Source organism: Pseudomonas sp. GW822-FHT02E03, assembly GCF_058802325.1.
In genome coordinates this window covers 1-57,181 of the sequence record NZ_JBXAOA010000012.1, presented here as the reverse complement: position 1 = coordinate 57,181, position 57,181 = coordinate 1, and the positions used below count along the sequence as shown (strand labels likewise).

General features: G+C 59.0%; 54 protein-coding genes (1 of these 54 cut by a window edge). 24 read left to right on the top strand and 30 right to left on the bottom strand.

The annotated features are described in order from the left end of the window. The 14 genes from AC1RQB_RS11720 to rpmH form a co-directional block, all read right to left on the bottom strand. Positions 1–8: the beginning of a F0F1 ATP synthase subunit delta gene (locus AC1RQB_RS11720; protein WP_007903030.1), read on the bottom strand. It extends 529 nt beyond the left edge of the window; only the first 8 of its 537 coding nucleotides appear in the window; its start codon is at positions 6–8; its stop codon lies off the left edge, out of view. A gap of 12 nt (positions 9–20) precedes the next feature. Next, entirely contained in the window at positions 21–491 is a 471-nt protein-coding gene (locus AC1RQB_RS11715) for a F0F1 ATP synthase subunit B (RefSeq protein ID WP_063342029.1), read from the bottom strand. 57 nt (positions 492–548) lie between these two features. Next, complete coding sequence (gene atpE, locus AC1RQB_RS11710; RefSeq protein WP_002555987.1) at positions 549–806, bottom strand: F0F1 ATP synthase subunit C; 258 nt, start codon at positions 804–806, stop codon at positions 549–551. A gap of 133 nt (positions 807–939) precedes the next feature. Further along, positions 940–1,809 carry a F0F1 ATP synthase subunit A gene (gene atpB, locus AC1RQB_RS11705; RefSeq protein ID WP_008073640.1) on the bottom strand — a complete coding sequence of 290 codons (870 nt, stop codon included), beginning with the start codon at positions 1,807–1,809 and terminating at the stop codon, positions 940–942. Between the two features lie 16 nt (positions 1,810–1,825). Continuing rightward, on the bottom strand, positions 1,826–2,233 hold the full coding sequence (locus AC1RQB_RS11700; protein WP_007903021.1) for a F0F1 ATP synthase subunit I: 408 nt from the start codon (positions 2,231–2,233) through the stop codon (positions 1,826–1,828). 148 nt (positions 2,234–2,381) lie between these two features. Further along, positions 2,382–3,254 (bottom strand): ParB/RepB/Spo0J family partition protein, encoded by an 873-nt coding sequence (locus tag AC1RQB_RS11695; RefSeq protein WP_007903018.1) that lies wholly within the window; start codon positions 3,252–3,254, stop codon positions 2,382–2,384. 9 nt (positions 3,255–3,263) lie between these two features. After that, complete coding sequence (locus tag AC1RQB_RS11690; protein WP_008007890.1) at positions 3,264–4,061, bottom strand: ParA family protein; 798 nt, start codon at positions 4,059–4,061, stop codon at positions 3,264–3,266. Between the two features lie 18 nt (positions 4,062–4,079). Next, positions 4,080–4,724, bottom strand: coding sequence for a 16S rRNA (guanine(527)-N(7))-methyltransferase RsmG (rsmG, locus tag AC1RQB_RS11685; protein ID WP_007903014.1), 645 nt, complete (start codon positions 4,722–4,724; stop codon positions 4,080–4,082). After that, positions 4,721–6,619, bottom strand: a complete 1,899-nt coding sequence (gene mnmG, locus AC1RQB_RS11680; RefSeq protein ID WP_063342028.1) for a tRNA uridine-5-carboxymethylaminomethyl(34) synthesis enzyme MnmG — start codon at positions 6,617–6,619, stop codon at positions 4,721–4,723. Before mnmG ends, rsmG begins: the two co-directional genes overlap by 4 nt. Positions 6,620–7,171: 552 nt before the next feature. Beyond that, positions 7,172–8,542: a tRNA uridine-5-carboxymethylaminomethyl(34) synthesis GTPase MnmE gene (gene mnmE, locus AC1RQB_RS11675; protein WP_008073644.1), complete on the bottom strand. Its 1,371-nt coding sequence runs from the start codon at positions 8,540–8,542 to the stop codon at positions 7,172–7,174. Positions 8,543–8,621: 79 nt separating this feature from the next. Continuing rightward, positions 8,622–10,310 (bottom strand): membrane protein insertase YidC, encoded by a 1,689-nt coding sequence (gene yidC, locus AC1RQB_RS11670; RefSeq protein WP_063342027.1) that lies wholly within the window; start codon positions 10,308–10,310, stop codon positions 8,622–8,624. 2 nt (positions 10,311–10,312) lie between these two features. Continuing rightward, positions 10,313–10,558, bottom strand: a complete 246-nt coding sequence (gene yidD / locus AC1RQB_RS11665; protein WP_052966011.1) for a membrane protein insertion efficiency factor YidD — start codon at positions 10,556–10,558, stop codon at positions 10,313–10,315. Beyond that, the gene (gene rnpA, locus AC1RQB_RS11660; protein ID WP_032830545.1) at positions 10,551–10,952 is read right to left on the bottom strand and encodes a ribonuclease P protein component; all 402 of its coding nucleotides are present in this window, start codon (positions 10,950–10,952) and stop codon (positions 10,551–10,553) included. Before rnpA ends, yidD begins: the two co-directional genes overlap by 8 nt. A 16-nt stretch (positions 10,953–10,968) precedes the next feature. Beyond that, positions 10,969–11,103: a 50S ribosomal protein L34 gene (gene rpmH / locus AC1RQB_RS11655; RefSeq protein WP_003213577.1), complete on the bottom strand. Its 135-nt coding sequence runs from the start codon at positions 11,101–11,103 to the stop codon at positions 10,969–10,971. A 567-nt stretch (positions 11,104–11,670) separates the two neighbouring features. Here rpmH and dnaA point away from each other — a divergent pair. Genes dnaA through gyrB form a run of 4 tightly spaced genes read left to right on the top strand, consistent with a single transcriptional unit; the run spans position 11,671 to position 17,881 of the window. Next, on the top strand, positions 11,671–13,191 hold the full coding sequence (gene dnaA / locus AC1RQB_RS11650) for a chromosomal replication initiator protein DnaA (protein ID WP_008007897.1): 1,521 nt from the start codon (positions 11,671–11,673) through the stop codon (positions 13,189–13,191). 39 nt (positions 13,192–13,230) lie between these two features. Beyond that, positions 13,231–14,334 (top strand): DNA polymerase III subunit beta, encoded by a 1,104-nt coding sequence (dnaN, locus tag AC1RQB_RS11645; protein WP_007903001.1) that lies wholly within the window; start codon positions 13,231–13,233, stop codon positions 14,332–14,334. 20 nt (positions 14,335–14,354) lie between these two features. Next, positions 14,355–15,458: a DNA replication/repair protein RecF gene (gene recF / locus AC1RQB_RS11640; protein ID WP_008007898.1), complete on the top strand. Its 1,104-nt coding sequence runs from the start codon at positions 14,355–14,357 to the stop codon at positions 15,456–15,458. Between the two features lie 5 nt (positions 15,459–15,463). Further along, the gene (gene gyrB / locus AC1RQB_RS11635) at positions 15,464–17,881 is read left to right on the top strand and encodes a DNA topoisomerase (ATP-hydrolyzing) subunit B (protein WP_007902994.1); all 2,418 of its coding nucleotides are present in this window, start codon (positions 15,464–15,466) and stop codon (positions 17,879–17,881) included. Positions 17,882–17,953: 72 nt separating this feature from the next. Here gyrB and AC1RQB_RS11630 read toward each other — a convergent pair whose 3' ends face one another. Then, the gene (locus AC1RQB_RS11630; protein WP_063342026.1) at positions 17,954–18,673 is read right to left on the bottom strand and encodes a response regulator transcription factor; all 720 of its coding nucleotides are present in this window, start codon (positions 18,671–18,673) and stop codon (positions 17,954–17,956) included. A gap of 445 nt (positions 18,674–19,118) precedes the next feature. Here AC1RQB_RS11630 and AC1RQB_RS11625 point away from each other — a divergent pair, with 445 nt between their 5' ends. Both AC1RQB_RS11625 and AC1RQB_RS11620 read left to right on the top strand, forming a co-directional pair. Continuing rightward, complete coding sequence (locus tag AC1RQB_RS11625; RefSeq protein ID WP_241824502.1) at positions 19,119–20,057, top strand: FecR family protein; 939 nt, start codon at positions 19,119–19,121, stop codon at positions 20,055–20,057. A gap of 18 nt (positions 20,058–20,075) precedes the next feature. Next, positions 20,076–22,388, top strand: coding sequence for a CHASE2 domain-containing protein (locus AC1RQB_RS11620; RefSeq protein ID WP_063342024.1), 2,313 nt, complete (start codon positions 20,076–20,078; stop codon positions 22,386–22,388). A gap of 181 nt (positions 22,389–22,569) precedes the next feature. On the opposite strand, the gene AC1RQB_RS11615 is transcribed toward AC1RQB_RS11620, so the two are convergent. The 4 genes from AC1RQB_RS11615 to glyQ form a co-directional block, all read right to left on the bottom strand. Continuing rightward, complete coding sequence (locus AC1RQB_RS11615) at positions 22,570–23,349, bottom strand: lysophospholipid acyltransferase family protein (protein ID WP_063342023.1); 780 nt, start codon at positions 23,347–23,349, stop codon at positions 22,570–22,572. An 81-nt stretch (positions 23,350–23,430) separates the two neighbouring features. Beyond that, positions 23,431–23,970: a D-glycero-beta-D-manno-heptose 1,7-bisphosphate 7-phosphatase gene (gmhB, locus tag AC1RQB_RS11610; RefSeq protein ID WP_162830932.1), complete on the bottom strand. Its 540-nt coding sequence runs from the start codon at positions 23,968–23,970 to the stop codon at positions 23,431–23,433. A 4-nt stretch (positions 23,971–23,974) separates the two neighbouring features. After that, positions 23,975–26,029 carry a glycine--tRNA ligase subunit beta gene (gene glyS / locus AC1RQB_RS11605; protein ID WP_008076325.1) on the bottom strand — a complete coding sequence of 685 codons (2,055 nt, stop codon included), beginning with the start codon at positions 26,027–26,029 and terminating at the stop codon, positions 23,975–23,977. Next, positions 26,026–26,979, bottom strand: coding sequence for a glycine--tRNA ligase subunit alpha (gene glyQ, locus AC1RQB_RS11600; protein ID WP_003213601.1), 954 nt, complete (start codon positions 26,977–26,979; stop codon positions 26,026–26,028). The genes glyS and glyQ overlap by 4 nt, the downstream gene beginning before the upstream one ends. A gap of 81 nt (positions 26,980–27,060) precedes the next feature. Between glyQ and tag the strand changes: the two genes are divergently transcribed. Beyond that, positions 27,061–27,618, top strand: coding sequence for a DNA-3-methyladenine glycosylase I (tag, locus tag AC1RQB_RS11595; protein WP_063342022.1), 558 nt, complete (start codon positions 27,061–27,063; stop codon positions 27,616–27,618). Positions 27,619–27,658: 40 nt separating this feature from the next. Next, positions 27,659–28,546, top strand: coding sequence for a lysophospholipid acyltransferase (locus AC1RQB_RS11590; RefSeq protein WP_063342021.1), 888 nt, complete (start codon positions 27,659–27,661; stop codon positions 28,544–28,546). Positions 28,547–28,648: 102 nt separating this feature from the next. Here the strand turns inward: AC1RQB_RS11590 and AC1RQB_RS11585 are convergent, their stop codons facing one another. The 5 genes from AC1RQB_RS11585 to def all read right to left on the bottom strand — a co-directional run bounded on the left by AC1RQB_RS11585 (position 28,649) and on the right by def (position 33,336). After that, positions 28,649–28,963, bottom strand: coding sequence for a tetratricopeptide repeat protein (locus AC1RQB_RS11585; RefSeq protein WP_063342020.1), 315 nt, complete (start codon positions 28,961–28,963; stop codon positions 28,649–28,651). Positions 28,964–29,094: 131 nt separating this feature from the next. Further along, positions 29,095–30,468 (bottom strand): Trk system potassium transporter TrkA, encoded by a 1,374-nt coding sequence (trkA, locus tag AC1RQB_RS11580; protein WP_008076315.1) that lies wholly within the window; start codon positions 30,466–30,468, stop codon positions 29,095–29,097. Positions 30,469–30,490: 22 nt separating this feature from the next. After that, on the bottom strand, positions 30,491–31,801 hold the full coding sequence (gene rsmB / locus AC1RQB_RS11575; protein WP_063342019.1) for a 16S rRNA (cytosine(967)-C(5))-methyltransferase RsmB: 1,311 nt from the start codon (positions 31,799–31,801) through the stop codon (positions 30,491–30,493). Further along, positions 31,798–32,757 (bottom strand): methionyl-tRNA formyltransferase, encoded by a 960-nt coding sequence (gene fmt, locus AC1RQB_RS11570; protein WP_063342018.1) that lies wholly within the window; start codon positions 32,755–32,757, stop codon positions 31,798–31,800. Before fmt ends, rsmB begins: the two co-directional genes overlap by 4 nt. A gap of 72 nt (positions 32,758–32,829) precedes the next feature. Next, positions 32,830–33,336 (bottom strand): peptide deformylase, encoded by a 507-nt coding sequence (gene def / locus AC1RQB_RS11565; protein WP_007902944.1) that lies wholly within the window; start codon positions 33,334–33,336, stop codon positions 32,830–32,832. Between the two features lie 169 nt (positions 33,337–33,505). Between def and AC1RQB_RS11560 the strand changes: the two genes are divergently transcribed. The 3 genes from AC1RQB_RS11560 (at position 33,506) to tsaC (ending at position 36,324) form a co-directional block, all read left to right on the top strand. Next, positions 33,506–34,531, top strand: coding sequence for a LysM peptidoglycan-binding domain-containing protein (locus AC1RQB_RS11560; RefSeq protein WP_063342017.1), 1,026 nt, complete (start codon positions 33,506–33,508; stop codon positions 34,529–34,531). Positions 34,532–34,611: 80 nt separating this feature from the next. Continuing rightward, on the top strand, positions 34,612–35,712 hold the full coding sequence (dprA, locus tag AC1RQB_RS11555; protein WP_063342016.1) for a DNA-processing protein DprA: 1,101 nt from the start codon (positions 34,612–34,614) through the stop codon (positions 35,710–35,712). Positions 35,713–35,766: 54 nt separating this feature from the next. After that, a complete protein-coding gene (tsaC, locus tag AC1RQB_RS11550) occupies positions 35,767–36,324 on the top strand; it encodes an L-threonylcarbamoyladenylate synthase type 1 TsaC (protein ID WP_007902933.1) in 558 nt (185 codons plus the stop codon). A gap of 112 nt (positions 36,325–36,436) precedes the next feature. On the opposite strand, the gene AC1RQB_RS11545 is transcribed toward tsaC, so the two are convergent. Further along, positions 36,437–37,414, bottom strand: coding sequence for an NADPH:quinone reductase (locus AC1RQB_RS11545; RefSeq protein ID WP_207267422.1), 978 nt, complete (start codon positions 37,412–37,414; stop codon positions 36,437–36,439). 173 nt (positions 37,415–37,587) lie between these two features. Between AC1RQB_RS11545 and hemF the strand changes: the two genes are divergently transcribed. Beyond that, positions 37,588–38,502: an oxygen-dependent coproporphyrinogen oxidase gene (hemF, locus tag AC1RQB_RS11540; protein ID WP_007902928.1), complete on the top strand. Its 915-nt coding sequence runs from the start codon at positions 37,588–37,590 to the stop codon at positions 38,500–38,502. Between the two features lie 81 nt (positions 38,503–38,583). Beyond that, positions 38,584–39,405, top strand: a complete 822-nt coding sequence (gene aroE, locus AC1RQB_RS11535; protein ID WP_007902927.1) for a shikimate dehydrogenase — start codon at positions 38,584–38,586, stop codon at positions 39,403–39,405. Positions 39,406–39,511: 106 nt separating this feature from the next. On the opposite strand, the gene AC1RQB_RS11530 is transcribed toward aroE, so the two are convergent. From AC1RQB_RS11530 to betC, 3 genes are all read right to left on the bottom strand, one after another. Beyond that, complete coding sequence (locus AC1RQB_RS11530) at positions 39,512–41,080, bottom strand: SulP family inorganic anion transporter (protein ID WP_008076300.1); 1,569 nt, start codon at positions 41,078–41,080, stop codon at positions 39,512–39,514. 177 nt (positions 41,081–41,257) lie between these two features. After that, positions 41,258–42,190 (bottom strand): choline ABC transporter substrate-binding protein, encoded by a 933-nt coding sequence (gene choX / locus AC1RQB_RS11525; protein WP_063342014.1) that lies wholly within the window; start codon positions 42,188–42,190, stop codon positions 41,258–41,260. A 16-nt stretch (positions 42,191–42,206) separates the two neighbouring features. After that, positions 42,207–43,721 carry a choline-sulfatase gene (betC, locus tag AC1RQB_RS11520; protein ID WP_063342013.1) on the bottom strand — a complete coding sequence of 505 codons (1,515 nt, stop codon included), beginning with the start codon at positions 43,719–43,721 and terminating at the stop codon, positions 42,207–42,209. A 114-nt stretch (positions 43,722–43,835) separates the two neighbouring features. On the opposite strand from betC, the gene AC1RQB_RS11515 reads away from it, so the two are divergent. After that, the gene (locus AC1RQB_RS11515; protein ID WP_063342012.1) at positions 43,836–44,786 is read left to right on the top strand and encodes a choline sulfate utilization transcriptional regulator; all 951 of its coding nucleotides are present in this window, start codon (positions 43,836–43,838) and stop codon (positions 44,784–44,786) included. Between the two features lie 69 nt (positions 44,787–44,855). Here the strand turns inward: AC1RQB_RS11515 and AC1RQB_RS11510 are convergent, their stop codons facing one another. Beyond that, positions 44,856–45,518 (bottom strand): NAD(P)-dependent oxidoreductase, encoded by a 663-nt coding sequence (locus tag AC1RQB_RS11510; protein WP_008076292.1) that lies wholly within the window; start codon positions 45,516–45,518, stop codon positions 44,856–44,858. A gap of 84 nt (positions 45,519–45,602) precedes the next feature. On the opposite strand from AC1RQB_RS11510, the gene AC1RQB_RS11505 reads away from it, so the two are divergent. Continuing rightward, positions 45,603–45,929 carry a DOPA 4,5-dioxygenase family protein gene (locus AC1RQB_RS11505; protein WP_063342011.1) on the top strand — a complete coding sequence of 109 codons (327 nt, stop codon included), beginning with the start codon at positions 45,603–45,605 and terminating at the stop codon, positions 45,927–45,929. Here AC1RQB_RS11505 and AC1RQB_RS11500 read toward each other — a convergent pair whose 3' ends face one another. Further along, positions 45,930–46,331 carry a GFA family protein gene (locus AC1RQB_RS11500; RefSeq protein ID WP_063342010.1) on the bottom strand — a complete coding sequence of 134 codons (402 nt, stop codon included), beginning with the start codon at positions 46,329–46,331 and terminating at the stop codon, positions 45,930–45,932. Between the two features lie 321 nt (positions 46,332–46,652). Here AC1RQB_RS11500 and AC1RQB_RS11495 point away from each other — a divergent pair, with 321 nt between their 5' ends. The 9 genes from AC1RQB_RS11495 to AC1RQB_RS11455 all read left to right on the top strand — a co-directional run bounded on the left by AC1RQB_RS11495 (position 46,653) and on the right by AC1RQB_RS11455 (position 57,090). Continuing rightward, on the top strand, positions 46,653–47,960 hold the full coding sequence (locus tag AC1RQB_RS11495; RefSeq protein WP_008076284.1) for a CitMHS family transporter: 1,308 nt from the start codon (positions 46,653–46,655) through the stop codon (positions 47,958–47,960). A gap of 86 nt (positions 47,961–48,046) precedes the next feature. Next, on the top strand, positions 48,047–48,814 hold the full coding sequence (locus AC1RQB_RS11490; protein ID WP_008076283.1) for a TerC family protein: 768 nt from the start codon (positions 48,047–48,049) through the stop codon (positions 48,812–48,814). Positions 48,815–49,162: 348 nt separating this feature from the next. Next, a complete protein-coding gene (locus AC1RQB_RS11485) occupies positions 49,163–50,821 on the top strand; it encodes a Na/Pi cotransporter family protein (RefSeq protein ID WP_063342009.1) in 1,659 nt (552 codons plus the stop codon). Positions 50,822–50,877: 56 nt separating this feature from the next. Beyond that, on the top strand, positions 50,878–52,257 hold the full coding sequence (locus AC1RQB_RS11480) for a M16 family metallopeptidase (RefSeq protein WP_063342008.1): 1,380 nt from the start codon (positions 50,878–50,880) through the stop codon (positions 52,255–52,257). Between the two features lie 238 nt (positions 52,258–52,495). After that, positions 52,496–53,524, top strand: a complete 1,029-nt coding sequence (locus AC1RQB_RS11475; RefSeq protein ID WP_063342007.1) for a DUF5924 family protein — start codon at positions 52,496–52,498, stop codon at positions 53,522–53,524. A gap of 54 nt (positions 53,525–53,578) precedes the next feature. After that, entirely contained in the window at positions 53,579–54,727 is a 1,149-nt protein-coding gene (locus AC1RQB_RS11470) for an ABC transporter permease (protein ID WP_032830765.1), read from the top strand. Continuing rightward, positions 54,724–55,527 (top strand): ABC transporter ATP-binding protein, encoded by an 804-nt coding sequence (locus AC1RQB_RS11465; protein WP_063342006.1) that lies wholly within the window; start codon positions 54,724–54,726, stop codon positions 55,525–55,527. Before AC1RQB_RS11470 ends, AC1RQB_RS11465 begins: the two co-directional genes overlap by 4 nt. Before the next feature lies 1 nt (position 55,528). Then, a complete protein-coding gene (locus AC1RQB_RS11460; protein WP_063342005.1) occupies positions 55,529–56,467 on the top strand; it encodes an MlaD family protein in 939 nt (312 codons plus the stop codon). Further along, on the top strand, positions 56,464–57,090 hold the full coding sequence (locus AC1RQB_RS11455) for an ABC-type transport auxiliary lipoprotein family protein (protein WP_008076275.1): 627 nt from the start codon (positions 56,464–56,466) through the stop codon (positions 57,088–57,090). Before AC1RQB_RS11460 ends, AC1RQB_RS11455 begins: the two co-directional genes overlap by 4 nt. Positions 57,091–57,181 lie beyond the last annotated feature (91 nt).

Below are 57,181 nucleotides of genomic sequence, written 5' to 3'. Positions count from 1 at the left end.
TCTGCCATGATCGCCCTCGCTTAAATTTCAGCAGCCAGTTTGTTTACCAGCTCCGCGTGCGCGTTTTGATCGATTGTGGCACCCAGGATCTTCTCGGCGCCGCCGACAGCCAGTGCACCCAGTTGGGCACGCAGCGCGTCTTTGACACTGTTCAGTTCCTGCTCGATCTCGGCCTGAGCCTGAACCTTCACACGGTCAGCGTCGATACGGGCTTTTTCAACAGCCTCGTCAACGATCTGATTACCGCGTTTCTTGGCTTGCTCAATGATTTCAGCTGCCTGAGCTTTCGCTTCGCGCAGTTGCTGACCCACTTTCTCATGGGCCAACTCCAGGTCGCGAGCTGCTCGGCTGGCAGCGTCCAGTCCATCCGCGATCTTCTTCTGACGTTCGTGCAAAGCCGCGATGACCGGAGGCCACACGAACTTCATGCAAAACAGTACAAAAATGAAGAACGCAACGGATTGGCCAATCAGGGTTGCATTAATGTTCACGCCAACACCTCGCTCGTTCGTTGCACATCACACCAATCAACTCGAAGGTTCGAGTGATTAGCCAGCGAGTTGACCAACGAATGGGTTCGCGAAGGTGAAGAACAGAGCGATACCAACACCGATCATGGTTACGGCGTCGAGCAGACCGGCAACGATGAACATTTTAACTTGCAGCATTGGAACCATTTCTGGCTGACGCGCTGCGCCTTCCAGGAACTTGCCGCCCAACAGGCCGAAACCAATTGCGGTACCCAGTGCGCCCAGGCCGATCAACAGTGCAACAGCGATAGCGGTTAGACCAACTACAGTTTCCATCTTTCCTCCCGACTTTTACGTCGTATGGTTTAGGTTTTTTAGATTTTAAAGCGGTAAAACAAATCGTTTCATAGCCCTGTTCGGGCACCCACCCGTTTTACCGGGTGGGACATCAGACTAGTCGAGACTGGTCTTAATGGTTCTCTTCGTGCGCCATCGACAGGTAGACGATGGTCAGCATCATGAAGATAAACGCCTGCAGGGTGATGATCAGGATGTGGAACACAGCCCACGCCCACTGCAGAACTACGCCCAGGCCGCTAAGCCAGAGCAGACCGCTGCCGAACATCACAGCAATCAGAATGAAGACCAGCTCGCCGGCGTACATGTTGCCGAACAGACGCAGTGCCAGGGAAATTGGCTTGGCCACCAGCGTCACGAACTCCAGCAGGAAGTTCACCGGAATCAGCAGGGCTTGAACGAAGATGTTCTTGCTGCCGAACGGGTGCAGGGTCAGTTCGCCGATGAAGCCGCCGATGCCCTTGACCTTGATGCTGTAGAAAATGATCAACGCGAACACCGACAGGGACATACCCAGGGTCGCGTTCGGGTCAGTGGTCGGAACGGCACGGAAGACCAGGTGTGGGTCGCCGGTCATGATGGCAGCCAGCTTCGGAATCCAGTCGACCGGTACCAAATCGACGGCGTTCATCATGAACACCCAGACAAAAATCGTCAGCGCCAATGGTGCGATCAATGGATTACGGCCGTGAAAGGTATCTTTCACGCTGCCGTCAACGAACTCGATCAGAACCTCAACGAAGTTCTGCAGGCCGCCAGGCTGACCGGAAGTCGCCTTCTTTGCCGCCATGCGGAAAAGAAGAACGAAAATCAGACCCAACGCGACCGACCAGCCGAGAGTATCGACGTGGAAAGCCCAGAAGCCCATTTCTTTGGCTTCTGCTGCGGTATGGGCAAAACCCCACCCGCCAGTTGGGTGCTGACCGAAGGTCAGGTTCTGCAAGTGGTGCTGGATATAGCCCGAAGCGGTTGTCTCTGCCATGGTTGCCTCAAACGCCCTAAGGTCTCGAAAGTCTTGTTCTCATTAGCAGGGGAGCGAACCAGCTAACCAGTTGGGTCAGCACGAAGACGCCGAATACTGCTAACGGCGCCAGTGGCTTCACACCTGCAAACGTCAATGCAAACAGCACTGCCGTCAAAATCAGTTTGCCCGCCTCGCCGGCATAAAAAGACCGGACGATGGCTTGAGCTGCTCGGGCGCCGGAAAACCGAAATGCCCTGTGAGCAAAATAAATATTGGGAAGCAAGGCTATCAGGCCTCCGCAGAGTCCTGAGTACCCGGCAACGACTCCATGCCATTGCCAGAGCGCCAAAGCGGCAATCAGCAAAACGACAAATTGAGCCATTAACACCGGAAAAACTGCCAGGCGATGGAACGGCAAGCGGTCTGGCGTGCGGTTTTCCATCTCTTTTGCTCCCCAATGGCCGGCTGCCAGAATTCAATAACTTGGCATAATTTGTGCCGACAAAATGCGCGCAGAGTATAGGGGCGGTTCTGCCCCTATTCAACTGTCAGGTAGTGATTTCCGACTTCACGCTACATGAGGAATTGTTTCAGCGGATGTGTGCGAGCACACCTTGAAGCTCATCAAGAGAGTTGTAGCCGATCACTAGCTGCCCCTTACCCTTCTTTCCGTGGCGGATCTGCACCGCAGAGCCTAGGCGCTCGGCCAGACGCTGCTCGAGTCGGGCGATATCCGGGTCCGGTTTTGCAGGTTCCACAGGCTCCGGTTTGCCACTCAACCACTGGCGAACCAGTGCTTCAGTCTGGCGCACAGTCAGCCCCCGTGCGACAACATGTCGCGCCCCTTCAACTTGTTGATTTTCCGGCAAACCGAGCAAGGCACGGGCATGACCCATTTCCAGGTCGCCGTGAGACAGCATGGTTTTGATGACTTCCGGCAGCGAAATCAGGCGCAGCAGGTTGGCGACGGTGACGCGGGACTTACCCACAGCCTCGGCCACTTGTTGCTGAGTCAGCTGGAATTCCTGCTGCAAACGCTGCAAGGCCACCGCTTCTTCAATCGGATTGAGGTCTTCGCGCTGGATGTTCTCGATCAGCGCCATGGCGATGGCGGTTTCATCCGGCACATCGCGAACCATCGCCGGGATGGTTTCCTGGCCAGCCTGCTGGCTGGCACGCCAGCGGCGTTCGCCGGCGATGATTTCGAAGCGGCCGCTGCCGATCGGGCGAACCACGATCGGCTGCATCACGCCCTGGGCCCTGATCGACTGCGCCAGCTCTTCCAGCGCTTGAGGATCCATGTCCCGACGCGGCTGGTACTTGCCACGCTGGATCAGGTCCAGGGGCAGGTGCTGCAGCTCACGCTGGTCGGCTTGTACCGCTTGCTCTTCCAGCGAGCTGACAGTCGGACCACTCAGCAGTGCATCCAGTCCACGTCCGAGACCTCGTTTCTTGACGGCCATGGGGATTCCTTAAGTTGCCTGAGCAGCGGCGATGCGTGAGTTTTTGCGCTGACGGCGAACCATCTCGCCCGCCAATGCCAGATAGGCAATCGCGCCCCGCGATGATTTGTCGTACGCCAGCGCCGGCATGCCATAGCTTGGCGCTTCGGCCAGGCGGATGTTGCGTGGAATGACGGTGTCGTAGAGCTGATCGCCGAAGTGTTCCTTGAGCTGCGCCGATACGTCGTTCATCAGGCTCAGGCGCGGGTCGTACATGGTCCGCAACAGGCCTTCGACTTTCAGGTTAGGGTTCAGCAGTTCGGCAATGCGCTTGATGTTATCCACAAGGTCGCTCAACCCTTCGAGCGCGAAGTACTCGCACTGCATGGGGATAATCACCCCGTCGGCGGCAACCAGCGCATTGAGCGTCAACATCGACAGCGACGGCGGGCAGTCGATCAAAATGTAATCGTAGTTTTCACGGATCGGCGCCAACGCACTGCGTAGACGGCTTTCCTTCATCTGCATTTCCAGCAGAACCACTTCGGCCGCGGTCAGGTCGCGGTTGGCCGGCAGCAACTGGTAACCACCGTGCTCGGAATAATGCATGGCCTGGGCCAGATCGCATTCGCCGATCAGCAGGTCGTAGACCGAGTTTTCCAGGCCGTGTTTATCCACACCGCTACCCATGGTGGCGTTGCCTTGTGGATCGAGATCGATCAACAGCACCCGACGCTTGGTAGCGACCAGGGAAGCTGCGAGGTTGATACAGGTGGTGGTCTTGCCCACACCACCCTTCTGGTTCGCTATCGCGAATACCTTAGCCATTCTTGCTTGTGTTCCCAATCATGCCGTGCGGCGCAGTATCAGCAGATGGCGTTGGCCTTGGCAACCGGGTACGGCCAGGGCGTGTTCGCTATCGAGGTGGAAGTCTGCCGGCAATGCTACCAGCTCATCGGCGGGATGAACGCCCTTCATTGCCAGCCAACGTGTTTCGGCGTCGCCCAAATGGCGAGTCCAGTTGCTGAAGTTCTCCATGCTGCTGAACGCACGGGAAATGATCCCGTTGAATGGCAGTTCAGGCTGGAAGGCTTCGACGCGACTGTGGATAACTTGCAGGTTATCCAGTTTGAGTTCGAGTTTGACCTGGGTCAGGAAGCGGGTTTTCTTGCCGTTGCTGTCCAGGCAGGTCACTTGCGACTCGGGAAACAGGATCGCCAGGGGAATCCCTGGCATGCCGCCGCCACTGCCCACATCCAGCCAACGGCCGTTTTCGATGAAGGACATCACGCTCAGGCTGTCGAGCAAATGCCGTGAAACCATTTCGTCCGGATCACGCACGGCCGTGAGGTTGTAGGCCTTGTTCCATTTTATCAACAGGGCCAGATAACCCAGTAGCTGTGCATGCTGGGCGTCCGTCAGGTTGACACCGAGCTGGCGAGCACCTGTGGATAACTCTTCGGCGTGTTGCGAGGTGACCAACGAACTCAAGCGCTTTGCTCCAACTGACGGCCCGCGCCGCGTTTTTTCAAATGAATCATCAACAGCGAAATCGCTGCCGGGGTCACGCCCGGAATACGCGACGCCTGGCCCAGGGTCTCTGGACGGGTCGCGCCGAGCTTGCTCTGGATCTCTTTCGAGAGACCGGAGATGTTCGTGTAATCGATATCCACAGGCAGTTTGGTGTCTTCGCTGGCCCGCAGGCGCGCGATTTCATCCTGTTGACGATCGATGTAACCGGCGTATTTGGTCTTGATTTCGACCTGTTCGGCGACCTGTGGATCTTCTGCGCCCCCACCGGTCACGGCGATCAGACCAGCGTAGTCGATTTCCGGACGGCTCAGCAGGTTGAGCAAATTGTATTCGTGGGTCAGCGGCGTACCGAACTTCTCGGAAATCGCATCGCCCTGCTCGGTACCCGGGCGAACCCAGGTACTTTTCAGGCGTTGCTCTTCCAGATCGATGCTTTCGCGCTTCTTGCAGAACGCAGCCCAACGCACGTCATCCACCAGACCCAATTCGCGACCTTTCTCGGTCAAACGCAGGTCGGCGTTGTCTTCGCGCAGGATCAAACGGTATTCGGCGCGGGATGTGAACATCCGATACGGTTCCTGGGTACCCAGGGTAATCAGGTCGTCGACCAAAACGCCGATGTACGCCTCGTCGCGACGCGGGCACCAGGCATCTTTGCCCTGAGCGCGCAGTGCGGCGTTGGCTCCGGCCAGCAAACCTTGGGCGCCGGCTTCTTCGTAACCGGTGGTGCCGTTGATTTGCCCGGCGAAGAACAGACCGCCGATCACTTTGGTTTCCAGGCTGTACTTCAGGTCACGCGGGTCGAAGTAGTCGTACTCGATGGCGTAGCCCGGGCGAACGATGTGCGCGTTTTCCATGCCGCGGATCGATTGCACGATCTGCAATTGCACATCGAACGGCAGGGATGTGGATATCCCGTTCGGGTACAGCTCGTGGGTGGTCAGACCTTCCGGCTCGATGAAGACCTGGTGGCTTTCCTTGTCGGCAAAACGGTGGATCTTGTCTTCGATCGATGGGCAATAACGCGGACCGATGCCTTCGATCAACCCCGCATCGGAATACATCGGCGAACGATCAAGGTTCGCAGCAATGATTTCGTGGGTACGGGCGTTGGTGTGGGTAATCCAGCAGCTGACCTGTTTCGGATGCTGCTCTTTGGAGCCCATGAACGACATCACCGGAATCGGCGTATCCCCCGCTTGCTCGGTCATCACCGAGAAATCCACAGAGCGACCGTCGATACGCGGCGGTGTACCGGTTTTCAGGCGACCGACACGCAATGGCAGTTCACGCAGACGATGAGCGAGGGCAATCGACGGCGGGTCACCGGCGCGGCCGCCGGAATAATTCTGCATGCCGATGTGGATAAGTCCACCGAGGAAGGTGCCGGTGGTCAATACCACGGAATCTGCAAAGAAACGCAGACCCATTTGGGTGACAACACCGCGCACTTGTTCCTGCTCGACGATCAGGTCGTCAGCAGCTTGTTGAAATATCCACAGGTTCGGCTGGTTTTCCAAAGCTTCGCGGACAGCGGCCTTGTACAGAACCCGATCTGCCTGAGCGCGGGTTGCACGCACGGCTGGGCCTTTGCGGCTGTTCAATACGCGAAACTGAATACCACCTTTATCGGTAGCCATGGCCATCGCGCCGCCCAGGGCATCGATTTCTTTAACCAAATGGCTTTTGCCGATACCGCCAATGGCTGGGTTGCAACTCATGGCACCGAGGGTTTCCACGTTATGCGTCAGCAACAGGGTTTTTGCCCCCATACGTGCTGACGCCAGTGCTGCCTCGGTACCGGCATGACCGCCGCCGATGACGATCACTTCAAAACGGGAAGGGAAATCCACCACGCACCTCGTGCCTGCTTCAGTCAGGTAATCCGGAAATAGTTTGAGCTCAGGTTTTTGGACCTGGTCGGCAAGTATAGGGACTTCGCCCTTCCTAAAGAACCCTTTGCACAAAATTTAACCAGCTGTGGAGAAGTCGGGGTTATAGAAATTAAAAAGAGAGAAATTTATTAAATCTTTGTTTTTATGTTTATTTCTACTGAGCCACCTTTCTGTGGATAGATTGGTACAGCCCTTTATTTTCAATGTGTACAGAGATTCAAAACCCTGTGGTCATGTACCAAGGAGGCCCTTGGATAACCGGTGTAAGCCTGTGGATGAAAGGGATGGTTATCCACAGAGGGGATTATCTTCAGTTTTTAGGCCCTGTTATCAACTGCCCTTAGCGGCACTTATTCACAGGGCTTAATCCACAGAAAAGCCGTCGAATGAGCAAATCCCGGGCAAGGGGAATCCGCTCAAGCGAAGAATCTGCTCGGCACTGGGGAAAAATTTCAGGAAAGGAGAGAACAGACAGGCCCGAATGGCCTGTCTGTGAACGGCTGAAGGGACTTATTTACCGATACAGAAGCTGGAAAAGATCCTTCCCAGCAGATCATCAGAGCTGAATGCTCCGGTGATTTCGCCCAAAGACTGCTGCGCCTGTCGCAAATCTTCGGCCAGCAACTCACCGGCCCCCGCTAATGTCAGCTGCGCACGGCCATGCTCGAGGGATGCGCTCGCATGACGCAGTGCCTCCAGGTGACGTCTGCGAGCACTGAAGCTGCTTTCGGACGTCTGCTCGTAACCCATGCAGGCCTTGAGGTGCTCACGCAGCAACTCCAGGCCTTCACCGGCAGACCTCGCACTGAGGCTGATCGTAACGTGGCCATCGTTGCTGACTTCCAGGGCAATCGCTTCCCCCGTCAGGTCAGCCTTGTTGCGGATCAGCGTAACTTTCGCCGGGTCCGGGCGGGTTTCGAGGAATTCAGGCCACAAGGCAAAGGGATCAAGGGCCTCGGGAGCCGTGGCATCGACCACCAGCAATACCCGATCTGCCTCGCCGATGGCTTTCAATGCCCGTTCGACGCCAATTTTCTCCACCTGATCATCGGTATCGCGCAGGCCGGCAGTGTCAACCACGTGCAACGGCATGCCATCGATGTGGATATGTTCGCGAAGAATGTCCCGGGTAGTACCGGCGATCTCGGTCACGATCGCAGCTTCACGTCCGGCCAAGGCATTCAGCAGGCTGGACTTGCCGGCATTCGGCCGGCCGGCGATCACCACGGTCATACCGTCGCGAAGCAAGGCCCCTTGCCCGGCTTCACGCAGTACTGTGGATAATTCGTCGCGCACTTTGTCGAGCATGCTCAGGACATGACCGTCGGCGAGGAAGTCGATTTCTTCTTCGGGGAAGTCGATGGCTGCTTCGACGTAAATACGCAGGCCTATCAGTTGCTCAGTGAGGTTATGCACACGCTGGGAAAACGCACCCTGCAACGAACGCAGGGCGTTTCGTGCTGCCTGTGCAGAACTTGCCTCGATCAAGTCGGCAATCGCTTCGGCCTGAGCCAGATCGAGCTTGTCATTGAGGAAGGCGCGCTCGCTGAATTCCCCCGGCCGGGCCAGACGACAGCCCAGTTCCAGACAACGTTTGAGCAGCATATCCAGAACGATCGGCCCGCCGTGGCCCTGCAGCTCAAGCACATCTTCGCCGGTGAACGAGTTCGGTCCCGGGAAATAAAGCGCGATGCCTTCGTCCAGCACCTCTTCGTTTGCACTGAGGAACGGGCCGTAATGGGCAAACCGCGGTTTCAATTCACGGCCGCTGATGGCTTTGGCCGCCAGACTCGCCAGCGGCCCGGAAATACGGACGATGCCCACCCCGCCGCGACCTTGAGCGGTGGCGACGGCAGCGATGGTTTCACGAGGAACGCTCATAAACCGGTATCCAGACAAAAGTGACAGATAGCAAAACGCCCCACTAGGGGGCGTTTTGAGTGGTTATCCACAGAGTAAGTTACGCCTCGGCTTTTTTGGTAGCCGCTTCGATCTTACGCGTGATGTACCACTGTTGGGCAATCGACAATACGTTGTTCACTACCCAGTACAGTACCAGACCCGCCGGGAACCACAGGAAGAAGAAGGTGAAGATGATTGGCATCATTTTCATGACCTTCGCCTGCATCGGATCCGGAGGAGTCGGGTTCAACTGCTGCTGGATGAACATGGTTGCACCCATGATGATCGGCAGAATGAAGAACGGATCCTTGATCGACAGGTCAGTAATCCACAGCATGAACGGCGCCTGGCGCATTTCCACGCTTTCCAGCAGAACCCAGTACAGCGAAAGGAAAACCGGCATCTGCACCAGGATTGGCAAGCAGCCACCCAGCGGGTTGATCTTCTCTTTCTTGTACAGCTCCATCATGGCTTGCGACATTTTCTGCCGGTCGTCGCCATGTTGCTCTTTCAGCGCGGCCAGTTTCGGTGCCACTGCACGCATGCGCGCCATGGATTTGTAGCTGGCAGCCGACAGCGGGAAGAAGATCCCCTTGATCAGCATGGTCAGGAAGATGATCGACCAGCCCCAGTTACCGACCAGCGCGTGGATATGTTGCAGCAACCAGAAGATTGGCTGGGCAATGAACCACAGAATGCCGTAGTCGACGGTCAATTCCAGACCTGGGGACAACTCTTTCAGGACAGCCTGGCTTTTCGGACCTGCGTACAGAACGGCGCTGGTCTCGGCTTTTGCACCTGGCGCAACAGTCATTGCCGGGGCGGTGTAGCCGATGATGTAGTTGCCTTTGCTGTCTTTACGGGTCTGGACGATGTTGTTTTCGCCCTTGACCGGAATCCACGCCGTCACGAAGTAGTGCTGCAACCAGGCAACCCAACCACCAGTGACGGTTTCTTTCAGCTGAGCCTTGTCCATGTCGCTCATCGACACTTTCTTGTACGGCTCGTTACTTGTCCACAGGGCGGCGCCCAGGTAAGTCGCGGTGCCGGTGGCGGTGCTGGAAGAAGGATCGGAGCTGGCATCACGCTTCAATTGCGCGAACATTGCACCAGACCAGGGCTGAGCGCTCTGGTTGTCGATCAGGTAGGTAACGGTTACGTCATACAGGCCACGTTTCAGCGTGAAACGCTTGATGTAGTTGACACCGTCCTTGCTGAACTTCAGGTCTGCGACCAATTGGTCTTGACCGTCAGCCAGTTGATAAATCTTCTTTTCGGAGGAGTAAACCGGACGACCGGCAGGACTGGCGTCCGGACCGTTGGTGCCGATCAGGCCACTCTGAGCCAGATAAGTCCGCTCGTTGCCGTTATCAAACAGCTGGAATGGAATTTCCGGATGATCCTGGCGACGTGGATACAGCGGCAACGTCAACTGGGCAACATCACCACCTTGTGGGTCGATTGCCAGGTTGAGCACATCCGTTTTGATCTGGATGAGGTCTTTGCTTGCAGCTACTGGTGTTTCAGCAGGTGCAGTTGCACTGGTATCGCTTGTGGCGCGTGGAATGTCGTCACTGACAGAAGCATTATTGCCAGTCGCCGTATCCGGTAGGCCCGGTGCGGTAGTACTGGAAGCAACATTCTGAGTCGGCAGGGCAGCCTGGCCATAGTCCTGGTTCCATTTAAGGACCATAACGTAGGACACGATTGCCAGGGCGACGATCAGGATCGTGCGTTTGATATCCATGATTACTCGGCCATCGAAGAAGAACGGGAGGTAGGGATAGATGGAACCGGGTCATAACCACCGGGATTCCACGGATGACAGCGACCTAAACGACGAAAGGTCAGCCAGCCACCGCGCAGAAGGCCATGATTTTCTATGGCTTCATACGCGTAGCAGGAACAACTGGGGTAGAAACGACAGTGACTGGCCATCAGGGGACTGATGGCATAGCGATAAAACTGGATCGGAACGAGTGCCAGTTTACGCATCGGTACTGTCTACCCCTACAGTTTCGGTTTTGACTGCTGGTACCGGCTTGCTGCGTGCCAGACGTTTCCAGAGTTTGTCGAAATGCTGAATCAATTCGGGGCTTTCTACGTCACCCAAACCTTTGCGCGCGACGATAACAATGTCCCAACCGACCAGTAAATCCTGGTTCAGGCGAAACGATTCGCGCATCAGACGTTTGAGGCGATTGCGCTCGACGGAGAGCTTTACGCTCTTTTTCCCGATAACCAGCCCGAGACGGGGGTGATCAAGATCGTTATTGCGCGCAAGGAGCAGGAGATTTTTCCCCGGAACCTTGCCGGTAGGGGAGTCAAAGACTGCCTTGAAATGCCGGGGAGTAAGCAGACGCTTTTCCCGACTGAAGTCCTGACTCACCTCCAGTGCCGGCTTATCAAACTGCCAGACGCGCACGACCTTTGGCGCGACGACGCGACAGAACGGCACGACCGTTCTTGGTAGCCATGCGAGCACGGAAACCGTGGGTACGAGCGCGTTTGATAGTGCTTGGTTGGAAAGTACGTTTCATTGTCGTGTTACCTGGTTCGTCCACAACGGGCCGGAATGGCCCCCGTTTTAAGAGACCGGGGATTCTAGAGAAAGCAAGCCTCTAGGTCAATTTCCAACCAGCGTTTCCTTATAAATAGATCTCCAGACGATTTGCTCGCCGACGGTCGTTCGCTAGATATAGAAATAAAGAAGGGAATTATTTAAAGCTTTTCTGTAAAGCTTATAAAAGCTAGGGCCACGTTCATCTGTGGATAACTAGCTTCAGGCCTTCTAAACCGTGATGTACAGAGAAGGACAACTACGGTGGAAAACGGTGGTCAGCCTGTGCTGCGCTGTCGGATAAGCTGTGTGTGGAAAGGCTTGTTATCCACAGGCAGGTTATCCACCGAGTTTCGCCCCCACTTGTCCAGTGCCCTCATGGGCGGTTATCCACAGAGCTTATGCACATACCGTTGGTCTTCTTTTCCAGGGTTAACGCATTGATAAATCATGTCCTGTGCGCAACCTGCATGTGGATAAGTGGACGTCTGGTCGCTACAATGACCGCTTGTTTTTGCCTCACCGGCTTTCAACTTAGGGGATATCCGTGTCAGTGGAACTTTGGCAGCAGTGCGTTGAGCTTTTGCGCGATGAGCTGCCTGCCCAACAATTCAACACTTGGATCCGTCCACTACAGGTCGAAGCCGAAGGCGACGAGCTGCGTGTCTACGCGCCGAATCGTTTTGTTCTCGACTGGGTCAATGAAAAGTACCTGGGCCGCGTCCTTGAACTGCTGGATGAGCATGGCAATGGCCTGGCGCCGGCGCTTTCCTTATTAATAGGCAGCAAACGCAGTTCGGCGCCGCGTGCGGCACCCAATGCCCCGTTGGCCGCTGCAGCGTCCCAGGCTCAGGCCGCTCAAGCGCCTGTCAGCGCTCCGGCGCCAGCCCCGGCAGCAGCCTCGACCAAACGTGCGACACAAAAAGTAGCCGAGGTCAGTGAAGAGCCGTCCCGCGACAGCTTCGATCCAATGGCCGGTGCCAGCTCGCAACAAGCCCCGGTTCGCTCCGAACAGCGTACGGTGCAGGTCGAAGGCGCACTCAAGCACACCAGTTACCTGAACCGCACCTTTACCTTCGAGAACTTCGTCGAAGGCAAGTCCAACCAACTCGCCCGGGCTGCGGCCTGGCAGGTGGCGGACAACCCCAAGCACGGCTACAACCCGCTCTTCCTTTATGGCGGTGTCGGCTTGGGTAAAACCCACTTGATGCACGCTGTGGGTAACCACCTGTTAAAGAAGAATCCGAATGCCAAGGTTGTGTACCTGCATTCCGAGCGTTTCGTTGCAGACATGGTCAAGGCCTTGCAGCTGAATGCGATCAACGAGTTCAAGCGCTTCTACCGCTCGGTGGATGCGTTGCTGATCGATGACATTCAGTTCTTCGCCCGCAAGGAACGTTCCCAGGAAGAGTTTTTCCACACCTTCAACGCCCTGCTTGAAGGTGGCCAGCAGGTCATTCTTACCAGTGACCGCTATCCGAAAGAAATCGAAGGCCTTGAAGAGCGCCTGAAGTCACGTTTCGGCTGGGGCCTGACGGTTGCCGTCGAGCCGCCGGAGCTGGAAACCCGCGTGGCGATCCTGATGAAAAAGGCCGACCAGGCCAAAGTCGATCTGCCACACGACGCGGCGTTCTTCATTGCCCAGCGTATTCGCTCCAACGTCCGTGAACTGGAAGGCGCGCTCAAACGCGTGATCGCCCACTCACACTTCATGGGCCGCGACATCACCATCGAGCTGATTCGCGAATCCCTGAAAGACTTGTTGGCGCTGCAAGACAAGCTGGTGTCTGTGGATAACATTCAGCGCACCGTCGCCGAGTATTACAAGATCAAGATCTCCGACTTGCTGTCCAAGCGTCGTTCACGCTCGGTAGCACGTCCGCGTCAGGTCGCCATGGCGTTGTCCAAGGAACTGACCAACCACAGCCTGCCGGAAATAGGCGATGTGTTTGGCGGCCGCGACCACACGACTGTTTTGCACGCCTGCCGCAAGATCAACGAGCTTAAGGAATCCGACGCGGACATCCGCGAGGACTATAAGAACCTGCTGCGTACACTGACTACTTGATGAACACCAGCGCAGCTTATTAAGGCAAGGGACTAGACCATGCATTTCACCATTCAACGCGAAGCCCTGTTGAAACCCCTGCAACTGGTCGCAGGCGTCGTCGAGCGCCGACAGACCTTGCCGGTGCTCTCCAACGTGCTGCTGGTTGTCGAAGGCCAGCAACTGTCGCTGACCGGTACCGACCTGGAAGTCGAGCTGGTCGGTCGTGTGCAACTCGAAGAGCCTGCGGACCCGGGTTCCATCACTGTGCCTGCGCGCAAGCTGATGGACATCTGCAAGAGCTTGCCCAACGATGCGCTGATCGACATCAAGGTCGATGAGCAGAAGCTTGTGGTGAAGGCCGGCCGTAGCCGCTTCACCCTGTCGACCCTGCCAGCCAATGACTTCCCGACGGTGGAAGAAGGCCCAGGCTCGCTGACCTGCAGCCTTGAGCAAAGCAAACTGCGTCGTCTGATTGAACGCACCAGCTTCGCGATGGCGCAGCAGGACGTACGTTACTACCTCAACGGCATGCTGCTGGAAGTCTCGGCCGGGATCATTCGCGCCGTGGCCACCGACGGTCACCGTCTGGCCATGTGTTCGATGCAGGCCGATATCGGTCAGCCGGATCGTCATCAGGTGATCGTACCGCGCAAAGGTATTCTGGAACTGGCGCGTCTGCTGACCGAACCGGACGGCAACGTCAGCATCGTGCTGGGCCAGCACCACATTCGCGCCACCACCGGCGAGTTCACTTTCACCTCGAAACTGGTCGACGGTAAATTCCCTGACTACGAGCGTGTTCTGCCTAAAGGCGGCGACAAGCTGGTACTCGGCGATCGCCAAGCCTTGCGTGAAGCATTCAGCCGTACCGCGATTCTGTCCAACGAGAAGTACCGTGGCATCCGTCTGCAACTGGCCAATGGTCAGCTGAAGATCCAGGCGAACAACCCGGAGCAGGAAGAAGCGGAAGAAGAAGTGGGCGTTGAGTACAACGGCGGCTCTCTGGAAATCGGCTTCAACGTGAGCTATCTGCTTGACGTACTGGGCGTGATGACCACCGAGCAGGTTCGCTTGATCCTGTCCGACTCCAACAGCAGTGCGCTGGTACAAGAGTCCGACAACGACGACTCGGCTTACGTTGTCATGCCGATGCGTCTGTAAATATGCTCAGCAGAACCTAGATGTCCTTAAGTCGCGTCTCGGTCACCGCGGTGCGCAATCTGCACCCGGTGACCTTCTCCCCCTCCCCCCGAATCAACATTCTTTACGGCGCCAACGGCAGCGGCAAAACCAGTGTTCTGGAAGCCATTCATCTGCTGGGGCTTGCCCGTTCGTTTCGTAGCAGCCGTCTATTACCCGTCATTCAATACGAGCAATTGGCGTGTACTGTGTTTGGCCAGGTCGAACTGGCCGAGGGTGGACACAGCGCGTTGGGGATATCTCGTGACCGGCAGGGTGAGTTCCAGATCCGCATCGATGGGCAGAACGCGCGAAGTGCTGCGCAACTGGCAGAGATCCTGCCGTTGCAGTTGATCAACCCGGACAGCTTCCGCCTGCTGGAAGGTGCGCCGAAGATTCGCCGACAGTTTCTCGACTGGGGTGTGTTCCACGTGGAACCCCGATTCATGTCCACGTGGCAGCGCTTGCAGAAGGCCTTGCGCCAGAGAAACTCTTGGCTGCGACATGGTACACTTGACGCCGTTTCGCAAGCGGTTTGGGACAGGGAACTGTGCCAGGCCAGCGCTGAAATAGATGAATACCGCCGCGCTTACATCAAAGCCTTGAAACCAGTCTTTGAACAGACCTTGAGCGAACTGGTTGAGCTTGAGGGCTTAACGCTCAGCTATTACCGAGGCTGGGACAAAGACCGTGAGTTGAGTGCAGTGCTCGCCGGGTCCCTTCAACGGGATCAGCAAATGGGTCATACCCAAGCCGGACCACAACGCGCTGATTTGCGTCTTAGATTGGGCGCACATAACGCCGCGGACATCTTGTCTCGTGGCCAGCAGAAGTTGGTGGTCTGCGCATTGCGGATCGCCCAAGGGCACTTGGTTAGCCAGGCCCGTCGCGGTCAGTGTATTTATCTGGTGGATGACCTGCCGTCCGAACTGGATGAGCACCACCGTCGCGCGCTTTGCCGCTTGCTGGAAGACTTACGCTGCCAGGTCTTTATTACCTGTGTAGATCACGAATTATTGAGGGAAGGCTGGCAGACGGAAACGCCAGTCGCTCTGTTCCACGTGGAACAGGGCCGTATCACCCAGACCCACGACCATCGGGAGTGAAGGCATTGAGCGAAGAAAATACGTACGACTCAACGAGCATTAAAGTGCTGAAAGGCCTGGATGCCGTACGCAAACGTCCCGGTATGTACATTGGTGACACTGACGATGGCAGTGGTCTGCACCACATGGTGTTCGAGGTGGTCGATAACTCGATCGACGAAGCTTTGGCCGGCCATTGCGACGACATCAGCATTATCATCCACCCGGACGAGTCCATCACCGTTCGCGACAACGGTCGTGGCATCCCGGTAGACGTGCACAAAGAAGAAGGCGTCTCGGCGGCCGAGGTCATCATGACCGTGCTGCACGCCGGCGGTAAGTTCGACGACAACTCCTACAAGGTATCCGGCGGTCTGCACGGTGTAGGTGTGTCGGTGGTGAACGCACTGTCCAAAGAACTGATCCTGACCGTTCGCCGCAGCGGAAAAATCTGGGAACAGACTTATGTCCACGGTGTTCCGCAAGAGCCGATGAAAATCGTTGGCGAAAGCGAAACCACTGGCACCCAGATCCACTTCAAGCCTTCGGCTGAAACCTTCAAGAACATCCACTTCAGCTGGGACATCCTGGCCAAGCGGATTCGCGAACTGTCCTTCCTCAACTCCGGTGTCGGCATCGTCCTCAAGGATGAGCGCAGCGGCAAGGAAGAGTTGTTCAAGTACGAAGGTGGTCTGCGTGCGTTCGTTGAATACCTGAACACCAACAAGACTGCGGTCAACCAGGTGTTCCACTTCAACATCCAGCGTGAAGACGGCATCGGCGTTGAAATCGCCCTGCAGTGGAACGACAGCTTCAACGAGAACCTGTTGTGCTTCACCAACAACATTCCACAGCGCGATGGCGGTACTCACCTGGTGGGTTTCCGTTCCGCACTGACGCGTAACCTGAACACCTACATCGAAGCTGAAGGTCTGGCGAAGAAGCACAAAGTTGCCACCACCGGTGACGATGCCCGCGAAGGCCTGACAGCGATCATTTCGGTAAAAGTGCCGGATCCCAAGTTCAGCTCCCAGACCAAAGACAAGCTGGTGTCTTCCGAAGTGAAGACCGCGGTCGAACAGGAAATGGGCAAGTACTTCTCTGACTTCCTGCTGGAGAACCCGAACGAAGCCAAGCTGGTCGTCGGCAAGATGATCGACGCGGCACGTGCGCGTGAAGCAGCGCGCAAGGCCCGTGAGATGACCCGCCGCAAAGGCGCGCTGGACATCGCCGGCTTGCCGGGCAAACTGGCTGACTGCCAGGAAAAAGACCCTGCCCTTTCCGAACTGTACCTCGTGGAAGGTGACTCTGCTGGCGGCTCCGCCAAGCAGGGACGCAACCGTCGCACCCAGGCCATCCTGCCGCTCAAGGGCAAGATCCTGAACGTGGAGAAGGCACGCTTCGACAAGATGATCTCTTCGCAAGAAGTGGGCACCTTGATCACCGCGTTGGGCTGCGGCATTGGCCGCGACGAGTACAACATCGACAAGCTGCGTTATCACAACATCATCATCATGACCGATGCTGACGTCGACGGTTCGCACATCCGTACCCTGTTGCTGACCTTCTTCTTCCGTCAGTTGCCGGAGTTGATCGAGCGCGGTTACATCTACATCGCTCAGCCGCCGCTGTACAAGGTCAAGAAAGGCAAGCAAGAGCAATACATCAAAGACGACGACGCCATGGAAGAGTACATGACGCAGTCGGCCCTGGAAGACGCGAGCCTGCACCTGAACGAAGAAGCCCCGGGTATCTCCGGTGAAGCTCTTGAGCGTCTGGTGAATGACTTCCGTCTGGTGATGAAGACCCTCAAGCGTTTGTCGCGCCTGTACCCGCAGGAACTGACCGAGCACTTCATCTACCTGCCAGCGGTGAGCATGGAGCAACTGTCCGATCACGCAGCGATGCAGGATTGGATGGCTCAGTTCGAAGTTCGCCTGCGCACCGTCGAGAAATCCGGCCTGGTTTACAAAGCCAGCCTGCGTGAAGACCGTGAACGTAACGTCTGGCTGCCAGAGGTCGAGCTGATCTCCCACGGCCTGTCGAACTACATCACCTTCAACCGCGATTTCTTCGGCAGTAACGATTACAAGACTGTTGTGTCGTTGGGCGCTCAATTGAGCACCTTGCTGGACGACGGCGCGTATATCCAGCGCGGCGAGCGCAAGAAGCCGGTCACCGAGTTCAAGGAAGCCCTTGAATGGCTGATGGCTGAAAGCACCAAGCGTCACACCATCCAGCGCTACAAAGGTCTGGGCGAAATGAACCCGGATCAGCTGTGGGAAACCACCATGGACCCAAGCCAGCGCCGGATGCTCAAAGTGACCATCGAGGACGCCATTGGCGCGGACCAGATCTTCAACACCCTGATGGGTGATGCGGTCGAACCCCGTCGTGACTTCATCGAAAGTAACGCCTTGGCGGTTTCCAACCTGGACTTCTGATCCGGCAGGACCGCTAAAATAAAAAAGGCCAACGCTTAGCGTTGGCCTTTTTTATTGATCGTCGAAAGGTCGTCATTCGCTAGCAGTGGCCACGCTCTCGAGCCGATACCCATACCCGTAAATCGTCAGCAGCTGCCAACCGCGATCGGCCGTCAGGCCCAGCTTGTTGCGCAGGCGATAAATATGAGTATCCAGCGGGCGGGAAGACGCTATTTCTTCATGGGTCCAAAAGCGCTCATACAAGTATTCGCGGGACAAAGGTCGGCCCAGATTGGCGAACAGGCAGCGGGCGAGACGGTATTCCCGTTCGGTCAGGTTGATGGGGGTGGTGGCGCGGGTGACGGTGAGTTCGGCGTCGTCGAATTCGAGGTCATTGAAGGTCAGTATTTCGGTGGCTGCCGCGCGTTGCAGCCCATGCCGACGAAGCACCGCGCTGACTCGAGCCATCAGCTCATTGGGACGAAACGGTTTGCTCACGTAATCGTCGGCCCCGGCGTTCAACGCCTGGACGATATCGCTTTCGGTATCGCGACTGGTGAGCATGATCGCGGCCGGTGGCACGTCCATGTGTTCACGGGTCCAGCGCAACAAAGCCAGACCGCTGATATCGGGCAGTTGCCAATCGAGGATCAGCAGGTCGAAGGTCTCCCGCCGAAGTTGCCGTAGCAAGTCCTCTCCCCGCTCGAAGCTATGCAACGTCCACACCTGCTCTCCCGCTACGGGGATCTGTCGCAGTGTCTGTTCCACCCGGCGCAGTTCAGCGGGCTCGTCATCCAGTATTGCGACACGCATGCCGAGTGTTTCCTTCATCTCGTTAGTGCAAAGTGAAACTTCCTACGGGAGTTTAGGCTGATTGATCGAATCTGAACAATTGTGGCGAATTGCTGCGAAGGTCATTTATGCCGGTAAATTCGTTGTCGCTGAGCGGCACAGGGGCATTGGGATGTGCTCCGGCGCAGGGAGCGCCAAGTCACTTTGCAGGCCCGTCGATTGCCGGTTTTCGGCGGTACCCTGCTCAGGGGAAACACACGGAGTGCCTGCTCGGTTCCGACACAGGGATGTGTCATCTCCAATATCCTTTGCTCCCATGGCTATCTGCCAGAGCGTCCGCTCAGGTATCGTGCGTCAAATACTTGTGTGCGTTATCCGGCGTGATTTTCATCAGAGCATAAAAAGCCAATCCATGAACCCCATGACCTTATTGCTCCCACGCCGTTCTGGCGTCTGTCTTTTACTGATGGCTGGCCTGACGGGATTGTTCGGCCAGAGTGCATCAGCAGCTGTCGCCTCGGCAAAACGTCTGTCTTATATCGATCAAAACCAACAATGCCGTGGTCAACCGCTGCCGGCGACTGTCGAGCATCTGACCGGCGAAGCCTGGAAGCTGGATGCCAAAGGCAAGCAGACGCCACTGCAGGAAGGTATGTCGATCGACGAGCAGGAAGGGGTCAAAACCTCGCCCTCGGCGTTTGTCAGCCTGTCCCTGGGTGATGGCTCGCGGGTGGTGTTGCCCTCCAGTTCCCATATCACCCTGCATCTCAATGAAGAACATTCGATCCCTCAGGTCATTCTTGAGCAGGGCCAGGTTGAGTCGTATGTGATCAAACGTCCCAGCGACCATGATCGCTTTCAGATCGTCACGCCGGTCGGTGTACTGGGCGTACGAGGCACGCACTTTCGGGTGCGCAACGATGACGGTGGCGAGGCGCTGCTGGAGGTTCTGAACGGACACGTGGCGGTCAACCGTGATGAGGAAACGTCGGGCTCCCGCCCTGCCCGGTCGGCTGCCAAACGGACTCAGAGCCCTGAAGACGAGGTCCAGGTCATGGCCCGCCAGGGTTTGCGTATTCAGAAACAAGGCACGCTGACGCCAATCGACTTGCTACCTGCCCCACGTTTGTTGGGGCAGGCCGGTCAGACGGGGAATGTGCCTGTCTGGCAATTGATCATGAAACCCATCGAAGGGGCCACGCGTTATCGGGCGCAAGTGGCTACCGACGCAGCCTTTCTGGACATCAAGCAAGAGCAGTTTTCCAGCACGCCAGAGGTCAAATTCAGCGGGCTGAAAGCGTTTTTCTACCATGTTCGCCTGTCGGCCTATGACGCTCAGGGGTTAGAGGGAGAGACCGGGGTGTATGACATTTTCTATTACCCCAGGACCACGCGTGTCCAATAGCGCCCTGGCCGACGACCGATGAAGAGACGGCCAAGGAAGGATGACCGCGAGCCGACCCAGGCTCAGCGGTTGTTTCAGCGGATGGTGCGCGAGTGGCTGTGGGTCTGTCTGATCCTGTTGCCGCTGACGGCGATGCTGTCCATGAATCAGGGGCTGGCCCTGAGCAATCTGCTGTATGACAACCTGCGCCGGCTGAGTCCGCTGCCGGTAGACCCGCGAATACTCATCGTCACGATCGATGACTATAGCTTGCAGCAGCTTGGCCAATGGCCGTGGTCGCGGGCCATGCACGCGCAACTGCTGGATCGGCTCGGCGCCGCGAACGTTAAAGGCGTGCTGTTCGACGTTATTTTCAGCGAGCCCGATAGCCATCCCGCCAACGATCAGCTTTTGGCCCAGGCGACCTGTCGAGCCGGGAATGTTTTTGTGCCGTTGCTGCGCGAAGGCGTCGCACGTTATGGACAACCCTTGGGGGAAATTGAACCGGTGGCTGCGCTGAGCCATTGCGCTAAAGGCGTCGGGCACATCAATGCCGAAGCGGACGCTGACGGGATCGTGCGCAGCGTGTATTTAAGCGAAGGCCCGGCGCAAAAAGCACGCCCGCAACTGGCTTGGCTGCTGTACGAAGAATCCCTTACCGACAAGGGAAATGTACCGATGCCTGGTACCCCGGCCCTGGCATCGGCGCAAGGCTGGCAGCGAGCCCATGAAATACGGATTCCTTTCATCCATTCCGACGCGGGCTTTCCCAGTGTGCCCTACGTCAGCGTATTGCGCGGCGAAGTCCCGCCCGAGTTGTTGCGCGATCGCTTGATCCTGATCGGCTCGACCGCTCCAGGCCTGGGCGACCGCTACGTGACACCGCAATCGGCCAGCATCGGCACCACACCGGGCATCGAGATCCAGGCGAATATCCTCAATGGGCTGCTGCAACAGCGCAACATCGTGGTGCTCGATGAGCGCTTGGCGGCGTTGCTGTCGGTGATGATTGTCGGTGAGTTGCTGGGCCTGTTGCTGGTGCGTCCGCGTCGCGCCTTATGGCTGACTTTGGGTGCAATGGCGGCCGCTCTGCTGGGCTCGGGTGTACTGTTGCGGCTTGGCTGGTGGTGGTCACCGGCGGCGAGCCTGCTAGGGATGATGCTGGGCTACCTGATCTGGAATTGGCGAAGGCTGAACGCGGTGCTCGCCTATTTCGGCTGGGAACTGGCGCGCCTGGATGGCGAGCCAAAAGTCTTTCCCGAACGTCGTCGCACCCAGGCCCCGGCCGGCGATGTGCTGCAAGGGCAAATCGTCGCGCTGGAGCAGGCCATGAGCCGGACCCGCGACACCCGACGTTTCATCGCCGATGGACTTGAGTACCTGCCGGTGGCGACGCTGATCAGCGATCCGCAAGGGCGCATTCTGCTGGCCAACCGCAAGGCTCGAGAAGTGTTTTCTCATGGCCTGGTGGGCGAGGACATGCTCGAGCAACTGAGCGACTTGGGTTACCCGGTGCCGTCTAACGGAATGCCATCTGCGTTGTCGACCCTGGAGCCGCTGGAGTTTCGTGACACCCAGGCACGCAGCCTGCGTCTGGACCTGGCGCCGCTGTTGCCGGCCGAGGGTGACTCCGTGATTGGCTGGCTACTAAGCCTCACTGACTTGAGCGTCGAGCGCGATGCCGAAGAACAGCGAGCCGTGTTGTTGCGTTTTTTGTCCCATGACCTCAGGGCTCCCCATTCGGCGATACTGGCCTTGCTCGATGTTCAGCGGCATCAAGTGCCCGGTGACACTCAAGTGTTCAGCCAGATCGAATTACAAGTACGCAAGGCGCTGAACCTGACCGAGGCTTTTGTGCAGTTGGCAAAAGCCGAGTCCGAGGCCTATCAGTTTCAGCCGAGCATGTTCGCGATGTTGTTGCTCGATACCTTCGACCAGGCCTCGAGCATCGCTCATCTGAAGAACATTCAGTTGCTGCATGACCTCGACGAAGACGCTGAAGCGCTGGTTCTGGCCGATCAATCGCTACTGACACGGGCACTGTTCAACCTGTTGGAAAACGCCATCAAGTACAGTCCGGCGGGCTCGCGGATCTCAGTGCGGGTGAGTTATGCCGAAGGTTGGCTACTGTGCGAAATCGCCGATCAGGGTCGAGGGATTGCTGTCGATGAACTTCCTGAGTTGTTCAGTCAGTATCGGCGCTTTACCTCGGCTCACGACAGTGACGGCCTGGGACTGGGTTTGTCCATGGTCAAGGCAGTGGTGGATCGTCATGGCGGGAGGATTTCCTGTCGTAGCGTGGTGGGGCAAGGCTCGACGTTCAGCATCCAGTTACCGCTATTGAGCGAGTAATCCAGACGTTTTCAGCGAGCATAAAAAAACCGGCTATATCAGCCGGTTTTTTACGTCCGAAATAAACTTATGCACCTTTTTCGACGTTTTATTTGCTTAAGAAATATGTATGTAAATCATAAGCTTAAAAACTAAAAACGACGTTTTTCAACAAAACGGTACACAGGTTATCCACAGAATCTCAGACAGCCACTTGATCGGTCGCACTCGGGGCCGCCGGGGCTGCTGGCAGCGAACCCATCTCGCGCTGCATCTGTTCGTTCCAGGCCTGCACCCGATCATTCAGGTCGGCAATGGCTCGCGGCCCACTGCCCTCGGCGTACATCGGCGCGCCAATGATCACGGTGATCACGCCTTGCTGTTTCGCCCACCCGGTTTTTGGCCAGAACTTGCCGGCATTGTGCGCAATCGGCAGTACCGGTAATGACGCATTGACGGCCAACGCGGTGCCACCGCGGGAAAACTTGCCGATCGTGCCATAGGGAACGCGAGTCCCTTCCGGGAAGATCAGTACCCAGACCTTGTCCTTGAGCAGCTCATCGCCCTTCTTCGCCACATGCTTGAGCGCAGCTTTCGGATTGCCACGGTCAATGGCGATCGGTCGCAGCATGGCCATGGCCCAGCCGAAGAACGGAACGTAGAGCAGTTCGCGCTTGAGCACCTGGCTCAGCGGCTCGAAGTAGGCCGAGAGAAAGAATGTCTCCCAGGTGCTCTGGTGGTTCGACTGAATCACGCAGGGCTGGTCAGGCACGTTCTCGGCACCCTTCACTTCATAACGGATACCCAGAAAGACTTTGCTCAGCCATAAGGCGCAGCGGCACCAGTACACGTTGATAAAGCGATAGCGCGCCTTGAATGGCAGAAACGGCGCGATAAAAAAGCTCAGGGTGCACCAGAGCAAAGAGCTGGTGCCCAGCAGCAGGTAAAAGAGGAAAGTTCTGATGGCCTGCAGTATCGACATGGCGACATTTACCGTTGCGGGCATTGCCCGCCTATTCAAGCGCACTCCCGATCAGTCCTTGGTCAGGATGTCAGAAGAGCCTTAGTTGTGGATAAGTTCCGCGGCAATCGCCGCCAGATCGTCAAAAATCAAGGTGCCTGCCGGTAGGGTCTTGCCCTGAGTCTTTTCGCCTTTCCCGGTCTTTACCAAAACTGGCTGACAGTCGACGGCTTTGGCGGCTTCCAGGTCACCGAGAGTATCGCCGACGAACCATAGATTCGTCAGCGAAACGTTGTAATGCGCGGCGATGGTTTTCAACATCCCGGGTTTTGGCTTGCGGCAATCGCAGCCATCGTCTGGGCCGTGCGGGCAATAGACAATTAGCCCGACTTCACCGCCCTGCTCCGCCACCAGCTCGCGCAAGCGAGCGTGCATGGCATCCAGGGTGGCGATGTCGTAATAGCCGCGAGCGATGCCCGACTGGTTGGTAGCGACCGCCACCGTCCAGCCGGCCTTGCTCAACTGCGCGATCGCTTCGATCGAACCAGGGAGAGGAATCCACTCCTCCACCGACTTGATGTACGCGTCGGAGTCGTAATTGATCACTCCGTCCCGATCGAGAATCAGCAGTTTCAACAGCAGCCCCTTAGCCCAGCAGCGAAATGTCGGCGACGCCGAGGAACAAGCCACGCAGACGCGCCAGCAGCGCATAGCGGTTGGCTCGCACCTTGGCATCTTCGGCGTTGACCATCACCGCTTCGAAGAATGCATCTACCGGCTCGCGCAAGGCGGCCAAACGTGCCAGCGATTCGCTGTACTGACGCGCAGCGGCCATTGGCTGAACAGCCTGGTCAGCCTGCTGGATCGCCGAATACAGGGAGAACTCGTTGGCGTTGTCGAAGTATTTGGCTTCAACGACCGAAGGAACGGTGCCTTCGACCTTGCTCAGCAAGTTCGAAACGCGCTTGTTCACCGCGGCCAGGGCTGCGGCTTCCGGCAATTTGCGGAACGCTTCTACCGCTTGTACACGCTGATCGAAGTCCAGCGCCGAACCCGGCTTCAGGGCACGGACCGACAGGTAAGTCCCGACATCAACGCCTTCGTCTTCATAACGGGCACGCAGACGATCGAAGATGAATTCCAGCACCGAGTCATTCAGGCCGGCAGCTTTGACCTTGGTACCGAACGCATTCACGGCAAACGCCACGGCGTCGTTCAGGTCGAGGTCGAGCTTCTTGTCGATCAGGATACGCAATACACCCAGCGCTGCACGGCGCAGGGCGTACGGGTCTTTGCTCCCGGTTGGCAGCATGCCGATACCGAAAATACCCACCAGCGTGTCGAGCTTGTCGGCGATGGCCACGGCCGCACCGGTCAGGGTGGTCGGCAGTTCAGCACCGGCACCGCGCGGCATGTACTGCTCGTTCAGCGCCAGGGCGACTTCTTCCGGCTCGCCGTCGTTGAGGGCGTAGTAGTACCCGGCGACACCTTGCATCTCCGGGAACTCGCCGACCATCTCGGTCGCCAGGTCGCACTTGGACATCAGGCCGGCACGGGAAGCCCAGGCCGGGTTGCCACCAATGCGTTGAGCGATGAACGCGGCGAGCCTGGAAACGCGCTCGGCCTTGTCGTAGACGCTGCCGAGTTTTTCCTGGAACACCACGTTCTGCAGACGCAGGTTGAAGTCTTCGAGTTTCTGCTTCTTGTCTTGCTTGAAGAAGAACTCGGCGTCGGTCAAGCGTGGGCGAACCACTTTCTCGTTACCGGCGATGATCTGCTGCGGGTCTTTGCTTTCGATGTTGGCCACGGTAATGAAACGAGGCAGCAACTTGCCGTCGGCATCCAGCAGGCAGAAATACTTCTGGTTGTCCTGCATGGTGGTGATCAGCGCTTCTTGCGGCACGTCGAGGAAACGTTCTTCGAACGAGCACACCAGCGGCACCGGCCATTCAACCAGCGCGGTCACTTCGTCGAGCAGGCTCGGCGGCACGATCGCCGTACCTTCCTGCAGCGTCGCCAGTTCTTCGGTGCGCTTGCTGATCAGCTCGCGACGCTCGTTGGCGTCGGCCAGCACATAAGCCGCACGCAGATCGCTCAGGTAGTTGGCCGGCGAGGTGATGCGCACGCTTTCAGGATGGTGGAAGCGGTGACCACGGGAATCGCGGCCGGACTTCTGGGCAAGGATGGTGCAGTCGATGACATGGTCACCAAGCAGCATCACCAGCCATTGGGTCGGGCGAACGAATTCTTCTTTGCGAGCACCCCAGCGCATGCGCTTGGGGATAGGCAAATCGTTCAGGGAGTCTTCAACGATGGTCGGCATCAGGCTCGCGGTTGGCTTGCCGGCGATGCTTTGGCTGTAGCGCAGTTTTGGACCGCTCTGATCGATCTCGCTCAGGTCGACACCGCACTTCTTGGCGAAGCCCAGGGCTGCTTGAGTCGGGTTGCCTTCGGCATCGAACGCGGCCTGACGTGGCGGGCCGTCGAGGTTGATGCTGCGATCCGGCTGCTGGGTCGCCAGCGCGGTGATCAGCACGGCCAGACGACGTGGCGCGGCGTAGACGGTTTTGGTTTCGTAGTTCAGGCCGGCAGCTTGCAGGCCTTTGTCGATACCGGCCATAAACGCTTCGGCCAGGGTATTCAGGGCTTTGGGTGGCAGTTCTTCGGTGCCCAGTTCAACCAGAAAATCTTGAGCACTCATTGTGCAGCCTCCAGCTTGGCCAGTACTTCATCACGCAGGTCCGGGGTCGCCATCGGGAAGCCCAGCTTGGCGCGAGCCAGCAGGTAGGCTTGCGCAACGGAACGCGCCAGGGTGCGGACCCGCAGAATGTATTGCTGACGCGCGGTCACCGAGATCGCCCGGCGCGCATCCAGCAGGTTGAAGGTGTGGGAAGCCTTCAACACCATTTCGTAGCTCGGCAACGGCAATGGCTGATCAAGTTCGATCAGGCGCTTGGCTTCGCTTTCATAGAAGTCGAACAACTCGAACAGCTTCTCGACGTTGGCGTGTTCGAAGTTGTAGGTCGACTGCTCCACTTCGTTCTGGTGGAACACGTCGCCGTAGGTCACTTTGCCGAACGGACCGTCAGCCCAGACCAGGTCGTAGACCGAGTCCACGCCTTGCAGGTACATGGCCAGACGCTCAAGACCGTAAGTGATCTCGCCGGTCACCGGGTAGCACTCGATGCCGCCCGCTTGCTGGAAGTAAGTGAACTGCGTCACTTCCATGCCGTTGAGCCAGACTTCCCAGCCCAGACCCCAGGCGCCCAGCGTTGGCGACTCCCAGTTGTCTTCGACGAAACGGATGTCGTGCACCAGCGGGTCGAGGCCCACGTGCTTGAGGGAGCCCAGGTACAGTTCCTGGAAGTTGTCCGGGTTCGGCTTCAGGACTACCTGGAACTGGTAGTAGTGCTGCAGACGGTTCGGGTTTTCGCCGTAGCGGCCGTCAGTCGGGCGACGACTGGGCTGCACATAAGCGGCGTTCCAGGTTTCCGGGCCAATGGCGCGCAGGAACGTGGCAGTGTGGAAAGTGCCGGCGCCTACTTCCATATCGTAGGGCTGAAGTACCACACAACCTTGCTCGGCCCAGTATTGCTGGAGGGCGAGGATCAAGTCTTGGAAGGTACGCACGGCTGGCGTAGGCTGGCTCACGAAATTCACCTGTTTCTTGGGCTGCGATTTAAAGAGCGGGAGTATACCCGATTCGGTCCTGCGCACGCCCCCTGGAGCCTTATGCCACGCTGCTTTTGGTGTACCGAAGATCCGCTGTACATGGCTTATCACGATCAGGAGTGGGGCACGCCGCTACGCGATGCGCAGGGTTTGTTCGAGTTGCTTTTGCTCGAAGGGTTCCAGGCCGGGCTTTCCTGGATCACTGTGTTGCGCAAACGAGAGCGTTATCGCGAGGTGCTGTTTGGCTTCGACGTGCAGCGTGTGGCACAGATGAGCGACGCGGAAATCGATGAATTGATGCTCGATCCGGGGATCATCCGCAATCGCCTCAAACTCAACGCGGCCCGGCGCAATGCCCAAGCCTGGCTGGCGCTGGAGGACCCGGTGGCGTTTCTCTGGTCGTTCGTCGGCGGAGCGCCGGTGATCAATCATTTCAAGGATCGCAGTGAAGTGCCGGCCGTGACACCGGTTGCCGTCGAGATGAGCAAAGGCCTGAAAAAAGCCGGATTCACGTTCGTCGGCCCGACCATTTGTTATGCGTTGATGCAGGCCTCGGGCATGGTCATGGACCACACCCGGGATTGCGATCGCTACGCCACCTTGGCGAACGGCGGTTAGAATAGCCGCCTCGCGCACAGCACAAGATCAGGAGTGACCTGTGGATAAGTTGAAAGGCGCCTTGCTGGTAGGCGCTCTGCGTCTGTTTGCCCTGCTTCCTTGGCGGGCAGTGCAGGCGGTGGGTTCAGCAATTGGCTGGATCATGTGGAAAACCCCCAACCGTTCCCGCAACGTGGTGCGGATCAACCTCGCCAAGTGCTTTCCGCAAATGGACCCCGCCGAACGCGAGCGTTTGGTCGGACAGAGCCTGAAAGACATCGGCAAGTCCCTGACCGAGAGCGCTTGCGCGTGGATCTGGCCGGCCCAGCGTTCCATTGATTTGGTGCGTGAAGTCGAAGGTCTCGATGTGCTTAAAGACGCCCTCGCCTCCGGCAAAGGCGTGGTCGGCATCACCAGCCATCTGGGCAACTGGGAAGTGTTGAACCACTTCTATTGCAACCAGTGCAAACCGATCATTTTCTACCGTCCGCCCAAGCTCAAGGCGGTGGATGAGTTGCTGCGCAAGCAGCGGGTGCAATTAGGTAACCGGGTGGCCGCTTCCACCAAGGAAGGCATCCTCAGCGTGATCAAGGAAGTGCGCAAAGGGGGGGCAGTGGGCATTCCGGCTGACCCGGAACCGGCCGAATCCGCCGGGATCTTCGTGCCATTCTTCGCCACTCAGGCCCTGACCAGTAAATTCGTGCCGAACATGCTGGCCGGCGGCAAAGCGGTCGGCGTGTTCCTGCATGCCCTGCGGCTACCGGACGGTTCGGGTTACAAAGTGATCCTCGAAGCTGCCCCGGAGGCTATGTACAGCACCGATACCGAAACCTCCTGTGCGGCGATGAGCCAAGTGGTCGAGCGCTATGTGCGGGCTTATCCGAGCCAGTACATGTGGAGCATGAAGCGCTTCAAGAAGCGTCCGCCGGGCGAAGAACGCTGGTACTGAGGCTGCTGTGGATAATCCCCGCTGAAAATCAAAAGATCGCAGGCTTCCGTAGGAGCTGCCGCAGGCTGCGATCTTTTGATCTTTGGCCTGAGTTACCTCTGATCAGTACGCCTGACGCTCAAGCTTTTTCAGAAACACCGTCATCTCCTTCTCGGCCTGTTTGTCGCCATGGTTGCGGGCGGCTTCCAGGCCCTGTTCCCAGGCCTGACGTGCCGCCGCGTAATCCGCCAGCGCCAGATGGGCCTTGCCCAATAGCTTCCAGGCCGCCGAATACTTCGGATCGAACTCGACGCAGCGCTGGAAATGCTCTGCGGCTTTGGCATTTTCACCCAGATCCAGATAACCCTTGCCCAGACCGAAGCGCAGCAGGGAGTTATCCACACCCTTGGCGAGCATTTTTTCCAGGGATTCGATCATCGGTGCTTCCTCAGTCAGTGATCATTCCCACGCTCCGCGTGGGAATGCAGCCCGGGACGCGCTGCGTCCCATTCAAAGCCGAACGCGGAGCGTCCGTTGAGGCATTCCCACGCAGAGCGTGGGAACGATCATCAGAAGAAGCTCAACCCCACATGGAACAGCTTTTCCACATCCCGAATATGCTTTTTATCCACAAGGAACAGAATCACATGGTCGCCGGCTTCGATCACTGTGTTGTCGTGGGCGATGATCACTTCTTCGTCGCGGATGATCGCGCCAATGGTGGTTCCTGGTGGCAGGCCGATGTTTTCAATGGCCTTGCCGATCACCTTGCTCGACTTCGAATCACCGTGGGCGATGGCCTCAATGGCTTCCGCCGCACCTCGACGCAATGAGTGCACGCTGACGATATCGCCGCGCCGCACGTGGGCCAGTAACGTGCCGATGGTCGCCAATTGCGGGCTGATGGCGATGTCGATGTCGCCACCCTGGATCAGGTCGACGTAGGCCGGGTTGTTGATGATCGTCATCACCTTCTTCGCGCCCAGGCGCTTGGCCAGTAGCGACGACATGATGTTGGCTTCGTCGTCGTTGGTCAGCGCCAGGAAGATATCGGCGTCGGCGATGTTCTCCTCGATCAGCAAGTCGCGGTCGGAGGCACTGCCCTGCAACACCACGGTGCTGTCGAGGGTATCCGAGAGATGGCGGCAGCGGGCCGGGTTCATCTCGATGATCTTTACCTGATAGCGACTTTCGATGGCCTCGGCCAAGCGCTCGCCAATCTGCCCGCCGCCAGCGATGACGATACGTTTGTAGCTCTCATCGAGGCGGCGCATTTCGCTCATCACCGCGCGAATATTCGCTTTGGCGGCGATGAAAAATACTTCATCGTCGGCCTCGATCACCGTATCGCCCTGGGGCAGGATCGGCCGGTCACGACGGAAAATCGCCGCAACGCGGGTTTCGACGTTCGGCATGTGTTCACGCAACTGGCGCAATTGCTGACCCACCAGCGGACCGCCGTAATAGGCTTTCACTGCCACCAGTTGCGCCTTGCCTTCGGCGAAGTCGATTACCTGCAACGCACCCGGATGCTGGATCAGGCGCTTGATGTAATTGGTAACGACTTGCTCCGGACTGATCAACACGTCGACCGGAATCGCTTCGTTATCGAACAGTTCGGCGCGGGTCAGGTACGCGGCTTCGCGGACCCGGGCGATCTTGGTCGGTGTGTGAAACAGAGTGTGAGCGACCTGACAGGCCACCATGTTGGTTTCGTCACTGTTGGTCACTGCAACCAACATGTCGGCGTCGTCGGCACCGGCCTGACGCAGGATGGTCGGCAGCGAACCGCGACCTTGCACGGTGCGGATGTCCAGCCGATCGCCGAGGTCACGCAGGCGTTCGCCATCGGTGTCGACCACGGTGATGTCGTTGGCCTCGCTGGCCAAGTGTTCCGCCAGCGAACCGCCGACCTGCCCTGCGCCGAGGATGATGATTTTCATCCAGTCACTCCCTTAAAACCGGTTAACCGCGCGCGGCGGCAATCTTGATCAGCTTGGCGTAGTAGAACCCGTCGTGGCCGCCTTCCTGGGCCAGTAATTGGCGACCATGGGGCTGCTTGATGCCGGCCTGACTGGCGATGTCGAGTTCACGGGCACCCGGTGTGCGAGCGAGGAACGCTTCGATGACTTCGGTGTTCTCGGTCGGCAGTGTGGAGCAGGTGGCGTAAAGCAGAATGCCGCCCACTTCCAACGTTATCCACATAGCGTCAAGCAATTCGCCCTGAAGCACCGCCAATGCGGCAATGTCGTCGGGTTGGCGAGTCAGTTTGATGTCCGGGTGACGACGAATCACACCGGTAGCCGAGCATGGCGCGTCCAGCAGAATGCGTTGGAATGGCTTGCCGTCCCACCAGGTCGCGGTGTCGCGGCCGTCGGCGGCGATCAGTTCGGCGCTCAGGCCCAGGCGTGCAAGGTTTTCTCGTACACGCACCAGACGCTTGGCTTCCAGATCCACCGCCACCACGCCGGCGAGTGCCGGCTCGGCTTCAAGGATGTGGCAGGTCTTGCCGCCCGGTGCGCAGCAGGCGTCCAGCACCCGTTGGCCTGGCGCCAGGTCCAGCAGGTCGGCAGCCAGTTGCGCGGCTTCGTCCTGCACGCTGATCCAGCCTTCGGCGAAACCCGGGAGGCTGCGCACGTCGGCCGCTGCGTCGAGGATAATGCCGTCCTGACTGTAAATGCACGGCGTGGCAGCGATGCCCGCTTCGGTCAGCAACCCGAGATAAGCATCGCGGGTGTGATGGCGACGGTTGACCCGCAAAATCATCGGCGGGTGAGCGTTGTTTGCCGCGCAAATGGCTTCCCACTGCTCGGGCCAGAAGGCTTTGAGGGATTTTTGCAGCCAGCGCGGGTGAGCGGTGCGCACCACTGGGTCGTGCTCCAGTTCGGCCAGCAGCGCTTCGCTTTCCCGTTGGGCGCGGCGCAAAACGGCGTTGAGCAAGGCTTTGGCCCACGGCTTTTTCAGTTTTTCGGCGCAACCGACGGTTTCACCGATGGCCGCGTGGGCCGGAACCCGGGTGTAGAGCAGTTGGTAGAGGCCGACCAGCAATAGCGCCTCGACATCGGCATCAGCTGCCTTGAACGGCTTTTGCAGCAACTTGGCCGCCAGCGCCGACAAACGTGGCTGCCAGCGAGCCGTGCCAAATGCCAGGTCCTGGGTGAAGCCGCGATCGCGGTCTTCGACCTTGTCCATTTGCGTCGGCAGAGAACTGTTGAGTGAGGCTTTTCCGTTAAGAACAGCGGCCAATGCCTTGGCGGCGGCCAGACGTGGATTCATTGAGCGTCCGCCGCTTGACCGAGAACGGTGCCGAGGGCGAATTTCTCACGACGGCTGTTGAACAAGTCGCTGAAGTTCAGCGCCTTGCCGCCGGGCAACTGCAGACGGGTCAGGCACAGTGCCTGTTCACCGCAGGCGACGACCAAGCCGTCCTTGCTGGCGCTGAGGATTTCACCCGGCGCGCCCTGCCCTTCGGCCAGGCTCGCAGCCAACACTTTCAGCGCTTCGCCGTTCAGCGTGCTGTGGGTAATCGGCCAAGGGTTGAAGGCGCGAACCAGACGCTCCAGCTCAACCGCCGGGCGGCTCCAGTCGATGCGCGCTTCGTCCTTGTTCAATTTGTGTGCGTAGGTGGCGAGGCTGTCGTCCTGCACTTCGCCTTCCAGAGTGCCTGCAGCCAGGCCGGCAATCGCCTGCACCACGGCCGGTGGGCCCATCTCTGCGAGACGATCATGGAGGCTGCCGCCGGTGTCTTCTGCGCTGATCGGCGTGGTGACTTTGAGCAACATCGGCCCGGTATCCAGACCCAGTTCCATACGCATCACGGTCACGCCGCTCTCGCTATCGCCCGCCTCAACGGCGCGCTGGATCGGCGCCGCACCGCGCCAGCGTGGCAGCAATGAAGCGTGGCTGTTGATGCAACCCAGGCGCGGAATATCCAGCACCACTTGCGGCAGGATCAGGCCGTAGGCGACCACCACCAGCAAATCCGGTTTCAGTGCGGCCAGTTCAGCCTGAGCGTCTTCGTTGCGCAGGGTCGGTGGTTGCAACACCTGGATGTTGTGCTCCAGAGCCAACTGCTTGACCGGGCTTGGCATCAGCTTCTGCCCACGGCCTGCCGGACGGTCCGGTTGGGTGTAGACCGCAACGATCTCGTAAGGACTGTCGAGCAGGGCCTTGAGGTGTTCGGCGGCGAATTCCGGGGTACCGGCAAAGACAATGCGCAGTGGCTCAGTCATGGGGAAGCTCTCAATTACAAAGCAGTCGCAAAAGAAAAAGGCTTGCCGCAGCAAGCCTTTGAAAGAAGGGCATCAAGCGTTCTGGCGATGGAGCTTTTCCAGTTTCTTCTTGATCCGGTCGCGTTTGAGCGTGGACAGGTAATCAACGAACAATTTGCCGTTGAGGTGGTCGCATTCATGCTGGATGCATACCGCAAGCAGGCCTTCGGCGATCAGTTCGTACGGTTGGCCGTCGCGGTCCTGGGCCTTGATCTTGACCTTTTGCGGGCGATCGACGTTTTCGTAGAAGCCCGGCACCGAGAGGCAGCCTTCCTGGTACTGGTCCACCTCATCAGTCAGGACTTCGAACTCGGGGTTGATGAACACTCGCGGTTCGCTGCGGTCTTCGGAGAGGTCCATTACGACGATACGTTTGTGCACGTTGACCTGGGTCGCGGCGAGGCCGATGCCTGGCGCTTCATACATTGTTTCAAACATGTCATCGACCAACTGACGCACTTCGTCGTCCACTACAGCCACTGGTTTGGCGATAGTACGCAGGCGCGAGTCGGGGAATTCGAGGATGTCTAAAATGGCCATAAGCTCAATTGCTGCACGTGTGAGGTAAAGTCGGGTCGATGGCCTGGCGAGTCCGAGGATGCAGGCTACCGTTGTGAACGTAGCTTCCCGCTTTTCAATAATGAGCCGGAAGCGAGCCACGAGGGCTCTGGCGTTTCACGCGAACGTACATAATAAAGGGATTCACCGCATGAGGAAATCACTACTCGCCTTGCTCCTTCTGGCCTCGGCCGGTTTTGCGCATGGGCAAGTGCAACTCAGGGAAGGTTTTCCACAGCAATACACCGTAGTGGCAGGGGACACACTCTGGGACATTTCCGCCAAATACCTGCGTGAGCCGTGGGAATGGCCGCAGCTTTGGCAGGCCAATCCACAGATCGAAAACCCCAATCTCATCTATCCGGGCGATACGCTATCGCTGGTCTACGTCAACGGTCAGCCACGCCTGACCCTTAATCGCGGCGCTTCCCGGGGCACCATCAAGCTTTCGCCACGAATCCGCAGCTCGCCGGTGGCCGATGCCATTCCGAGCATCCCGCTGAAATCGATCAACAGCTTTCTGCTGAGCAATCGCATCGTCGACAAGGCGGAGGATTTCGACAAGGCGCCCTACATCGTCGCTGGCGATGCCGAACGGGTGCTCAGTGGCACCGGTGATCGAATATTCGCGCGTGGCCATTTCGACCCGGCACAACCGGTGTACGGCATCTTCCGTCAGGGCAAGGTCTACACCGATCCGCAGAGCAAGGAGTTTCTGGGGATCAACGCCGACGACATCGGTGGCGGCGAGATCATTGCCACTGAAGGCGACGTCGCCACCCTGGCCCTGCAACGCACCACTCAGGAAGTGCGACTCGGCGACCGCTTGTTCGGCGGCGAAGAACGCTCGATCAATTCGACCTTCATGCCCAGTGCCCCGACAACCGAAATCAACGGCTTGATTATTGATGTGCCGCGTGGGGTCACCCAGATCGGCGCGCTGGATGTCGTCACGCTCAACAAAGGGCAGCGCGATGGCCTGGCCGAAGGCAATGTGCTGGTGGTGATGAAAACCGGTGAAACCGTGCGTGACCGGATTACCGGTCAGCCATTGAAAATTCCCGACGAGCGGGCCGGGCTGCTGATGGTATTCCGCACCTACGACAAGCTCAGCTACGGGCTGGTCCTTAACGCATCGCGCTCCCTGGCGGTGATGGACAAGGTGCGAAATCCTTAAGCCTGCTAACAAGTTACCAACAGAGTTATCCACAGCTTATTCCCGATTCGACGGGACTATATAACGATCAAGGATGATCCATGTCGCTGTCTGCCTGTACGTCCATTTCCCCTGCGGAACTGGAAGCCCGTTTACGCCTGCATCGTTTACCGGAACTCGGCCCTGCGCGTTTCAAGAAGTTGCTTGAGGCCTTTGGCTCTGCCTCCAAAGCCATCAGCGCACCGGCTAGCGCCTGGCGTGCATTGGGCCTGCCACTCGCCTGCGCGGAAGCCCGGCGCTCCAGCGAAATTCGTGACCGCGCCAGTCATGCATTAGCCTGGTTAGAGCGCCCGGGCCAGCATTTACTGATGTGGGACCAACCTGACTACCCCGCGTTGCTGGCGCAAATCAGTGATGCGCCGCCGCTGTTATTCGCCGCAGGCGATCCGGGAATTCTGGAAAAACCACAGCTGGCGATGGTCGGCAGCCGTCGTGCTTCGCGACCGGGCATGGACACCGCCGCCGCGTTTTCCCGCACGCTGGCCGGCGCCGGTTTTGTCATCACCAGCGGTCTGGCCCTGGGCATCGATGCTGCGGCGCATCAGGCGGCTCTGGACGTTGGCGGGCAAACGGTCGGCGTACTTGGCACGGGGCTTGAAAATTTTTATCCACAGCGAAACCGGCGACTGGCGGACGCCATGATCGCCTCGGGAAGCGCGGTCCTTTCGGAGTTCCCGCTGGACGCCGGCCCTTCCCCCAGCAACTTCCCCCGGCGCAATCGAATCATCAGCGGTTTGTCCCTCGGCGTGCTCGTGGTCGAGGCGAGTGTTGCCAGTGGTTCGTTGATCACCGCGAGGCTGGCGGCGGAACAGGGGCGTGAGGTGTATGCGATTCCAGGATCGATCCATCACCCTGGGGCAAAGGGTTGCCATCAACTGATCCGCGACGGTGCGGTGCTGGTGGAAACCATAGAACACATCCTCGAAGCGTTGCGCGGCTGGCAACGGTTGCCGTTATCCACAGAAACACCGACAGAAACTCACCCGCTGCTCATATTGCTCCATGCAGCGCCCCACACCAGTGAAGCCTTGGCGGTCACCAGTGGCTGGGCGTTGTCCAAAGTGCTGGCAGCGCTGACGGAACTGGAAATGGACGGCAGGGCAGTCTGCGAAAGCGGCCGATGGTTTGCGCGGGTAAACTAGGTTTTATAAGCAGGATCGGTAAACTGCGCAGAGCCTTATTCCGGAGAATCTTTCATGGTTAACAGTTGGCGTGTGCAACAAGCCGCACGAGAAGTTCGCGCCGGGGCGGTCATTGCCTATCCAACCGAAGCTGTCTGGGGTCTGGGTTGCAACCCGTGGGACGAAGAGGCGGTGGATCGTCTGCTGCTGATCAAGGGACGGTCTGTGGATAAAGGCCTGATTCTGGTGGCCGACAATATCCGCCAGTTCGACTTCCTCTTCGAAGACTTCCCTGAATTGTGGATGGATCGCATGGCCAGCACCTGGCCAGGCCCGAACACCTGGCTGGTGCCGCATCAGAATATGTTGCCCCAGTGGATTACCGGTGTGCATGAAACGGTGGCGTTGCGGGTTAGCGATCACCCACTGGTGCGGGATTTGTGTGCGTTGGTCGGGCCGTTGGTTTCAACCTCGGCCAACCCTCAGGGGCGGCCGGCGGCGCGGACGCGGATTCGCGTGGAGCAGTATTTCCGCGGGCAGGTTGATTGGGTGCTGGGTGGCAATCTGGGTGGGCGCAAGAATCCGAGCGTGATCCGCGATCTGGCCACCGGCCACGTTGTGCGCCCGGATTAAGACCGTGTCATCGTTCATCGCGGGCAAGCCTCGCTCCCACAGATCCGAGTCGTACACGAATAATGTGCACGACCGAAATCCTGTGGGAGCGGGCTTGCCCGCGATGGCGTCCTCAAGGCAATAGAATCGTCGAGCCAGTCGTGCGCCGCGCTGACAATTCGGTCTGTGCTTTCGCCGCTTCTGCCAGTGGATAGCGCTGGCTGATGTCCACCGTAAGCTTCCCGCTGATGATCATCTCGAACAACTCATCGGCCATGCTTTGCAGGTTTTCAGCGTTGTTGGCGTAGGTCGCCAGGGTCGGTCGGGTCACGTACAGCGAACCCTTCCCCGCGAGAATCCCCAGGTTCACTCCGTCTACTGCGCCCGAAGCATTACCGAAACTCACCACCAGCCCCCGAGGCGCGACGCTATCGAGCGACGTCAGCCAGGTGTCTTTGCCTACGCCGTCGTACACCACCGGCACTTTTTTACCGTCAGTCAATTCCAGCACGCGTTGTGCGACGTTTTCATGGCTGTAATCGATGGTCGCCCAGGCACCATTGGCTTTCGCCAGGGTGGCTTTCTCTGCTGAACTGACCGTGCCAATCAGCTTCACGCCCAAGGCCTTGGCCCATTGGCAGGCCAAAGAGCCGACGCCACCCGCCGCTGCGTGGAACAGGATGGTTTCGCCACCCTTGAGTTCATATGTCTGACGCAGCAGGTACTGCACGGTCAGGCCTTTGAGCATCACGCCGGCGGCTTGTTCGAAGCTGATGGCATCTGGCAGATGTACCAGATTGGCTTCCGGCAATACATGAACGTCGCTATAAGCGCCCAATGGGCCACTGCCGTACGCCACGCGATCGCCGATCTTGAAACGTGTGACTTCGCTGCCGACTGCTTCGACCACGCCCGCGCCTTCAGCGCCCAGGCCCGACGGCAAGGCAGGTGGCGCATAAAGGCCACCGCGGTAATAGGTGTCAATGAAGTTCAGGCCGATAGCCTTGTTGGTCACGCGCACCTGCAGCGGGCCGGGTTCGGCGGGCTGGTAATCGACATGCTCGAGTACTTCGGGGCCGCCATGGGCACGGAACTGGATACGCTTTGCCATCTGCACTTTCCTTGGGTCTTGGATTCTAGAGTTGTAGCGCGAAGCGTTCTATCGAACTCCCAAGCTTGACCTTCGTCAACTGCGACGGCACAAGGTGCAGTGTTATCCTACGCAGCAATTTGCCGCCGGCCTGTATGAGCGCCGCGTAGCTTTGCCCGATTCAAGGTGATGCCATGACTACCCGCACCGAGGCCGTAAAAGCCTACCTGCTCGACCTGCAAGACCGCATTTGCGCTGCCCTGGAAGCTGAAGACGGCGGCGCGCGTTTCGTCGAAGACGCCTGGACCCGCCCTGCCGGCGGTGGCGGTCGCACCCGGGTGATCGAAAACGGCGCGGTCATAGAAAAGGGCGGCGTCAACTTTTCCCACGTCTTTGGCAGCGGTCTCCCACCCTCCGCCAGCGCTCATCGGCCAGAATTGGCCGGCCGAGGCTTCGAAGCCTTGGGCGTGTCTTTGGTAATTCACCCGCACAACCCCCATGTACCGACGTCCCACGCCAACGTGCGCTTTTTCATCGCTGAAAAAGAAGGTGAAGAGCCGGTCTGGTGGTTCGGTGGCGGCTTCGACCTGACCCCTTATTACGGTAATGAGGAGGACTGTGTGCACTGGCACCGCGTCGCCGAACAGGCCTGCGCGCCGTTCGGGCCAGACGTCTACCCGCGCTACAAAGCCTGGTGCGACAGTTACTTCCACATCAAGCATCGCCACGAGCCGCGTGGCATCGGCGGCCTGTTTTTCGATGACTTGAACGAGTGGGACTTCGACACCAGCTTCGCCTTCATGCGCGCCATCGGCGATGCATTCATCGACGCGTACCTGCCGATCGTGCAGCGCCGCAAGAACGATGCGTTCACGGCCAAGCAGCGTGAATTCCAGGAGTTTCGCCGTGGCCGTTATGTCGAGTTCAACCTGGTCTATGACCGCGGCACGCTGTTCGGCCTGCAATCGGGCGGGCGTACCGAGTCGATCCTGATGTCGCTGCCGCCGCAAGTGCGCTGGGCCTATGACTGGAAAGCCGAGCCGGGCAGTGAAGAAGCGCGCCTGACCGAGTACTTCCTGCAAGATCGCGATTGGTTGGCCAAGGCCTGATTCCAGGGTTTGAGTTTTTGCATCGTCGGGGTTGCCGTCAAGATCGCAGCCTTCGGCAGCTTCTACGGTTGAGGAATGTAGATGGATCGTTACGTCGTATTCGGTAACCCGATTGGCCACAGCAAGTCGCCGCTGATCCACCGTTTGTTCGCCGAGCAGACGGGGCAAAAACTGGACTACAGCACTTTGCTGGCGCCCCTCGATGATTTTTCCGGCTGTGCCCAGGCATTTTTCCGTGAAGGGCGTGGGGCGAATGTGACGGTGCCGTTCAAGGAAGACGCTTATCGTTTGGCGAACAGCTTGACCAAACGGGCGCAGCGGGCCGGTGCGGTGAATACCCTGAGCAAACTGGCCGATGGCAGCCTGCTGGGCGACAACACCGATGGCGCCGGGCTGGTGCGGGACCTGACGGTCAATGCCGGATTCAGCCTTGCAGGTAAACGCATCCTGCTGCTCGGGGCCGGCGGTGCGGTGCGCGGGGCCCTGGAGCCGCTGCTGGCGGAGCAACCGGCGTCGGTGATCATCGCCAACCGAACAGTGGAAAAAGCCGAATTGCTGGCCGAATTGTTCGCGGATCTGGGGCCGGTGTCGGCCAGTGGCTTCGATTGGTTGCAGGAGCCGGTGGACCTGATCATCAACGCTACGTCGGCGAGCCTGTCAGGCGATGTACCGCCGATTGCCAGCAGCTTGATCGAGCCGGGCAAGACGGTTTGCTACGACATGATGTACGGCAAGGACCCGACCTCCTTCTGCCGCTGGGCCAGCGAGCACGGCGCGGCGGTGGCGATGGATGGCCTGGGAATGTTGGCCGAGCAGGCGGCGGAAGCTTTTTACCTGTGGCGCGGCGTGCGCCCGGACACAGCGCCCGTGCTGGCCGAGCTCCGACGCCAGCTAGCCGCGTAACCCCTGTAGGAGCGAGGCTTGCCCGCGAAGAACGATGATGCGGTATGCCTGAATCACCGCGGCGCTCCCTTCGCGGGCAAGCCTCGCTCCTACAGGGGGCTGTGTTTCAATCCTCGAAGCGAATCGGGCATTTCTCCGCGCCTTCGAGCTTTCTCAACTCCTCCACCACCTGCGGCCGAGCCCGCCGCAGGGTCAGGCTGCGATCCTGGCGTAGCAGCCGTCGCGCTTCCTGGTGCAGCATTTCCACGCCCGAATAGTCGATGAAGTTGATCTGCTGCGCCTCGATCACCACCCGTGCGCCGTGCATCCGTTGCAAACGCACTTGCAGGTAATGGCTGGCGCCGAAAAAGATCGAACCGCCGACTCGCAGAATGTCTTCGTCGCCCTCACGCCAATGCTGCACCCGAGGTTGCGAGGTGCGTTTGAGGTAGAAGAACAGCGAGGCCAGCACGCCGGCGTAGATCGCTGTTTGCAACTCCAGCAACAGCGTCGCGACACAGGTCAGCGCCATGACCAGAAACTCGGCACGGCTTACCCGCAACAGCGCGCGAATGCCGCGATGGTCGACCAATCCCCAGGCGATCAACAAAATGCTGCCGGCCATGGCCGGGATCGGGATGTGCGCGATCAATACCGCGCCGAAGATCGCGAACAGTGCCACCCACATCGCGGAAAAGACTCCCGCCAACGGTGAGCAGGCACCGGCGTCATAGCTCAGGGCCGAGCGGGTGAAGGAACCGGCTGACAGCGACCCGGAAAAAAACGCACCGACCATGTTCGAAAAACCCTGGGCGCGGACTTCTTGATTGGCGTCGAGCAGCTGTTGCGAACGCGCCGACAAGGAGCGGGCAATCGACAGGCTCGTCACCAGCCCGAGCATGCCGACCGCCACCGCGCTGGGCAGCAGGCGCAACACCAGATCCAGATCCAGCGGCAACGGGCTGAAGGGCGGCAGCCGCCCGACAAAGGCGCTCACCAACTGCACATGGCCGAACATCGCTGGCCACAGCCACACCAGCAATCCGCTCAGGGCCAGAGCGATCAACAACGTCGGCCAGCGCGGCACCAGCAGTTTCAGCGCGATGCCCACCCCGACCGTGGCCAGACCCAGTACCAGCGAGGGTTTGTCCACCTCACTGAGATGACTGAACAACAGCAGCAGGCTATTTAGCGCCGTGGCTTGGTTGGGCACATCCAGCCCAAGCAAGTTCGGCAGTTGCCCAATGGCAATCACCACCGCTGCGCCGAGGGTGAAGCCCAGCACCACCGAGTGAGAGACGAAATTCACCAAGGCGCCGAAACGCAGCAAACCCAGCAGCCACTGGAAAATGCCCGCCAGGAGTGTCAGAAGCAGGATCAGCGTGACGTAGTCCTGCGACGCGGGGACGGCAAGAGGACTGACGCTGGCGTACAGGACGATGGAAATGGCCGCCGTAGGACCGCAGATCAAATGCCATGACGAACCCCAGAGGCAGGCGATCAGCACCGGGATGATGGCGGCGTACAACCCGTATTCCGGTGGGAGACCGGCGATCAGGGCGTAGGCAATCGATTGTGGCAACGCGAGAATCGCACCGCTCAGGCCGACGATCAGGTCACGACCGACGCTGGCGCGGGTTTGCCGGGGCAACCAGGTCAGGAAGGGGAAGAGTGAATGGCGGCTGGGGAAGGCCATGGGTCCTCTCGGGTGGGATTTTGCGCAAGGGTAGCAGGACGAGACACCGATCGCTGATCGTTCCCACGCTCCGCGTGGGAATGCCGCCATGGACGCTCCGCGTCCGCTTCTGAATGTGACGCGGAGCGTCACGGGATGCATTCCCACGCGGAGCGTGGGAACGATCAGCGCAGGGAGTTACAGCTTCGCCTTCACCGCCCCCAGCGCATCCTTTCCATCCACGGTCTTCACCCCGTCCAGCCACTTATCCAGCACCGCCGGATTAGCCTTGATCCACGCCTTGGCCGCCTCGGCATTACTGACCTTTTTATTCACCACTTCGGCCATGATGCTGTTCTCCATTTCCTGGGTAAAACTCAGGTTGGTGAGCAGCTTGCCGACGTTCGGGCAGGCCTGTGCATAACCTTTGCGGGTCAGTGTATAAACGCTACCGGTGTCGCCGAAGTACTTCTCGCCGCCCTTCAGGTAGTGCATTTTCAGCTGCACATTCATCGGGTGTGGCGTCCAGCCGAGGAAGGTCACGAACTTCTGTTTCTTCACCGCCCGAGACACTTCGGCCAGCATCGCCTGTTCGCTGGACTCGATCAGCTTCCACTGACCCAGGTCGAAGTCGTTCTTCTTGATGATCTCTTGCAGCGAAATGTTCGCCGGGGCGCCTGAGCCGATGCCATAGATCTTCTTGTCGACTTCTTTTGGGTGTAGCTCGGCGTACTTGTTCAAGTCATTAAAGTTATGCACACCCGCGTCCCAAACGTAATCCGGGACCGCCAGCGTAAACTCGGTGCCGTCGAGGTTCTTCGCCAGTTGAGTAACGTCGCCATTGGCCACGAACTTGTCGTAGAAGCCCTGCTGCGCCGGCATCCAGTTACCCAGGAACACGTCCACCTGGCCATCCTTCAGACCGCCAAAGGTGATTGGCACTGCCAGCGTGTCGACCTTGGCCTTGTAGCCCATGCCGTCCAGCAGAAACCCGGTGATGGCGTTGGTTGCAGCGATGTCGCTCCAGCCAGGGTCGGCCATTTTCACCGTCTCGCAGCTTTGCTCGGCGTAGGCCGAGGCACTGCCCAGAGCCAGAAGCCCGACCGTCAGTACTGTGGATAACCTTTGCATGGACTTCCCCTTAACGTTATTGGTTTTGGCAGGGTTGTGGATAACGTGCTTTACGTTCCAGATCGTCGAGGTCGATGTGGTTGCGCATGTATTGCTGACTGGCGTCTACCAGCGGCTGGTGATCCCAGCTCTTCAGCTTGCCGATGGTCAGGGCGTCGGCGACGAAACGCCGGCGTCGCTGACTGGCGAGCACCTGTTGGTGGATCGACGGGATATCCCATTTGGCCCGCGCTTGGGCGAGAAACTCATCGAAAAGCTGCCGATATTGCGGCGATTGGCTGAGTTCTTCCTGTTCCTTCGGGTCGTTATGTACATCGAAGAGTAGGCAAGGGTCGTCTTCGCTGTAGATGAATTTGTAGGCGCCACGGCGAATCATCATCAACGGGCTGATGGTGCCTTCGGCCATGTACTCACCGAAAACTTCGTCGTGACCGCCCTGCCCTTGCAGATGCGAAACCAGAGAGCGGCCGTCCAACGGCAGACCAGGCTCCAGTGAGCCACCGGCCAGTTCGACAAACGTCGGCAGCAGGTCGGCAGTGGACACCGCTGCGCTGACCCGCCCAGCCCCGAATTGCCCTGGTGCACTGATCAACAGCGGTACACGGGCAGCCATTTCGTACCAGTGCATTTTGTACCAGAGGCCGCGCTCGCCGAGCATGTCGCCGTGGTCACCGGAGAATACGATGATGGTGTCATCGATCAGCCCGGTTTCCTCGAGTGTTTGCAGAAGTTTGCCGACGTTGCTGTCGATATAGCTGCACGCACCGAAGTAGGCACGGCGCGCGTCGCGAATCTTATCCACAGGCAGCGGCTTGTCCCACAGGTCATAGACTTTGAGCAGACGCTGGGAGTGAGGATCAAGTTGATCCTGTGCAGGTGTTTCGGGCAAAGGGATGTCGGCGTCGTCGTACATGTCCCAGAAAGTTTTAGGAATTGTGTACGGGTCGTGTGGGTGAGTCATCGACACGGTCAGGCAGAACGGCTGATCGCCATCCTCGCGGATGTGATCGAACAGGTATTGCTGGGCCTTGAACACCACCTCTTCGTCGAAATCCAGCTGATTGGTGCGCACGCATGGGCCGGCTTGCAGGACCGACGACATGTTGTGATACCAGGTTGGGCGTACGTCCGGCTCATCCCAGTTCACCGACCAACCGTAATCGGCCGGGTAGATGTCGCTGGTCAGGCGTTCTTCGTAGCCGTGCAATTGGTCCGGGCCGCAGAAGTGCATTTTGCCCGACAGCGCGGTGCGGTAACCGAGGCGCCGAAGGTAATGGGCATAGGTCGGTACGTCGGCGGGGAAATCGGCCGCGTTGTCGTAAGCGCCGATCTTGCTCGGCAGCTGACCACTGACCAGGGTGAAACGCGATGGCGCGCAGAGTGGGCTGTTGCAGTACGCGGCGTCGAACACCACGCCTTCGGCGGCGAGGCGGCTGAGATTCGGCAGTTTGATAGGCGAAGGGCCGTAGAACGGCAACATTGGCGCGGCCATTTGATCGGCCATGATGAAAAGAATATTTTTGCGCTTCATGTGATCGCGGCATTCCATAGTGGATATTTATGCGAGAGTGCTGTGATCGAGCATGGAGTCCATAATCTTTGTGGTAAAGCCCATGCCAGGCAATGACTAGGATAAGCACAGCTTATGTATGACGCCCTCGGTGATTTGTCCCTGGACCTGCTGCGTGCCTTTGAAGCCGCAGCCCGGCAACGCAGTTTCACCGCCGCCGCGGTGGAGCTCGGCACCACGCAACCGGCCATCAGTCAGCAAATCAAGCGATTGGAAGAACAGCTCGCTACCCGGTTGTTCGACCGTATCTATCGCGGTATTGAGCTGACTGAGGCCGGGACCATTCTGTTCGAGCAAGTTCAGCTCGGTTTGCAGAATATCGAAGCAGGATTGAGCGCAATCAGCGCACAGCAACAACACGAAGTGTTGCAAGTGGCCACCGATTTTGCCTTCGCCGCGTACTGGCTGATGCCGCGTCTGCACCGCTTCCATACCGCCAACCCTCAAGTGGACGTCAGCCTGGTCACCAGCGAACGCAGCCACAACATGCTGCGAACCGATATCGATGTGGCGGTGCTGTTTGGTGATGGCCGGTTCAAGCAGGGTGAGAGCCACTGGCTGTTCAGCGAAGAGGTGTTTCCGGTGTGCAGCCCGCTGCTATTGAAGGACCGTGCCCTGCCCTTGCCGGCCCAGTCATTGCTGGAGTTTCCGCTGCTGCACCTGCGAGGCGAACACAGCAGTAACTGGTTCGACTGGAGCGGCGTGTTTCGCGAGCTGGGGATCACATCGGCCCCGGCTCCGGGGCAACTGCGCTTCGACAATTACACCTTGCTGATTCAGGCGGCGATTGGCGGCCAGGGCGTTGCGATCGGTTGGCGCCACCTTGTGGATAACTTGTTGGCGCAAGGTCTGTTGTGTCGCCCGATCGCCGACACGGTGATTTCCAGGCTGGGGTATTACGTGGTCCTGCCCCAGCGCAAACGGCGTAGGGCGTTGATTCAGCTGTTTGTGGATTGGTTGATGGCGGAACAGGCCTGCAGTGCGCAATCGCTCAATGGTCTCCCTTTGCCTTCGATTGCGGTGTAAAGCGAAAAGATCGCAGCCTTCGGCAGCTCCTACGCGCCTGTGGGCGCTGCCGAAGGCTGCGATCTTTTACTATTCCGACGTCGCAATAAAACTCACATGCTCACCCACATGCAGGTTCAGGTGCAGCTCATCGGCAATCCCTACGGCTACCCTGTTCAGCCGTTCCAGCGCTGTGGCCAGGCCAGGTTCCAGGCTACTGCTGACGTGACTGAAATGCTCGATGGTCAGCCCGGGCACGCGGCGAGGTGCATTCACCAAGGTCCAGTGCAACGAGCTGCTTTGCAGAGACTCGCGGATTTCTTCGGCGGCGTGGCGTTGCAACGGGTCTTCTATTTCCGGGTCGTCCAGCACCTCGAAATCGCCCACCACAAACAGCCGGGCAATGCCTGCGGCCTGCATGCCGTCGATCAGTGCATCCACCGCCAGCACCTCCTCGACCGGGCCGGGTACGATGGATTTTTCGATGTGTTCACTGTTCATCGGCAACCCTGGCGCATCGAGCAGGCAGATCACCGCCGAACAGCCGGCCACGCTCTGCTTGACCCGCTTGGCATCGAACAGATCGCCGGTCTTGGTACGCAAACCCGGGCGCGGCGCGAGCGCGTTCAGGTCATCGAGAATCGCGATCACTTCATGCTGGCGTCGCAGCATTTCAGCCATCAGCGCACTGCCCAGGCTACTCATGGCACCATAAAGCACCACCTTCACCACTGGGGTTTCGGCATTTTTCATGGATGTGCTCCGTACTTGCTGCCTATATAGCGTGTGACCTGCGGGAAGTGGGGTGGGTTCGACAAGTAGTTTAGGGGGTTTGAGATGCAACAGATCAAGGGTTACCACGCCCATGTCTATTTCGATGCCAGCACCCTGCCACAGGCACGGGCCTTGTGTGAGCAGGCCGCGCAATTGTTTCCCCTGAAAATGGGGCGCATGCACGAACGCCCGGTCGGCCCGCACCCGGACTGGAGCTGCCAATTGGCTTTCGAGCCCCAATACATGGGTGAGGTATTGCCATGGCTGGCGCTCAACCGCAAGGGATTGGTGATATTCCTGCACCCGGACACGGGCGACGATCTGCTCGACCACACTGAACATGCGATCTGGATGGGCGCGATCCGGCCGCTGAACCTGTCTGTTTTCTGATCAGAGTTGTTCTTGGGCTTCACCGGGCAAGTGCTCGTCCAGATGCAGCCACGGCAAACGACTGTCAGTCCAGATATGCCGCTCGGCCGGAGCCTGCTCGGGATGGTCGAGGGTGGCGATGGTCACATCGATGCTCTCGGGGCTGAGCTGCGTCACCAGCGCCAGTTGCGCCCCACAATTGCGGCAGAAATACCGCACGCAGGTGGACGAAGACTCATACCGGGACGGCGTACCCGCCATCCATTCAAATACTGAGGCGGGCACGGTGATCCAGGTGGTCACGATCCCGCCGCTGACCCGTCGGCAAATCGAGCAATGGCAGTGCGCGATGTCGTGCAATGGCCCGCTGAATTGATAGCGCATTTGTCCGCAGTGGCAGCCGCCGGTGTGAAATTCGCCCATGTCTTTTGCTCCTGACCCCGTGTTTACGGACTCTAAACCCGGCCCGACGACCGGTTGCACATTCGGTCAAAGCTTTCACCAGCGAAAGCTGGCTGAAAGCTTCCCCGATTAGGATCGCCCTCACTGCCGGCAACAGACCGGTTGGCCAATGCGAGTGTTTTATCGCCCGCCCGGTCCATTAAACAACAACAATGGTGATTCTGATGTCCGCTACTACCCGCCTCTTCGCTGTCACTCCGCCCGTACGTCTCGTGCTTCCCGTTCTGCGCTGACCCTATCCGGTTCGCCATTCCCTAGCCGCGCTACGCCTGGAGTATTCCTATGCTGACTTTCCTTGGCTTCGCCATGGTCATCACGTTCATGTTCCTGATCATGACCAAGCGCCTGTCCGCGCTGATCGCTCTGATCATCATCCCGATTATCTTCGCCCTGTTCGGCGGTTTCTCGCCGAAGATCGGTCCGATGATGCTTGAAGGCATCACCAAGCTCGCGCCGACCGGCGTGATGCTGATGTTCGCCATTCTCTACTTCGCCCTGATGATCGACTCCGGTCTGTTCGACCCGGCCGTGCGCAAGATCCTCAAACTGGTCAAGGGCGACCCGCTGAAAGTTTCGGTCGGTACCGCCGTACTGGCGCTGATCGTGTCCATGGACGGTGACGGCGCGACCACTTACATGATCTGCGTAGCCGCCATGCTGCCGCTCTACAGCCGCATCGGCATGAGCCCGCGGATCATGGCCGGTCTGATCATCCTCGCCGGCGGCGTGATGAACATGACCCCTTGGGGCGGCCCGACGGCTCGTGCGGCCAGTGCGCTGCATGTCGATCCGTCCGACATCTTTGTGCCAATGATTCCAGCAATGCTGGCCGGCGTGGTGGCTATCCTGGCGATTGCCTACTTCTACGGTAAACGCGAGCGTGCGCGTCTGGGTGAACTGCACCTGGTCGGTGATGAAGTCGATCACAGCGAAATCAGCGTTTCGCAGTTCCCGGATGCCCGTCGTCCAAAGCTGATCTGGTTCAACGGCGCCTTGACCCTGGGCCTGATGTGCACGCTGGTCGCCGGCCTGTTGCCGCTGCCAGTGCTGTTCATGGTGGCGTTCAGTATTGCGATGATCGTCAACTACCCGTGCCTGCAACAGCAGAAGGACCGCGTTGCGGCCCACGCCGGTAGCGTACTGGCGGTGGTCGGGTTGATCTTTGCCGCGGGTATCTTCACCGGTATCCTGTCGGGCACCGGCATGGTCGATGCCATGTCGAAAAGCCTGCTGGCGGTTATCCCCGATTTCCTCGGCCCGTACCTGGCTGTGATTACCGCGCTGGTTAGCATGCCGTTCACGTTCTTCATGTCGAACGATGCATTTTATTACGGCGTGTTACCGGTACTTGCCGAAGCCGCCAGTCATTACGGTATAACCGCGGTGGAAATGGCACGTGCCTCGATCGTCGGTCAGCCCGTCCACTTGCTGAGCCCGCTGGTACCATCGACTTACCTGTTGGTGGCCCTGGCCGGTATCGAATTCGGTGATCATCAGCGGTTCACCTTGAAGTGGGCAGTGCTGGTTTGCCTGTGCATACTGGTCGCTGCATTGCTGATGGGGATTTTCCCGCTGTTCAGCACTCTATAAGCCCAAGACTCACCATGACGGGTCCAGGCTTTGTTGTTTGAAGCCTGGGCCCTTTGTGGTTTAAACACTCGCTCAAAGGAATACACATGGAATGGCTGACCAACCCTGAAATCTGGGTTGCCTTCTTCACCCTGACTGCCCTGGAGATCGTCCTGGGCATCGACAACATCATCATGATCTCGATCCTGGTCAGCCGCATGCCCAAGCACATGCAGGCGCGCACCCGGATTTTCGGCCTGGCGCTGGCCATGATCACGCGGATCCTGTTGCTGCTGTCGATCACCTGGGTCATGCGTCTCACCGCCGACCTGTTCGAAGTGTTCGGCCAGGGTATTTCCGGGCGTGACCTGATCCTGTTCTTCGGTGGTCTGTTCCTGCTGTGGAAGAGCTCGCAAGAGATGTACCACGCACTGGAAGGTGAAGATGAAGTCGGCGACGAGCCTTCGGGCAAGGGCGGCAACTTCCTGTACACCATCATCCAGATCGCGATCATCGACATCGTGTTCTCGCTGGACTCGGTGATCACCGCGGTGGGCATGGTGTCCCACGTACCGGTCATGGTCGCGGCAATTGTCGTTGCAGTGCTAGTGATGATGTGGGCTTCTGGCACCATCAGCGAGTTCATCGACAAGCACCCGTCGCTGAAGATGCTGGCGCTGTCGTTCCTGTTGCTGGTGGGTACCGTGCTGATCGCCGAATCGCTCGACGTGCACTTGCCAAAAGGCTACGTCTACTTCGCCATGGCGTTCTCGCTGGCGGTGGAAGCGATCAACATCAAGATGCGCACCGCGATGATGAAAAAGAGGAAGCAGCAGGAGCCGGTAAAACTGCGCAAGGATGTTCCGGGGCAGTAACCGGTCCCAATGGGATCTCTGTGGCGAGGGAGCTTGCTCCCGCTGGGCCGCGAAGCGGCCCTGAAACCAGTCACTGCGATTACTCAATAAAATCGCGGAGGCCTATATTGCGGCTGCTTCGCAACCGAGCGGGAGCAAGCTCCCTCGCCACAAGAACAAAGGGCCTACGGCCCTTTGTTCGTTTTTGAAGCAAACTGTTTTCATGACAGTTTTGTTTCAATCGCCTCTTTAGCTATGCGATGCTGGCGTCCAGACCGTTAGCCAACTACAGCTTATGTACAGAACGTAGAAAAACGCGCAGCACCGTCGACTTGCCCCCTTGGGGCGCTACCACCACAGGGGGCCTGTATGCTCACCCTGCTCAATCTGTTATCCGCCGTGGCCCTTTTGATCTGGGGCACGCACATCGTTCGAACCGGCATCTTGCGGGTTTATGGCTCCAATTTGCGCCATGTGATCGCCCATAACATGTCCAGGCGCTGGCTGGCGTTTCTCGCCGGAATCATGGTGACCGCCATGGTCCAGAGCAGCAATGCCACCGCCATGCTCGTGACCTCATTTGTCGGTCAGGGCCTGATGGCGCTGACTCCGGCTTTGGCGACCATGCTCGGTGCCGACGTGGGTACCGCGCTGATGGCGCGGGTACTGACTCTCGACTTGTCGTGGCTGTCGCCGCTGCTGATTTTCCTCGGGGTGATTTTCTTTCTGTCGCGCAAGCAAACCCGGGTCGGACAGATGGGCCGTGTCGGCATTGGTCTGGGGCTGATCATTCTGGCGCTGCAACTGATCGTCGAGGCCGCCGCGCCGATTACTCAGGCGCAAGGGGTGAAGGTCATCTTCGCCTCCCTGACCGGCGACATCCTGCTCGATGCCTTGGTCGGCGCGCTGTTCGCGATGATTTCCTACTCCAGCCTGGCCGCCGTTTTGCTGACCGCGACCCTTGCCGGTGCCAACGTGATCAGTCTGCCAGTGGCCATCGGCCTGGTGATCGGCGCCAACATCGGCAGCGGCATTCTGGCTTTCCTCAGCACCAGCATGCAGAACGCGGCCGGGCGTCAGGTGGCGCTTGGCAGCCTGTTATACAAACTGATTGGCCTGCTGCTGATCATTCCGGTGCTCGATCCGCTGGCGCACTGGATCGACAGCCTCGACTTCAGCCCTCAGGAAATGGTCATCGGCTTCCACCTGCTCTACAACACCGCGCGTTGTCTGATCCTGTTGCCCAGCGTCGGGCCGATGGCCAAGCTCTGTGCATGGTTGCTGCCGGAGCGGCCGGACATCAATGGCACGGCCAAACCACGGCATCTTGACCCGACGGCATTGGTCACCCCGAGTCTGGCGCTGGCCAATGCTGCCCGGGAAACCCTGCGCATCGGCGATCTGGTCGACAGCATGCTCGAAGCCATGCTCGCCGTGCTGCGCGGCAAGCAGACCGCCGTCACCCAGGAAATTCGTCGCCTGACCGATGATGTTGAAGCGCTCTACAGCGCCATCAAACTCTATCTGGCGCAAATGCCGCGCGAAGACCTCAGCGAGCAGGACAGTCGGCGCTGGGCGGAAACCATCGAGCTGGCGATCAATCTGAAACTCTCCAGCGACCTGATCGAACGTATGCTGCGCAAGGTTCAGCAGCAGAAAACCTCGCAACGCCGGTCTTTTTCCGAGGTGGGCCTGGAGGAGTTGGCGGGGCTGCACAGTCAGCTGATTGCCAACCTGCGTCTGGGGTTGTCGGTATTTCTCAGTGCCGACCCGGAAAGTGCTCGCCAGTTACTGCGTGAGAAACGTCGCTTTCGCGCACAGGAACGCCGCCTGGCCCACGCTCATGTCAGCCGTTTAAACCGTAAGATCGTGCAAAGTATCGAGACCAGTTCGCTGCATCTGGAACTGATTGCTGACATGAGACGCTTGAACTCGCTGTTCTGCAGCAGCGCCTATGCAGTGTTGGGCACTTCGGACACCGGCGCTCTGGCGGTCGACGATTTGACTGACATCACTCATTCACCCTGAACGTCCACAGTTGCTTGAAGTCTGTTGAACTTACGCTGGTCGTACGGAAATTCGTTATGCGTTGTCTGCTGTTCGCTTGTCTGCTGCTCGGCTCACTGCCTTCATTTGCCCTGGATCGCTTCCAGGTCGAGGGCTACACGTTGCGCAACGGCCTGCAATTGGTCCTCAAACCGGGCACCGAGCGCGGGCATGTGGCGATCCGGTTGGTGGTTGGCGTAGGCCTGGATGATTTCAGCTGCGCCGACAAGGAACTGCCGCATCTGCTCGAACACTTGCTGTTCAGCGGCATCGACGCCACCGGCGAAGGCGGCCTGGAAGAACGCATGCAGGCCCTGGGCGGTGAATGGAATGCCTACACCAGCAATGCCGACACGACTTTCGTCATCGAAGCCCCGGCGAAAAACCAGCGCAAGGTCCTCGACCTGCTGTTGGCGCTGCTGACCCAGACCCGTATCGACGACAATGCCATCAACGTCGCCAAGCAAGTGGTCGAGCGCGAAGACGGTGGTCATTACTCGCACCTGCAACGCTGGCTGGATCGCCAGGATCTGGGGCACACCGCGAGTAATCAGTTGGCGGTGGAACTGGGCCTCAAATGCCCCGAGCGCGCGCAAGTCGATCACCTGACCCGCGAGCAATTGGAGAAGGTGCGCAAGGCTTGGTACGCGCCCAACAACATGACCCTGATCGTGGTCGGCGACCTCGACCGCTTGCTGCCGGCCTATCTGGAACGGGCCTATGGCGCGCTCGAAGCGGTTGAGCCTAGCACTCACCTGCCGCTGCCAGACATTCAGGCCAGCGCGGCCCATGAGCGCAATTTGAGTAACGGTTTCGTCGGTGGCGGTGCCAAATTGCATTGGCTGGTGCCGGAACCGGTGCTGGAAGACCAGCACGACGAAACCTTCGACTTGCTCAAGGACTATCTGGACTGGGCGCTCTATCGCCAATTGCGCCTGGCCCATGGGTTGTCCTACGGTCCCTCGGCCGAGCGCGAGGTATTTGGCGGGGTGGGCTTCATGAGCCTGAACGCCGACCTTGATCGCGACGATGTGCTGGCAGCGGAACAGGTGCTGGATGAGCTTAAAGCCGATCTGCTCAAGAACGGCCTCGATGCCGCCACCTTCGCCCGTCTCAAGCAAGCCGCCATCGCTCGCCAGGCCTGGGCCGTGCAAGGCAACAGCGCCCTGGCGGACTATTACTGGAGCGCTCTTGGCGACTACGAGGATGGCCATTTCCTCAACCCGGCCAAGGCACTGCAAGACGTAACACTGGCCGAGGCGAACAAGGCGATGCGTGAATTGCTGCTGCAACCGGGATATCTGCGGATCGAGAAGCCGCTGATGAGTTATGACCAGGTGATGTGGGCGATTGTCGGGGGATTTGGACTGATGGTGCTTGGAATATTGGGTTGGCGCGTTCACCGCAGAAAGAAATGATTTCCCTGTGGCGAGGGAGCTTGCTCCCGTTGGGCTGCGAAGCGGCCCTGAAAAATGGCACCCCGGTTTATCAGACACACCGCATTCACCGATATTGCGACTGCTGCGCAGCCGAGCGGGAGCAAGCTCCCTCGCCACAGGGTTTTGGGTTCGATCAAAGTGACCGCAAGCCTCGCCACAGGACCCCTCGGGCGGTACCCTGTCGAGGATTTTTCCCACGACTATTGTGAGTCGCCGAATGCCGAACCTGACCCTGTACGTACAGCGCCTCCTGGAGTTGATCAAGCGCTATCCCGGGGTCATTGCGCTCGGCGGCTTCATTTCAGGGGTCGGCAGCTTCATGCTGGTGGATCGCCAACAAGGTCTGGCGACGTGGATCACCACCATCATGCTGATCAGCTGGGTCTGGTTGATGCTGGAAAACAGCCTCACCAAGCTGTTCGCCAGGGTCTTCAAGCGCGAAATACCCCAGCCACTGCTGCGTTACGCAACGCAGATGATCCATCAGGAAAGTCTGTTCTTCGTCCTGCCGTTCTTTTTAATCACCACCACCTGGAACAGCGGCCAGTTGTTCTTCACTGGATTACTGAGCATGGCGGCGCTGATTTCGATCATCGACCCGCTCTACTACAAATGGCTGGCACCGCGCCGCTGGGCGTTCCTGGCGCTGCACACCCTGACCCTGTTCGCGGCCCTGTTGACCGCCCTGCCCGTCATCCTGCACCTGACCACCGCCCAAAGCTTCAAGCTGGCGCTAGGCATTGCCATGCTGCTGTCGTTCCCGAGCCTGGCCTCGATCTTCCCGATTCGCACTGTGCGCAATGCGCTGGCGATCCTCAGCATCACCGTCGGCATCGGCGCCGCTGGTTGGGTGCTGCGCTCCTGGGTTCCACCGGCGACGCTGTGGATGACCGAGGTGGCGATCAGCACTCAAATGCAGGATCGAACACCCGGCAAGAGCCTGGAAGAAGTCAGCGCCGAACAGATTCGTGGGGGTGGGCTGTATGCGTACACCGCGATCAATGCTCCGCGAGGTCTGGCCGAACGGATTTATCACGTCTGGATGTTCAACGGTAAAGAAGTCGACCGTATCCCGCTGGATATCAACGGGGGGCGCAAGGAAGGCTACCGTGCGTGGACTCACAAGCAGAACTTCCCCGGCAACCCCGCAGGCAAATGGCAGGTTCGGGTGCTGACTGAAGACGGTCAGTTGATTGGCGTGTTGCGCTTCAAAGTCATGGACAGCACACCCATCAAAGAAAAGTAACGCGGTTCGTGCTATTAGTCTGATCTGCGTAATAGCCGAACAAGCACGGAGCTTATGACTAGCAGCACAATGCCTGGCAGTGCCCGACTGGACACCTCGCACAGCCCTGCCCTGTTGCGGGTCACGGGTGACTGGACGCTTGCCCATTACGCCGATCTCAGCCGCCTGAGCGAAAAGCTCCGTGGCCAATACGACAACAACACCCACATCGATCTCAATGGCCTCGGCGCGCTCGATACGGCGGGTGCGTCATTGCTGGTGGAGCTGCTGGGGGCCGAGCGTCTGGGCAAATCTGCCGAACACCCCGATTGCACCCTTTCCTCCGCGGATCGCGCCTTGTTGCAGACGGTGTACTGCTCGCTGACCGATTTCTGCGTGCCGATCAAAGAACCGGAAATCAGCGTCGGCATTCAACTGCTGACCCGCATCGGCCGCGCGGTCGACGCGGTCTGGCAGGACACGTTGCAATTGTTGGGTTTCGTCGGCCTGATCCTGGAAACCATCGCTCGCGGGCTGTTTCGTCCAAAGCGCTGGCGTCTCACACCGATGGTCGCCCACATCGAACAGACCGGCCTCGACGCCGCCCCCATCGTCGCCTTGCTGACGTTTTTGGTGGGGGCTGTGGTGGCGTTTCTCGGGGCGACGGTGCTGGCGAGTTTCGGTGCGAGTATTTTCACCGTGGACCTGGTGGCGTTCTCTTTTCTGCGGGAGTTCGGCGTGTTGCTCACGGCGATCCTGATGGCGGGCCGCACCGCCAGTGCGTTCACCGCGCAGATCGGTTCGATGAAGGCCAACGAAGAAATCGACGCGATCCGCACCCTCGGCCTCGACCCGATGGAGTTGCTGGTAGTCCCCCGCGTCCTGGCGTTGCTGGTGGCGCTGCCGATGTTGACCTTTCTGGCGATGGTGTCAGGGATTGTCGGCGGTGGCGTGGTCTGCGCGCTGTCGCTGGATATCTCACCGGCGATGTTCCTGTCACTGCTGCAATCGGACATCGGCGTTCAGCACTTTCTGGTGGGGATCGTCAAAGCGCCGATTTTTGCGTTCCTGATTGCCGCCATCGGCTGCCTCGAGGGCTTCAAGGTTAGCGGCAGCGCCGAGTCCGTCGGCGCGCACACCACGTCCAGTGTGGTGCAGTCGATTTTCGTGGTGATCGTGCTCGACGCCGTGGCTGCGTTGTTTTTCATGGAGATGGACTGGTGAGTCGTTTACCCCGAGCGCCTTCAGAGGCAGTGATCGAAGTCCGTGGGCTGTGCAATCGCTTCGGCCGCCAGAGCGTGCACGAGAACCTCGACCTGGACTTGTACAAGGGCGAGATTCTGGCGGTGGTCGGCGGTTCTGGCAGCGGCAAATCGGTGCTGCTGCGCAGCATTGTCGGCCTGCGTCAGCCCAGCGAAGGGCTGGTGAAGGTCTTCGGCAAGAACTTGCCGAGCCTGTCGGAGCACGAGCGCTCGCTGGTCGAACGGCGGTTCGGTGTGTTGTTCCAGAAAGGCGCCTTGTTCTCTTCGCTCACCGTGACCGAGAACGTCGCCCTGCCCCTGATTGAACACGCCGGCCTGAGCCGTGCCGACGCCGAGCACCTGGCGGCAGTGAAAATGGCGTTGGCCGGGCTGCCGTTGTCGGCGGCCGACAAATACCCGGCTTCACTGTCCGGCGGCATGATCAAGCGCGCGGCCCTGGCCCGAGCGCTGGCGCTGGACCCGGACATCCTGTTCCTCGACGAGCCCACCGCCGGTCTAGACCCGATTGGCGCCGCAGGCTTCGATCAACTGATCCTGACTCTGCGCGATGCCTTGGGCCTGAGCGTGTTTCTGGTGACCCACGACCTCGACACGCTCTACACCATCACCGACCGAGTGGCGGTGCTGGCGCAGAAGAAAGTGCTGGTGGCGGACGCCATCGACAAGGTGTCGGAAACCGATGATGCGTGGATTCACGAATACTTCCATGGCCCTCGCGGCCGCGCGGCGCTGACGGCCGCTAACCAGCTCAATGAGGTCTGACATGGAAACCCGAGCCCATCACGTATTGATTGGCCTGTTCACCGTCATAGTGGTGGCAGGCGCCCTGCTCTTCGGTCTGTGGCTGGCCAAATCCAGCGTCGATACCGAATTCAAGGATTACGAAATCGTCTTCAACGAGGCGGTCAGCGGCCTGTCCAAGGGCAGCGCCGTGCAGTACAGCGGGATCAAGGTCGGCGACGTGGTGATGCTGCGCCTGGACCCGAACGATCCGCGCCGGGTGTTGGCGCGGATTCGCCTGGGCGGAGACACTCCGATCAAAGAAGACACTCAGGCCAAGCTGGCGCTGACCGGGATCACCGGGACCTCGATCATCCAGCTCAGCGGCGGCACGCCACAAAGTCCGACGCTCAAGGGCAAGGACGGCAATTTGCCGACAATCGTTGCATCGCCCTCGCCCATTGCCCGGTTGATGAATGACAGCAACGATCTGATGGCGGGCGTGAACGTGTTGATGCACAACGCCAATCAGTTGTTTTCCTCGGAGAACGTCGGGCGTATCAGCAGCACCCTGGAGCACCTGGAGCAAACCACCGGCACCATTGCCGATCAGCGCGGCGATATTCGTCAGGCGATGCAGCAACTGGCTTCGGTTGGCAAGCAGGCCAGCGCCACCCTGGAACAGACCACCGCGTTGATGCGCAACGCCAACGGCCTGCTCAACGATCAGGGCAAGCAGATGTTCGGCAGTGCCGAGCAAGCCATGAAGTCCCTGGAACAAAGTAGCGCGACCATCAACACGTTGCTCTCCGCCAATCAGGATTCCCTCAACAGCGGCATGCAGGGCCTCAATGGCCTGGCGCCGGCGGTGCGTGAGCTGCGCGATACCTTGAGTTCGTTGCGGACCATTTCCCAGCGGCTTGAGGCCAACCCCAGCGGTTACCTGCTGGGCAGCGACAAAAACAAGGAGTTCACGCCATGAAACTGGCTCATCTCGCCCTCCTCGCCGGTTTTGCGTTGATCGCTTCCTGTTCGATTTTCCCCAAGGCCGAGCCGTCCGATGTCTATCGACTGCCGTCGGCACAGCGCGACGCATCGGCCCAACACGGCACGCCGCAGCGCTGGTCGTTGCGGCTGGCCAAGCCTCAAACCAGCGAAGCCTTGAACAACCCGAAAATCGCCGTAATCCCTCAGGGTGATCTGATCAGCAGCTACAAGGCTTCACGCTGGAGCGATCCGGCACCGGTGCTGTTGCGCAATCGCCTGCTCGATGGTTTCCAGCGTGACGGTCGCGTGCCATTGCTCAGCACCGATGACAGTAATTTCCAGGCAGACCTGGAACTGGGCGGCAACCTGCAAGCGTTCCAGACCGAGTACCAAGGTACGGCTGCGAGCGTGGTCGTGCGCCTGGATGCGTTGTTGGTGCGTGGGTATGACCAGCGAATCCTCGCCAGCCGACGCTTTGAAGTGCGTCAGCCGTTGAGCGATGTGAAGGTGCCGGCGGTGGTGACCGGTTTTGGTCAGGCCAGCGATCAATTGACGGCGCAGGTGGTGGCCTGGACGGTGGAGCAAGGTCAGAAAGTTGCGCCGCCGCTGAGGCCATAAAAGTCGGACGCACATCTAATGTGGGAGCGGGGGGGGGGGGGGGGGGGGGGGGGGGGGGGGGGGGGGGGGGGGGGGGGGGGGGGGGGGGGGG

Bases quoted from the DNA above. Each gene is read 5' to 3' on its own strand.
- atpE (WP_002555987.1), bottom strand. From the start codon at position 806: ATGGAAACTGTAGTTGGTCTAACCGCTATCGCTGTTGCACTGTTGATC.
- atpB (WP_008073640.1), bottom strand. From the start codon at position 1,809: ATGGCAGAGACAACCGCTTCGGGCTATATCCAGCACCACTTGCAGAAC.
- AC1RQB_RS11700 (WP_007903021.1), bottom strand. From the start codon at position 2,233: ATGGAAAACCGCACGCCAGACCGCTTGCCGTTCCATCGCCTGGCAGTT.
- AC1RQB_RS11695 (WP_007903018.1), bottom strand. From the start codon at position 3,254: ATGGCCGTCAAGAAACGAGGTCTCGGACGTGGACTGGATGCACTGCTG.
- AC1RQB_RS11690 (WP_008007890.1), bottom strand. From the start codon at position 4,061: ATGGCTAAGGTATTCGCGATAGCGAACCAGAAGGGTGGTGTGGGCAAG.
- mnmE (WP_008073644.1), bottom strand. From the start codon at position 8,542: ATGAGCGTTCCTCGTGAAACCATCGCTGCCGTCGCCACCGCTCAAGGT.
- yidC (WP_063342027.1), bottom strand. From the start codon at position 10,310: ATGGATATCAAACGCACGATCCTGATCGTCGCCCTGGCAATCGTGTCC.
- yidD (WP_052966011.1), bottom strand. From the start codon at position 10,558: ATGCGTAAACTGGCACTCGTTCCGATCCAGTTTTATCGCTATGCCATC.
- rpmH (WP_003213577.1), bottom strand. From the start codon at position 11,103: ATGAAACGTACTTTCCAACCAAGCACTATCAAACGCGCTCGTACCCAC.
- dnaN (WP_007903001.1), top strand. From the start codon at position 13,231: ATGCATTTCACCATTCAACGCGAAGCCCTGTTGAAACCCCTGCAACTG.
- recF (WP_008007898.1), top strand. From the start codon at position 14,355: ATGTCCTTAAGTCGCGTCTCGGTCACCGCGGTGCGCAATCTGCACCCG.
- AC1RQB_RS11630 (WP_063342026.1), bottom strand. From the start codon at position 18,673: ATGCGTGTCGCAATACTGGATGACGAGCCCGCTGAACTGCGCCGGGTG.
- AC1RQB_RS11625 (WP_241824502.1), top strand. From the start codon at position 19,119: ATGGCTGGCCTGACGGGATTGTTCGGCCAGAGTGCATCAGCAGCTGTC.
- AC1RQB_RS11620 (WP_063342024.1), top strand. From the start codon at position 20,076: ATGAAGAGACGGCCAAGGAAGGATGACCGCGAGCCGACCCAGGCTCAG.
- AC1RQB_RS11615 (WP_063342023.1), bottom strand. From the start codon at position 23,349: ATGTCGATACTGCAGGCCATCAGAACTTTCCTCTTTTACCTGCTGCTG.
- glyS (WP_008076325.1), bottom strand. From the start codon at position 26,029: ATGAGTGCTCAAGATTTTCTGGTTGAACTGGGCACCGAAGAACTGCCA.
- tag (WP_063342022.1), top strand. From the start codon at position 27,061: ATGCCACGCTGCTTTTGGTGTACCGAAGATCCGCTGTACATGGCTTAT.
- AC1RQB_RS11585 (WP_063342020.1), bottom strand. From the start codon at position 28,963: ATGATCGAATCCCTGGAAAAAATGCTCGCCAAGGGTGTGGATAACTCC.
- trkA (WP_008076315.1), bottom strand. From the start codon at position 30,468: ATGAAAATCATCATCCTCGGCGCAGGGCAGGTCGGCGGTTCGCTGGCG.
- rsmB (WP_063342019.1), bottom strand. From the start codon at position 31,801: ATGAATCCACGTCTGGCCGCCGCCAAGGCATTGGCCGCTGTTCTTAAC.
- fmt (WP_063342018.1), bottom strand. From the start codon at position 32,757: ATGACTGAGCCACTGCGCATTGTCTTTGCCGGTACCCCGGAATTCGCC.
- def (WP_007902944.1), bottom strand. From the start codon at position 33,336: ATGGCCATTTTAGACATCCTCGAATTCCCCGACTCGCGCCTGCGTACT.
- AC1RQB_RS11560 (WP_063342017.1), top strand. From the start codon at position 33,506: ATGAGGAAATCACTACTCGCCTTGCTCCTTCTGGCCTCGGCCGGTTTT.
- dprA (WP_063342016.1), top strand. From the start codon at position 34,612: ATGTCGCTGTCTGCCTGTACGTCCATTTCCCCTGCGGAACTGGAAGCC.
- tsaC (WP_007902933.1), top strand. From the start codon at position 35,767: ATGGTTAACAGTTGGCGTGTGCAACAAGCCGCACGAGAAGTTCGCGCC.
- AC1RQB_RS11545 (WP_207267422.1), bottom strand. From the start codon at position 37,414: ATGGCAAAGCGTATCCAGTTCCGTGCCCATGGCGGCCCCGAAGTACTC.
- hemF (WP_007902928.1), top strand. From the start codon at position 37,588: ATGACTACCCGCACCGAGGCCGTAAAAGCCTACCTGCTCGACCTGCAA.
- aroE (WP_007902927.1), top strand. From the start codon at position 38,584: ATGGATCGTTACGTCGTATTCGGTAACCCGATTGGCCACAGCAAGTCG.
- AC1RQB_RS11530 (WP_008076300.1), bottom strand. From the start codon at position 41,080: ATGGCCTTCCCCAGCCGCCATTCACTCTTCCCCTTCCTGACCTGGTTG.
- choX (WP_063342014.1), bottom strand. From the start codon at position 42,190: ATGCAAAGGTTATCCACAGTACTGACGGTCGGGCTTCTGGCTCTGGGC.
- betC (WP_063342013.1), bottom strand. From the start codon at position 43,721: ATGAAGCGCAAAAATATTCTTTTCATCATGGCCGATCAAATGGCCGCG.
- AC1RQB_RS11515 (WP_063342012.1), top strand. From the start codon at position 43,836: ATGTATGACGCCCTCGGTGATTTGTCCCTGGACCTGCTGCGTGCCTTT.
- AC1RQB_RS11510 (WP_008076292.1), bottom strand. From the start codon at position 45,518: ATGAAAAATGCCGAAACCCCAGTGGTGAAGGTGGTGCTTTATGGTGCC.
- AC1RQB_RS11505 (WP_063342011.1), top strand. From the start codon at position 45,603: ATGCAACAGATCAAGGGTTACCACGCCCATGTCTATTTCGATGCCAGC.
- AC1RQB_RS11500 (WP_063342010.1), bottom strand. From the start codon at position 46,331: ATGGGCGAATTTCACACCGGCGGCTGCCACTGCGGACAAATGCGCTAT.
- AC1RQB_RS11495 (WP_008076284.1), top strand. From the start codon at position 46,653: ATGCTGACTTTCCTTGGCTTCGCCATGGTCATCACGTTCATGTTCCTG.
- AC1RQB_RS11490 (WP_008076283.1), top strand. From the start codon at position 48,047: ATGGAATGGCTGACCAACCCTGAAATCTGGGTTGCCTTCTTCACCCTG.
- AC1RQB_RS11485 (WP_063342009.1), top strand. From the start codon at position 49,163: ATGCTCACCCTGCTCAATCTGTTATCCGCCGTGGCCCTTTTGATCTGG.
- AC1RQB_RS11480 (WP_063342008.1), top strand. From the start codon at position 50,878: ATGCGTTGTCTGCTGTTCGCTTGTCTGCTGCTCGGCTCACTGCCTTCA.
- AC1RQB_RS11475 (WP_063342007.1), top strand. From the start codon at position 52,496: ATGCCGAACCTGACCCTGTACGTACAGCGCCTCCTGGAGTTGATCAAG.
- AC1RQB_RS11470 (WP_032830765.1), top strand. From the start codon at position 53,579: ATGACTAGCAGCACAATGCCTGGCAGTGCCCGACTGGACACCTCGCAC.
- AC1RQB_RS11460 (WP_063342005.1), top strand. From the start codon at position 55,529: ATGGAAACCCGAGCCCATCACGTATTGATTGGCCTGTTCACCGTCATA.
- AC1RQB_RS11455 (WP_008076275.1), top strand. From the start codon at position 56,464: ATGAAACTGGCTCATCTCGCCCTCCTCGCCGGTTTTGCGTTGATCGCT.